The sequence below is a fragment of the Streptomyces sp. NPDC003300 genome (assembly GCF_040610915.1).
Taxonomy (GTDB): domain Bacteria; phylum Actinomycetota; class Actinomycetes; order Streptomycetales; family Streptomycetaceae; genus Actinacidiphila.
The window spans coordinates 57,672-115,180 of the sequence record NZ_JBEXNE010000016.1; the positions used below are offsets into that span (position 1 = coordinate 57,672).

General features: G+C 72.4%; 50 protein-coding genes, 1 tRNA gene and 1 pseudogene (1 of these 52 only partly in view). 32 read left to right on the forward strand and 20 right to left on the reverse strand.

The window, feature by feature from the left end:
- Positions 1–257 precede the first annotated feature (257 nt).
- From ABZX65_RS22935 to ABZX65_RS22965, 7 genes are all read left to right on the forward strand, one after another.
- Positions 258–4,169 (forward strand): S8 family serine peptidase, encoded by a 3,912-nt coding sequence (locus tag ABZX65_RS22935; protein WP_355342973.1) that lies wholly within the window; start codon positions 258–260, stop codon positions 4,167–4,169.
- 239 nt (positions 4,170–4,408) lie between these two features.
- A complete protein-coding gene (locus tag ABZX65_RS22940; RefSeq protein WP_355342976.1) occupies positions 4,409–5,413 on the forward strand; it encodes a helix-turn-helix domain-containing protein in 1,005 nt (334 codons plus the stop codon).
- Positions 5,414–5,904: 491 nt separating this feature from the next.
- Complete coding sequence (locus ABZX65_RS22945; protein ID WP_355342979.1) at positions 5,905–7,083, forward strand: uroporphyrinogen-III synthase; 1,179 nt, start codon at positions 5,905–5,907, stop codon at positions 7,081–7,083.
- A 64-nt stretch (positions 7,084–7,147) separates the two neighbouring features.
- Positions 7,148–7,765, forward strand: a complete 618-nt coding sequence (locus tag ABZX65_RS22950; RefSeq protein ID WP_355342982.1) for an ABATE domain-containing protein — start codon at positions 7,148–7,150, stop codon at positions 7,763–7,765.
- Positions 7,766–7,926: 161 nt separating this feature from the next.
- Positions 7,927–10,191, forward strand: a complete 2,265-nt coding sequence (locus ABZX65_RS22955; protein WP_355342985.1) for a UvrD-helicase domain-containing protein — start codon at positions 7,927–7,929, stop codon at positions 10,189–10,191.
- A 382-nt stretch (positions 10,192–10,573) separates the two neighbouring features.
- Positions 10,574–12,019, forward strand: a complete 1,446-nt coding sequence (locus ABZX65_RS22960; RefSeq protein ID WP_355342988.1) for an NAD-dependent malic enzyme — start codon at positions 10,574–10,576, stop codon at positions 12,017–12,019.
- A 222-nt stretch (positions 12,020–12,241) separates the two neighbouring features.
- A complete protein-coding gene (locus tag ABZX65_RS22965; protein ID WP_355342991.1) occupies positions 12,242–12,523 on the forward strand; it encodes an HU family DNA-binding protein in 282 nt (93 codons plus the stop codon).
- A gap of 101 nt (positions 12,524–12,624) precedes the next feature.
- Here the strand turns inward: ABZX65_RS22965 and murA are convergent, their stop codons facing one another.
- On the reverse strand, positions 12,625–13,974 hold the full coding sequence (gene murA / locus ABZX65_RS22970; protein WP_355342994.1) for a UDP-N-acetylglucosamine 1-carboxyvinyltransferase: 1,350 nt from the start codon (positions 13,972–13,974) through the stop codon (positions 12,625–12,627).
- Positions 13,975–14,253: 279 nt separating this feature from the next.
- Here murA and ABZX65_RS22975 point away from each other — a divergent pair, with 279 nt between their 5' ends.
- The 7 genes from ABZX65_RS22975 to ABZX65_RS23005 all read left to right on the forward strand — a co-directional run bounded on the left by ABZX65_RS22975 (position 14,254) and on the right by ABZX65_RS23005 (position 23,596).
- Positions 14,254–14,832 (forward strand): YqgE/AlgH family protein, encoded by a 579-nt coding sequence (locus ABZX65_RS22975; RefSeq protein WP_355342997.1) that lies wholly within the window; start codon positions 14,254–14,256, stop codon positions 14,830–14,832.
- An 11-nt stretch (positions 14,833–14,843) separates the two neighbouring features.
- On the forward strand, positions 14,844–15,143 hold the full coding sequence (locus ABZX65_RS22980) for a DUF3039 domain-containing protein (RefSeq protein WP_093716639.1): 300 nt from the start codon (positions 14,844–14,846) through the stop codon (positions 15,141–15,143).
- 36 nt (positions 15,144–15,179) lie between these two features.
- A complete protein-coding gene (locus ABZX65_RS22985) occupies positions 15,180–16,451 on the forward strand; it encodes a hypothetical protein (RefSeq protein ID WP_355343000.1) in 1,272 nt (423 codons plus the stop codon).
- A gap of 313 nt (positions 16,452–16,764) precedes the next feature.
- Positions 16,765–18,396: a beta-N-acetylhexosaminidase gene (locus ABZX65_RS22990; RefSeq protein ID WP_355343003.1), complete on the forward strand. Its 1,632-nt coding sequence runs from the start codon at positions 16,765–16,767 to the stop codon at positions 18,394–18,396.
- A gap of 267 nt (positions 18,397–18,663) precedes the next feature.
- A complete protein-coding gene (locus ABZX65_RS22995) occupies positions 18,664–19,536 on the forward strand; it encodes an FAD binding domain-containing protein (RefSeq protein WP_355343006.1) in 873 nt (290 codons plus the stop codon).
- Positions 19,533–21,290: a (2Fe-2S)-binding protein gene (locus ABZX65_RS23000; protein ID WP_355343009.1), complete on the forward strand. Its 1,758-nt coding sequence runs from the start codon at positions 19,533–19,535 to the stop codon at positions 21,288–21,290. The genes ABZX65_RS22995 and ABZX65_RS23000 overlap by 4 nt, the downstream gene beginning before the upstream one ends.
- On the forward strand, positions 21,287–23,596 hold the full coding sequence (locus ABZX65_RS23005) for a xanthine dehydrogenase family protein molybdopterin-binding subunit (protein ID WP_355343012.1): 2,310 nt from the start codon (positions 21,287–21,289) through the stop codon (positions 23,594–23,596). The genes ABZX65_RS23000 and ABZX65_RS23005 overlap by 4 nt, the downstream gene beginning before the upstream one ends.
- 194 nt (positions 23,597–23,790) lie before the next feature.
- Here ABZX65_RS23005 and ABZX65_RS23010 read toward each other — a convergent pair whose 3' ends face one another.
- The 8 genes and pseudogenes from ABZX65_RS23010 to ABZX65_RS23045 form a co-directional block, all read right to left on the reverse strand.
- Positions 23,791–24,546 (reverse strand): isocitrate lyase/phosphoenolpyruvate mutase family protein, encoded by a 756-nt coding sequence (locus ABZX65_RS23010; protein ID WP_355343015.1) that lies wholly within the window; start codon positions 24,544–24,546, stop codon positions 23,791–23,793.
- 26 nt (positions 24,547–24,572) lie between these two features.
- Positions 24,573–25,019: a carboxymuconolactone decarboxylase family protein gene (locus tag ABZX65_RS23015; RefSeq protein ID WP_355343018.1), complete on the reverse strand. Its 447-nt coding sequence runs from the start codon at positions 25,017–25,019 to the stop codon at positions 24,573–24,575.
- 109 nt (positions 25,020–25,128) lie between these two features.
- Positions 25,129–25,812, reverse strand: a complete 684-nt coding sequence (locus ABZX65_RS23020) for an NAD(P)-binding domain-containing protein (RefSeq protein WP_355343021.1) — start codon at positions 25,810–25,812, stop codon at positions 25,129–25,131.
- 231 nt (positions 25,813–26,043) lie between these two features.
- On the reverse strand, positions 26,044–27,147 hold the full coding sequence (locus ABZX65_RS23025) for a methyltransferase domain-containing protein (protein WP_355343024.1): 1,104 nt from the start codon (positions 27,145–27,147) through the stop codon (positions 26,044–26,046).
- 226 nt (positions 27,148–27,373) lie between these two features.
- Positions 27,374–28,068: pseudogene (locus tag ABZX65_RS23030) on the reverse strand (helix-turn-helix transcriptional regulator).
- Positions 28,069–28,100: 32 nt separating this feature from the next.
- Positions 28,101–28,628 carry a DUF6879 family protein gene (locus tag ABZX65_RS23035; RefSeq protein WP_355343027.1) on the reverse strand — a complete coding sequence of 176 codons (528 nt, stop codon included), beginning with the start codon at positions 28,626–28,628 and terminating at the stop codon, positions 28,101–28,103.
- On the reverse strand, positions 28,612–28,803 hold the full coding sequence (locus ABZX65_RS23040; RefSeq protein ID WP_355343280.1) for a hypothetical protein: 192 nt from the start codon (positions 28,801–28,803) through the stop codon (positions 28,612–28,614). Before ABZX65_RS23040 ends, ABZX65_RS23035 begins: the two co-directional genes overlap by 17 nt.
- A gap of 289 nt (positions 28,804–29,092) precedes the next feature.
- Positions 29,093–29,167, reverse strand: a tRNA-Cys gene (locus ABZX65_RS23045).
- 312 nt (positions 29,168–29,479) lie between these two features.
- Here ABZX65_RS23045 and ABZX65_RS23050 point away from each other — a divergent pair.
- The 4 genes from ABZX65_RS23050 (at position 29,480) to ABZX65_RS23065 (ending at position 35,236) form a co-directional block, all read left to right on the forward strand.
- Positions 29,480–30,892, forward strand: a complete 1,413-nt coding sequence (locus tag ABZX65_RS23050; protein ID WP_355343283.1) for an MFS transporter — start codon at positions 29,480–29,482, stop codon at positions 30,890–30,892.
- Between the two features lie 180 nt (positions 30,893–31,072).
- Entirely contained in the window at positions 31,073–32,863 is a 1,791-nt protein-coding gene (locus tag ABZX65_RS23055) for a DEAD/DEAH box helicase (protein ID WP_355343030.1), read from the forward strand.
- A gap of 242 nt (positions 32,864–33,105) precedes the next feature.
- On the forward strand, positions 33,106–33,846 hold the full coding sequence (locus ABZX65_RS23060; protein WP_355343033.1) for a helix-turn-helix domain-containing protein: 741 nt from the start codon (positions 33,106–33,108) through the stop codon (positions 33,844–33,846).
- A gap of 595 nt (positions 33,847–34,441) precedes the next feature.
- A complete protein-coding gene (locus ABZX65_RS23065; RefSeq protein WP_355343036.1) occupies positions 34,442–35,236 on the forward strand; it encodes a S16 family serine protease in 795 nt (264 codons plus the stop codon).
- On the opposite strand, the gene ABZX65_RS23070 is transcribed toward ABZX65_RS23065, so the two are convergent.
- From ABZX65_RS23070 to ABZX65_RS23100, 7 genes are all read right to left on the reverse strand, one after another.
- A complete protein-coding gene (locus tag ABZX65_RS23070) occupies positions 35,233–36,558 on the reverse strand; it encodes an MFS transporter (RefSeq protein WP_355343039.1) in 1,326 nt (441 codons plus the stop codon). The genes ABZX65_RS23065 and ABZX65_RS23070 overlap by 4 nt on opposite strands.
- A 152-nt stretch (positions 36,559–36,710) precedes the next feature.
- Positions 36,711–37,322: a helix-turn-helix domain-containing protein gene (locus ABZX65_RS23075; protein ID WP_188284047.1), complete on the reverse strand. Its 612-nt coding sequence runs from the start codon at positions 37,320–37,322 to the stop codon at positions 36,711–36,713.
- A 146-nt stretch (positions 37,323–37,468) separates the two neighbouring features.
- A complete protein-coding gene (locus tag ABZX65_RS23080) occupies positions 37,469–38,440 on the reverse strand; it encodes a glycine betaine ABC transporter substrate-binding protein (RefSeq protein ID WP_355343042.1) in 972 nt (323 codons plus the stop codon).
- On the reverse strand, positions 38,437–39,384 hold the full coding sequence (locus tag ABZX65_RS23085; RefSeq protein ID WP_355343045.1) for an ABC transporter permease: 948 nt from the start codon (positions 39,382–39,384) through the stop codon (positions 38,437–38,439). Before ABZX65_RS23085 ends, ABZX65_RS23080 begins: the two co-directional genes overlap by 4 nt.
- Positions 39,381–40,676 carry a betaine/proline/choline family ABC transporter ATP-binding protein gene (locus ABZX65_RS23090; protein WP_355343048.1) on the reverse strand — a complete coding sequence of 432 codons (1,296 nt, stop codon included), beginning with the start codon at positions 40,674–40,676 and terminating at the stop codon, positions 39,381–39,383. Before ABZX65_RS23090 ends, ABZX65_RS23085 begins: the two co-directional genes overlap by 4 nt.
- On the reverse strand, positions 40,669–41,316 hold the full coding sequence (locus ABZX65_RS23095) for an ABC transporter permease (RefSeq protein ID WP_355343051.1): 648 nt from the start codon (positions 41,314–41,316) through the stop codon (positions 40,669–40,671). The genes ABZX65_RS23090 and ABZX65_RS23095 overlap by 8 nt, the downstream gene beginning before the upstream one ends.
- 41 nt (positions 41,317–41,357) lie before the next feature.
- Positions 41,358–41,828 (reverse strand): Lrp/AsnC family transcriptional regulator, encoded by a 471-nt coding sequence (locus ABZX65_RS23100; RefSeq protein ID WP_093716663.1) that lies wholly within the window; start codon positions 41,826–41,828, stop codon positions 41,358–41,360.
- Positions 41,829–41,952: 124 nt separating this feature from the next.
- Here ABZX65_RS23100 and hppD point away from each other — a divergent pair, with 124 nt between their 5' ends.
- A complete protein-coding gene (gene hppD, locus ABZX65_RS23105) occupies positions 41,953–43,068 on the forward strand; it encodes a 4-hydroxyphenylpyruvate dioxygenase (RefSeq protein ID WP_355343054.1) in 1,116 nt (371 codons plus the stop codon).
- A 67-nt stretch (positions 43,069–43,135) separates the two neighbouring features.
- A complete protein-coding gene (locus ABZX65_RS23110) occupies positions 43,136–44,506 on the forward strand; it encodes an FAD-linked oxidase C-terminal domain-containing protein (RefSeq protein WP_355343057.1) in 1,371 nt (456 codons plus the stop codon).
- 25 nt (positions 44,507–44,531) lie between these two features.
- On the opposite strand, the gene ABZX65_RS23115 is transcribed toward ABZX65_RS23110, so the two are convergent.
- Positions 44,532–45,011, reverse strand: a complete 480-nt coding sequence (locus ABZX65_RS23115; RefSeq protein WP_355343286.1) for an SsgA family sporulation/cell division regulator — start codon at positions 45,009–45,011, stop codon at positions 44,532–44,534.
- Positions 45,012–45,330: 319 nt separating this feature from the next.
- Here ABZX65_RS23115 and ABZX65_RS23120 point away from each other — a divergent pair, with 319 nt between their 5' ends.
- From ABZX65_RS23120 to ABZX65_RS23130, 3 genes are all read left to right on the forward strand, one after another.
- A complete protein-coding gene (locus ABZX65_RS23120; protein ID WP_355343060.1) occupies positions 45,331–46,542 on the forward strand; it encodes an RDD family protein in 1,212 nt (403 codons plus the stop codon).
- Between the two features lie 114 nt (positions 46,543–46,656).
- Positions 46,657–47,409 carry an RDD family protein gene (locus tag ABZX65_RS23125; RefSeq protein ID WP_355343063.1) on the forward strand — a complete coding sequence of 251 codons (753 nt, stop codon included), beginning with the start codon at positions 46,657–46,659 and terminating at the stop codon, positions 47,407–47,409.
- 74 nt (positions 47,410–47,483) lie between these two features.
- The gene (locus ABZX65_RS23130; protein ID WP_355343066.1) at positions 47,484–47,957 is read left to right on the forward strand and encodes an RDD family protein; all 474 of its coding nucleotides are present in this window, start codon (positions 47,484–47,486) and stop codon (positions 47,955–47,957) included.
- 136 nt (positions 47,958–48,093) lie between these two features.
- Here the strand turns inward: ABZX65_RS23130 and ABZX65_RS23135 are convergent, their stop codons facing one another.
- Complete coding sequence (locus ABZX65_RS23135; RefSeq protein WP_355343069.1) at positions 48,094–48,438, reverse strand: hypothetical protein; 345 nt, start codon at positions 48,436–48,438, stop codon at positions 48,094–48,096.
- 316 nt (positions 48,439–48,754) lie between these two features.
- Between ABZX65_RS23135 and ABZX65_RS23140 the strand changes: the two genes are divergently transcribed.
- A complete protein-coding gene (locus ABZX65_RS23140) occupies positions 48,755–51,163 on the forward strand; it encodes an immune inhibitor A domain-containing protein (protein ID WP_355343072.1) in 2,409 nt (802 codons plus the stop codon).
- Positions 51,164–51,346: 183 nt separating this feature from the next.
- Positions 51,347–51,670: a hypothetical protein gene (locus ABZX65_RS23145; RefSeq protein WP_355343075.1), complete on the forward strand. Its 324-nt coding sequence runs from the start codon at positions 51,347–51,349 to the stop codon at positions 51,668–51,670.
- Between the two features lie 17 nt (positions 51,671–51,687).
- On the opposite strand, the gene ABZX65_RS23150 is transcribed toward ABZX65_RS23145, so the two are convergent.
- The gene (locus tag ABZX65_RS23150; protein WP_355343078.1) at positions 51,688–52,278 is read right to left on the reverse strand and encodes an isochorismatase family protein; all 591 of its coding nucleotides are present in this window, start codon (positions 52,276–52,278) and stop codon (positions 51,688–51,690) included.
- A gap of 163 nt (positions 52,279–52,441) precedes the next feature.
- Complete coding sequence (locus tag ABZX65_RS23155; protein ID WP_355343081.1) at positions 52,442–53,770, reverse strand: nicotinate phosphoribosyltransferase; 1,329 nt, start codon at positions 53,768–53,770, stop codon at positions 52,442–52,444.
- A gap of 153 nt (positions 53,771–53,923) precedes the next feature.
- Here ABZX65_RS23155 and clpS point away from each other — a divergent pair, with 153 nt between their 5' ends.
- The 7 genes from clpS to ABZX65_RS23190 all read left to right on the forward strand — a co-directional run.
- Positions 53,924–54,235 carry an ATP-dependent Clp protease adapter ClpS gene (gene clpS / locus ABZX65_RS23160; protein WP_188282151.1) on the forward strand — a complete coding sequence of 104 codons (312 nt, stop codon included), beginning with the start codon at positions 53,924–53,926 and terminating at the stop codon, positions 54,233–54,235.
- A complete protein-coding gene (locus ABZX65_RS23165; protein WP_355343289.1) occupies positions 54,235–54,792 on the forward strand; it encodes a DUF2017 domain-containing protein in 558 nt (185 codons plus the stop codon). The genes clpS and ABZX65_RS23165 overlap by 1 nt, the downstream gene beginning before the upstream one ends.
- Positions 54,793–54,971: 179 nt before the next feature.
- A complete protein-coding gene (locus ABZX65_RS23170; RefSeq protein ID WP_355343084.1) occupies positions 54,972–56,459 on the forward strand; it encodes an amino acid permease in 1,488 nt (495 codons plus the stop codon).
- A gap of 83 nt (positions 56,460–56,542) precedes the next feature.
- Positions 56,543–56,953 carry a M67 family metallopeptidase gene (locus tag ABZX65_RS23175; RefSeq protein WP_355343087.1) on the forward strand — a complete coding sequence of 137 codons (411 nt, stop codon included), beginning with the start codon at positions 56,543–56,545 and terminating at the stop codon, positions 56,951–56,953.
- A 59-nt stretch (positions 56,954–57,012) separates the two neighbouring features.
- Positions 57,013–57,117, forward strand: coding sequence for a putative leader peptide (locus tag ABZX65_RS23180; RefSeq protein WP_317452711.1), 105 nt, complete (start codon positions 57,013–57,015; stop codon positions 57,115–57,117).
- Positions 57,118–57,218: 101 nt separating this feature from the next.
- Positions 57,219–57,497, forward strand: coding sequence for a MoaD/ThiS family protein (locus tag ABZX65_RS23185; protein WP_188282154.1), 279 nt, complete (start codon positions 57,219–57,221; stop codon positions 57,495–57,497).
- A protein-coding gene (locus tag ABZX65_RS23190; protein WP_355343092.1) for a cysteine synthase crosses the window boundary here: on the forward strand, positions 57,497–57,509 show its 5' end (the start). Its footprint extends 938 nt past the window's final position; the window shows 13 of its 951 coding nt (coding positions 1–13); it begins with the start codon at positions 57,497–57,499; the stop codon falls past the right edge of the window. Before ABZX65_RS23185 ends, ABZX65_RS23190 begins: the two co-directional genes overlap by 1 nt.

Consider the following 57,509-nt stretch of genomic DNA (forward strand, 5'->3'; position numbering starts at 1 on the left):
ACCACCCGAGGGTGGCGGCTGCTTCCATCGTACGGGATCAACGGTCACACGGGCCAGCGCATTCCCCCGTGGGTGGCCCGGCGCACGCCCGGGAGCAAGCGCGCGGCCACCCGGCCGTCACCGGGGAGGGGGCGGCGGCGCGGGTGGCGCCGTTGTGCCACGTCACATCCGTGCCACCGGAAACGGGTGACACACCCTCCGGCCCCACCGGATTCTTTCCAGCATCGCGTGCACATGCATGGAAAGGGGCTGGACCGATGAGACGAACCCGCTTCGCGGCGGTCGTGTCGACAGGGCTGATCCTGGCCGTCTCCGCCGCCGTACCCACCGCGGCCGTCGCCGTACCCGGCGCCGAACCCGTACCGACATCGGGCGCACAGCCGGGGACAACCCCCGACAGCACCGCCACGGTTCGGCTGATCACCGGCGACCGGGTGCGGGTGACGACGACCGCGGACGGCCGGCACACCGCCTCCGTCGAGCCGGGCGCCGGACGGGAGCGCGTCGTCTTCCACACCTCGGACGCCGACGGGCGGCTGACCGTGCTGCCGTCGGACGCCGACCCCCTCGTACGGTCGGGGCGGCTTGACCGGCGGCTGTTCGACGTGACGGCGCTGGTGGAGCAGCGGTACGACGAGGAGCACCGGGCCTCGCTGCCGCTGATCGTCGCGGGGTCCGGGGGAGCGGCGGCCGACCGGCTGACCGCGCTGGCCGCGCCCGGCGCCCCCACCCATGACCTGGGCAGCATCGGGGCCCACTCCCTCACCGTCCCCGACGCGAAGCTCGCCGCCTTCTGGCAGCAGATCGTGCCCGCGGGAACGGACACCGGGAAGACCGGCACCGCGGCGGCCGGCACCGGGCCGGCCGACACCGCGAAGGCCGCCGCCGTCCCGAAGATCTGGCTCGACGGCCGGGTCCGGGCGGCGGCGGACAGCATGGACCAGATCGGCGCGCCGCCGCTGTGGAAGGCGGGATACGAGGGCACGGGCGTCAAGGTCGCGGTGCTGGACACCGGCGTCGACCAGACCCACCCCGACCTCAAGGACCGCGTCGCGAAGGCCGAGGACTTCACCGAGAGCCCGACCGGCACCGGCGACCACTTCGGACACGGTACGCACGTGGCGTCCATCGTCGGCGGTACGGGAGCGGCCTCGGGCGGTGCCCGCAAGGGCGTCGCCAAAGCCGCGAACCTGCTGGTCGGCAAGGTCCTCGGGGACGACGGCTACGGCTACGACTCGCAGGTCATCGCGGGCATGCAGTGGGCGGCCGACCAGGGCGCCAAGGTCGTCAACATGAGCCTGGGCGCCGACGACGAGAGCGACGGCACCGACCCGATGAGCCTGGCGCTGAACGAGATCAGCGAGGCCAGCGGCACCCTCTTCGTCGTCGCAGCGGGCAACAACGGCGAGAACGGGCAGCGGACCGTGGGCATCCCGGGCGTCGCCGACGACGCGCTGACCGTCGGCGCGGTCGACGGCAAGGACGCGCTGGCGAACTTCTCCAGCCGCGGCCCGCGCTACGGCGACGGCGCCGTCAAGCCCGATGTCACCGCGCCCGGCGTGGACATCGTGGCGGCCCGCGCGAGCGGCACGACGCTCGGCGACCCGGTCGACCCGTACTACGTCAGCCTGTCGGGGACGTCGATGGCGACCCCGCATGTGGCGGGCGCCGCGGCCCTGTTGGCGCAGCGGCACCCGGACTGGACCGCGCGCCAACTCAAGGACACGCTGATCAGCACCGCGCACACCGTGGACGGGCAGGCCGTGACCGACCAGGGCGGCGGCCGGATCGACGTGTCGGCGGCGGCGCTCGGCACGCTCACCGCGACCGGCACCGTCTTCCTCGGCGACATCCACGCGACCGACCCGAAGGCCACCTACCCGGTCACGTACACCAACACCTCCGCCGCGCCGGTCACGTTGACGCTGGGCCTGGCGCTCAGGACGTCGGGCGGCCGGGCGGTGAACGCGGGCGCGGTACGGATCGGCGACGGTTCCGCCGCCGCGACGAAGGTCACCGTCCCCGCCCACGGCACCGCCCGCGCCGACCTCACCCTCGACCCGGCCAAGGTGACGTACGGCTCCTACTACGGCTATCTGACGGCGACACCGGCCGGGGGCACGGCGGGAGCGGCCGTCCACACCACGCTCGGCCTGGTCGCCCACGGCCCGCTGCACACCCTGACCGTCACCGCCTACGACGCGCACGGCGCTCCGGCCCACCCCACCATCAGCATCTGGGGCGCGAGCGGTCTGCTGTACCCGTCGGGCGACAGCAAGGGCACCTCCGCCTCCGACCTCGAAGAGGGCACGTACCAAGTCCGCGCGTCCTTCCAGGAGATGACGGACGACGGCATGGAGGAACGGCTGGTCGTGCTGCCCGAGGTGAGGCTCACCAAGGACACGGCCGTGACCGTGGACGCCCGCAGGACCACGCAGGTCGAGATCCGTACGCCGCGGCCCGCCGAACAGAGCGGCATCCCCTACTACCAGACGTACCGTCAGATCGAGGGCAGGGGCCTCACCGAGAGCGAGGAGTTCTTCACCGGCATCCTCAGCAAGCTCTACGTCAGCCCCACCGCGAAGGTCACCGACGGCGACTTCGAGTTCTCCTCCCGCTGGCAGCTCGCCGCGCCGCAGCTCACCACCGAGGCGCCGGGCACGGGACTGAGGCTGAAGAGCTACTACACCTCGTACTCACCGCTCTTCGACAGCAAGGGCGTGAATCTGACGGCGGTCGACGCGGGCTCCCTGGAAGCGCCGGACTTCAGCGGGGCGCGCGGCAAGCTGGCCGTCGTCCGCAACGAATCCGGCGAGGGAGAGCGGGAGTTGGCGGCAGCCGCGGCCAAGGCGGGCGTGCGCGGACTGATGATCGTGCACTTCTCCGACTTCGGCTGGACCCGCTGGTACCCGACCGGCGAGCGCAACGCGGTGCCGACGATACGGATCGGGAAGGCGGCCGGTGACGCGCTGCTGGCGCGACTGGCGAAGAAGCCGGTGAAGACCGTCACCGTACGGATCGGCGGCACGGCGGTCAGCCCGTATCTGTACGACGTGTTCCAGACGTCCACGCAGCAGATCCCGCAGCGCGTCGTCCACACCGTCACCGCCGCCAACAGCGCGGTGATCAGGACGACGTACGCCGAGAACGGCGGCGCCCCGTGGGCCGCCGAGCAGCGCTTCGCGTGGCGGCCGTACCAGAACTTCGCGTGGGAGGCGACGCGGAACGTGCCGACGGGCGTGACGCGTACCGAGTACGTCAGCGCCAACGGCACCTGGTGGATGCACCGGGTCAACCAGGAGACGACCTTCGACATCGACCAGCCGCTGCTGGCCGGCATGGTCGACACGACCACCACCTACCGGGCGGGCAAGCAGCCCGACCAGGCGTGGCAGCAGGCCGTGGTGCGGCCCTCGATCCCGCGCGGCACGCGCAACCCGAGCGTGCGCAACGGCGACGTACTCGACCTGCGCATACCGGAGTTCACCGACTCCGGCGCCGGACACTGGGCACGCGCGGCGGTCGGCGGCGACTTCGGCGGCTTCGGCACGGCGGCCGGTACGAGCCCGGCCTCCGGTACGCGTACGGCCTCCGGCACGAGCGGCGGGCGGGACGCCCCCGTCGAGGGCGACTCCGCCAAGGCCACCCTCTTCCGCGACGGCCGGCGGATCGCCGCCGCCGACTCTCCGTGGGCCGACCTCGAAGTGCCCGCGGGCACCGCCGACTACCGCCTGGACGTGGCGACTTCACGGGTCTCCCCGGAGTGGCGCTACGCCACCGACACCAGCACCTCGTGGTGGTTCCGCTCCGGCACCGCGGCGCGACCGACGCTGCTGCCGCTGCTCCAGGTCGACTACGCGGTACCGGTCGACGCCTGGAACGCGGTGCGCAAGGGCAGTTCGCACACCGTGGGTCTCACCGTCCGCGCCCAGGACGGGGCGGCCGTGCCGACCGGCGTGAAGGTCGAGGTCCAGGCGTCGTACGACGACGGGCGGACCTGGACCGGCGCGCGCGTGGACGGCCGAGGTCACAACACCTTCGACGCCCGGCTCACCAAGTCGGCCCACTCCAGGGGCGATGCGTACGTGACGCTGCGGGTCACCGCGCGCGACGCCGCGGGCGACCAGGTGCGGCAGACCGTACGCCGCGCGTATCTGTGGCGGGGGTGAACGGGCACGTGAGCCGGTGGCGCTGATCCGACGCCACCTCGACAGCCGGGGCGAGCGGGCCAGTGGGGTGCCCGCTCGCCCCGGCGCGTGGTTCCGGCGCGCGTGGTTCCGGCGCCCGTGGTTCCGGTACGTGGTTCCGGCGCGTGCTCCCGGCACGGGCTTCGCCGGGCCGCGGTGGTGATCTCCGCTCGTAGTACGGTGGCTGCTCACCCAGCCCCCGTACCCGCGAGGAGGGTGCCATGGCCCTGGAGGCCGCCGGGATCACCGACGCCGAAGAGGCCGCGTACCGGTTGCTGGTGACGATGGACAGCGCCTCGGCGCGGGAGATCGCGGAGTACTCGGGCCTGAGCCCGGACACCGCGCTGTCGGCGCTGACCGGTCTCGTCGCGAAGGCCATGGCCAGCGCCTCCGACGGCCGGCCGCCGCGCTACCGTGCCTACCCGCCGGATGTGGCGCTGCTGCCGCAGCTCAAGCATCGGGCCGACGCCCTGGACCTGGCGCGCTCGGCGGCGGCCGACCTGCTGGAGAGCTACCGGGCCACCGCGCGCCGCCGGGACGCCGGGCTGCTGATCGAGGTCATCACCGGGGCGGAGGCGCTGCGCCAGCGGCTGCGGCAGATCCAGGCGGACGCGCGCGACGAGATGCTGTGGTTCTGCAAGGCGCAGTACGTGGCGATGCCGTCGGGCAGCAACACCGCCGAGTTCGACGCGCTGGAGCGCGGGGTCCGCTACCGGGTGCTCTACGAACGGGACTTCTTCGACGACGAGAGCGCCGTCGGCAACATCGCGGCGGCCGTGCGGAAGGGCGAGATCGCCCGCGCCGTCCCGCACCTCCCGCTGCGGCTGGCCGTCGCCGACCGCTCGGTGGCGATCTTCCCGCTGGTCCCCGGCGGCCCGCACGGCAGCCCCGAGGAACCGTCCACCGCGCTGGTCCGCGACAGCAGCCTCCTCGACGCGCTCATCGCGCTCTTCGAGCGCTACTGGGAGGACGCCGTACCGCTGCACGTCGACGCCTCGGGCACGGTCACCGGCGCGGCCGACGTCGGCCCCGCGGACCCGTTGTCGTCCACCGACCGGCGGCTGCTGTCGCTGATGGTCGCCGGGGTCGCGGACAAGGCGATAGCCACCCAGATGAACCTCAGCCGCCGCACCCTCCAGCGGCGCGTGCAGAGCATGATGGAACTGGCGGGCGCCACCACCCGCACCCAGCTCGCCTGGCAGGCGGCCCGCCGCGGCTGGCTCTGAGACCACGCCTCGGCACCAAGCCCTGGCACCCAGCCCCGACTCCCCCCCACGAGGGCCGACGCACAGCCGGGTGCGGGCGCGGGTGAGCGCGTGGTTGCGCTCGTGTCACCTCGGGGCGGGGGGCGGTCATGCGGCCGTTTCCAGGGTCGGGCCCGACAGTCCACCCCCCGCCTTCGTCTCCTTCCCCGCCTTCGTTCTCCTTCCTCGCCTCCTCCGCGCTCTGTTACGCCGTCACGTGGGCCGTATACCTGCGGCGACCGGCGCGGGCGGCGGACGGGACCGGGCGGACGGCGCCTGCCGGGACCGCCGTCCGCGCGCGGGTGTGAGCGGCGGAGGCGTCCGTAACATCCGGGTCATCCCGGTGAATCGACCCCGTCACCCCGTCTTGGGACGATGCGGCTCCGGCGGGGTGGCCGGGAGGGCGGCGGCGGATCAGGGACGGTCCGCCCGCCGTCCGGCACGCGTAACTCCAGCAAAAGTGGGGCGGAGCCATGCAGGCGCAGGCGACCAGGAACAGCGATCCGGGCCGGGGCGGCGGGGTGCCGCCCCTGGCCGGGTTCACCGTCGGGGTGACGGCGGCCCGCAGAGCCGACGAGCTGGCCGCGCTGCTGGAGCGGCGCGGCGCGGTCGTGCTGCGGGCGCCCGTCCTGCGCATCGTGCCGCTGCCCGACGACACCGAACTGCTGGAGACCACCAGGCGACTCGTCGCCGACGCACCCGACATCGTGGTCGCCACCACCGCGATCGGCTTCCGCGGCTGGATCGAGGCCGCCGACGGCTGGGGCCTGGGCGAGGCGCTGCTGCGCAGGCTCGGTGCGGTCGAACTCCTCGCCCGCGGGCCCAAGGTGCGCGGCGCGGTGCGCGCGGCCGGGCTGCGCGAGGCGTGGTCACCGGCCTCGGAATCGATGGCCGAGGTCCTGGAACGCCTGCTGGAGCAGGGAGTCGAGGGCCGCACCGTCGCCGTCCAGCTGCACGGCGAGCCGCTGCCCGGCTTCATCGAGTCGCTGCGGGCGGCCGGGGCGACCGTCGTGGCGGTGCCGGTCTACCGCTGGATGCCGCCCGAAGACCTCGGGCCCGTCGACCGGTTGCTCGACGCCGTCCTGTCCCGGTCGGTCGACGCGCTGAGCTTCACCAGCGCCCCGGCCGCCGCCTCCTTCCTCGACCGGGCCCGGCAGCGCGGCCGTTGCGACGCACTCCTCGCGGCGCTCCGCCATGACGTCATGACCGCCTGCGTCGGCCCGGTCACCGCGCTGCCGCTCCAGGGCCACGACGTGCCCACCCGGCACCCCGAACGCTTCAGGCTCGGACCGCTGGTGCAGCTCATCGCCAGCGAACTGCCCGGCCGCGTAAGGCCGTTGCCCGTCGCCGGGCACCACGTCGAGATCCGCGGGCACGCCGTCGTCGTGGACGGGACGCTGCGGCCGGTGCCGCCCGCGGGCATGGCCCTGCTGCGGGCGCTGGCCCGCCGCCCCGGCTGGGTCGTCGCCCGCGGCGACCTGCTGCGCGCCCTGCCCGGCTCCGGCCGCGACGAACACGCCGTCGAGACCGCGATGGCCCGGCTCCGTACCGCACTCGGCGCCCCCCAGCTGATCCAGACCGTCGTCAAACGCGGCTACCGGCTCTCCCTCGACTCAGGCGGCCGCGGCCACAGCGGTCCGGACACGCCCTAGACCCCGCGACGGCCGCCGGGCACCCTGGGGGGAAGGTGACGGGCGGGCGGGAAGGCGGCTGACCATGAGTGGAACGAGCCCGCTACGGTTCGACACCGGCCGGCTGTGTCTCGATCTCGTCGCCACCCGCACCGGCCGCCCCGAGCGGGAGCGGCTCGGCACGCCCGACCGGCTGGCGGCGTGGCTGTACGGGACCGGCCTGGTGCCGCGCGCGCCCGGGGAGGCGGCGCGGCCGGACCTCGCCGTGGACGACGGCTGGCTGAGCGGATTCCGCGGCCTGCGCGCCGTCGTCTGCCGGGTCGTGACCGCCGAGGTCGCCGGTGAGCGGCCCGCCGCCGCCGACATCGCCGAGCTGAACGCGACGGCGCTGGCCGCCCCGCCCGCCCCGCGCGCGGTCACCGGCGAGGGCGGCGCCCTGATCCGTACGCTGGCCGCGCCCCCGGAGCCCGCGGGACTGCTCGCGGCCGTCGCCCGCGACGCCGTCGCGCTGCTGACCGACCCGCTGGCCCGTACGCAACTGCGCCGCTGCGAGGGCGAGAACTGCTCGCTGGTCTACCTCGACACCTCCCGCGGCCGGCGCCGCCGCTGGTGCAGCAGCGAGATCTGCGGAAACCGCGAGCGCGTCGCCCGGCACCGCCGTCGCACCACCACGCGCGGGACTCTCACCTCGCCCCAGGGCTGACCCGCCGGGGTCCCCGGCCCGCCGGAAAACTGACCGCGCCTCAGACCCGACCGCACGGCGGAGTGTGCAGAAGCCCGCAGGTCGCGTACGGTTGCAGGCTGCCCCACGTGCCCCGTCACGTACGTGGGCGGCGCATGACGCAATGAAGAAGGGGGTCCTGCGTGGCCGCGCAGACCACAGCCCACCTGGGGGTCCGGGATCAGGAGATCGCCGTCGAGCAGGCGCATCTGGACCGGGTGTACCACCGCCTCGAAGAGAAGATCGACGAAGCCGAGTTCCTGATGAAGGACGCCGCCCAGCGCGGCCACGTCGGCACGCCGGGCGCGCTCGCCGAACGCGACGCGCAGGTCTTCCGCGCGGGGGTCCACCTCAACCGGCTGAACAGCGAGTTCGAGGACTTCCTCTTCGGCCGGATCGACCTGCTGCGGGGCAAGGACGGCAAGAAGGGCGCCGACGGCGCCTTCACCTCCGTCGAACCCGCCGACGACGCCGTCCGCGAGGACCGGACCGCCGACATCGCCGAGACCCTGCACATCGGCCGGATCGGCGTCCTGGACAGCGAGTACGCGCCGCTGGTCATCGACTGGCGGGCCCCGGCCGCCGCGCCCTTCTACCGCTCCACCCCGGTCGCGCCGGGGCGGGTGGTGCGCCGCCGGGTGATCCGCTCCAAGGGCCGCAAGGTGCTCGGCGTCGAGGACGACCTGCTGCGCCCCGAGCTGACCACCGGGCTGCCGGTCGTCGGCGACGGCGCCCTGATGGCGGCCCTCGGCCAGGCCCGCAGCCACACCATGCGGGACATCGTGGCGAGCATCCAGGCCGAGCAGGACATGGTGATCAGGGCGCCCGCCGCGTCCGTCACCGAGGTGACCGGCGGCCCCGGCACCGGCAAGACCGCGGTCGCCCTGCACCGGGCCGCGTACCTGCTCTACCAGGACCGGCGGCGGTACGCGGGCGGCATCCTGTGCGTCAGCCCGACCCCGCTGCTGGTGTCGTACACCGAGGGCGTGCTGCCGTCGCTCGGCGAGGAGGGCCAGGTCGCGATCCGCGCCGTCGGCTCGCTGGTCGACGGCGTCTCCGCCGATCTGTACGACGAGCCCGCGGTCGCCCGGATCAAGGGCTCGCTGCGGATGCAGAAGGTGCTGCGCAACGCGGCCCGCGGCGCGCTCGACCTGACGCCCGGCCGCCCGGCGACGCTGCGCGTGGTCGCCTTCGGCCGCCGCGTGGAGCTGTCCGAGCAGGAACTGGCGGGCATCCGCCACAACACCCTCGGCGGCACCGCGCCCGTCAATCTGCTGCGCCCGCGCGCCCGCCGCCTGCTGCTGGACGCGCTGTGGCGCAAGACCGGCCGCCGCTTCGACGATCCGGAGCTGGCCGCGGAGGAACGCCAGGGCTTCGACGAGGACATCAGCACCGAGCAGGACTTCACCGACTTCCTCGACGCCTGGTGGCCGGTGCTCCAGCCGCGCGCCGTGCTGGCCGCGCTCGCCGACGAGAAGCGGCTGGCCCGCTGGGCGCGCCGGGTGCTGTCCCCGCCGGAGGTCCGCCGGGTGGCGCGCTCGCTGCGCAGGACCGGCGCCACCGCGCACGACGTGGCGCTGCTGGACGAACTCGACACGCTGCTCGGCCCGGTGCCGCGCCCCAAGCGCCGCGAGGCCGACCCGCTGGACCAGCTCACCGGCCTGGACGAGGTCACGACCTTCGCCGACCGGCACGACGCGGGCCGCCGCAGCCGAGCCGAGCGGCTGGACGAGGAGCGCACCGAGTACGCGCACGTCATCGTGGACGAGGCGCAGGACCTGACGCCGATGCAGTGGCGGATGGTCGGGCGCCGCGGCCGTACGGCCACCTGGACGATCGTCGGCGACCCGGCGCAGAGTTCCTGGACGGACGTGGACGAGGCGGCGCGGGCGCGCGACGAGGCGCTCGGCACCCGGCCCCGGCGGCGCTTCACCCTCACCGTCAACTACCGCAACCCCGCCGAGATCGCGGAGGTCGCCGCCACCGTGCTGGCGCTCGCCATGCCCGGCATGCAGTCGCCGCGCGCCGTGCGCTCCACCGGTGTCCTGCCGCAGTACGCGGTCGCGGGCGACGACCTCGGCGCGGACGTACGCCGGTCCGCCGCGCGGCTGTTGGAGGAGGTGGACGGCACGGTCGGCGTCGTCGTCGCCATGAACCGCCGCGCCCAGGCCCGCGGTTGGCTCGAAGGGCTCGGCGAGCGCGTCGTGGCGCTCGGCAGCCTGGAGGCCAAGGGCCTGGAGTACGACGCCACGCTCGTGGTGTCCCCCGCCGAGATCGCGGAGGAGTCGCCCGCGGGGCTGAGGGTGCTGTACGTGGCCCTGACGCGGGCGACGCAACGCCTGATGGTCCTCGCGGCCGAGGGCGATCTGCCGGACGCCGAGGGAGTGCCGGACCTGCTGCGCCCCTGACCGGGCGCCGGGGTCCGACGACGGGTCCTGGCACCGTTCCGAAAACGCCGTGGGCGCCCCCTCCGGAAGAGGGGGCGCCCACGTGACGTTCACGACACCGGCCCGCCATGCTCGCCTCGCGGCAAGTGGGCGCTCGAAGCGCCTAAGGTTGGGCCCGGGGGCTTGGATCGAGCCGGTGCCGTACTCAGGCTAACAAACGGCTACGGGAACCTCTTCCCGGCGGACGAAAATCTCTTCTTCGGTCCACCCGGTTGCGCCGCTCCCGCATCGCGGAAGTATTCTTCCAATCTTCACCCCACGCGGGTTTACGCGTACCCGTCGGTAGGTGCAACGATCGACGGGCAGCACCACCAGCAGCAGAGGAACCGGAAGAAGGTCCGTCATGGCAACGGCGCCAAGCGTCTCGTACTCGATCACGGTACGGCTGGAGGTCCCCGCCAGCGGGACCGCGGTCAGCCAGCTCACCACCGCGGTGGAGTCCTCGGGCGGTTCGGTCACCGGCCTGGACGTCACCGCGTCGGGCCACGACATGCTCCGCATCGACGTCACCGTCGCCGCCAGCTCCACCGCGCACGCCGACGAGATCGTCGGCAAGCTCCGCGGCATCGAGGGCGTCGCCGTGAGCAAGGTCTCCGACCGTACGTTCCTCATGCACCTCGGCGGCAAGATCGAGATGCAGTCCAAGCACCCGATCCGCAACCGTGACGACCTCTCCATGATCTACACCCCCGGCGTCGCCCGGGTCTGCATGGCCATCGCGGAGAACCCCGAGGACGCGCGCCGCCTGACCATCAAGCGCAACAGCGTGGCCGTCGTCACCGACGGCTCCGCCGTCCTCGGCCTCGGCAACATCGGCCCGAAGGCCGCGCTGCCGGTCATGGAGGGCAAGGCGGCCCTCTTCAAGCGCTTCGCCGGTATCGACGCCTGGCCGCTGTGCCTCGACACCCAGGACACCGACGAGATCGTGGCGATCGTCAAGGCCATCGCCCCCGGCTTCGCGGGCATCAACCTGGAGGACATCTCCGCGCCGCGCTGCTTCGAGATCGAGGCCCGCCTGCGCGAGGCGCTGGACATCCCGGTCTTCCACGACGACCAGCACGGCACCGCCATCGTGGTGCTCGCCGCGCTCACCAACGCGCTGCGCGTGGTCGGCAAGCAGATCGGCGACGTACGCGTCGTCATGTCCGGCGCGGGCGCGGCCGGTACGGCCATCCTCAAGCTGCTGCTGGCCGCCGGAGTGAAGCACGCGGTGGTCGCCGACATCCACGGCGTGGTGCACTGCGACCGCGACGACCTGGTGGAGGCGTCGCCGGACTCGCCGCTGCGCTGGATCGCCGACAACACCAACCCCGAGGGCGTCAGCGGCACCCTGAAGGAGGCCGTGACCGGCGCCGACGTCTTCATCGGCGTCTCCGCGCCCAACGTCCTGGACGGTACGGACGTGGCGCGGATGGCGGACGGCGCGATCGTCTTCGCGCTCGCCAACCCCGACCCCGAGGTGGACCCGGGCGTGGCCCGCGAGACCGCCGCCGTGGTCGCCACCGGGCGCAGCGACTTCCCCAACCAGATCAACAACGTCCTGGTCTTCCCCGGCGTCTTCCGCGGCCTGCTGGACGCCCAGTCCCGCACCGTGAACACCGAGATGATGCTGGCCGCCGCGCACGCCCTCGCGGACGTGGTGGGGGAGGGCGAGCTGAACGCCAACTACATCGTCCCCAGCGTCTTCAACGACAAGGTCGCGGGCGCGGTCGCCGACGCCGTACGCGACGCGGCCAAGGCGCAGGGACCGGCGGTGGCCGCCGCGGCGACCGCGCGGGGGGCGGTCTGACAATCCGTCCGACAAACGGATTCGATGCGTCGACCATGTGACGACAATCCGTCATCCCCGTGGTGTCCCCGTGCAATCGCATCGTTTTTTGTGCGACTCGCGCGGTCGGTGGATTGGCTTTCCCCCCATATATGGGGGCAGGATGCACACCTGGGCAGTGAGGCACACAGCAACAGCTTCGAGCTCGCGCCCCCATGGCAGAAAGAACACGGGAGTACAGATATGAACCGCAGTGAGCTGGTGGCCGCTCTGTCCGAGCGCGCCGAGGTGACCCGCAAGGACGCCGACGCCGTACTGGCCGCGTTCGCTGAGACCGTCGGTGAGATCGTGGCCAAGGGCGACGAGAAGGTCACCATCCCCGGCTTCCTGACCTTCGAGCGCACCCACCGTGCCGCTCGGACCGCGCGTAACCCGCAGACCGGTGAGCCGATCAACATCGCGGCCGGCTACAGCGTGAAGGTTTCGGCGGGCTCCAAGCTCAAGGAAGCCGCCAAGGGCAAGTAATCACATCGCCAAAGGGCGGCTTCTCCCGGGGGAGAAGCCGCCCTTTCGCATGGGGCGGGCCGCACGGCGGGCGTACGGCTGCCGTACGCCCGCCGTACCGCTCAGGAAGCGACCGCGCCCGCGGGCTGGGGCAGCTCGATGTGGGCGCCCAGGCCCTCCAGCTTGGCGAGGAAGTTCTCGTAGCCCCGGTTGATCAGGTCGATGCCGTGCACGCGCGAGGTGCCCTGCGCGGCCAGCGCCGCGATCAGGTACGAGAAGCCGCCGCGCAGGTCGGGGATGACCAGGTCGGAGCCCTGGAGCTTGGTCGGGCCCGACACGACCGCGGAGTGCAGGAAATTGCGCTGCCCGAAGCGGCAGGCGGAACCGCCCAGGCACTCGCGGTAGAGCTGGATGTGCGCGCCCATCTGGTTGAGCGCGGAGGTGAAGCCGAGCCGGGACTCGTACACCGTCTCGTGCACGATGGACAGCCCCGACGCCTGGGTGAGCGCCACCACCAGCGGCTGCTGCCAGTCGGTCTGGAAACCGGGGTGCACGTCGGTCTCCAGCGCGATGGCGTTGAGCGGGCCGCCCGGGTGCCAGAAGCGGATGCCGTCGTCGTCCACCTCGAAGGCCCCGCCGACCCGGCGGAAGGTGTTGAGGAAGGTCATCATCGACCGCTGCTGGGCGCCGCGGACGTAGATGTTGCCCTCGGTGGCCAGCGCCGCGCTCGCCCAGGAGGCGGCTTCGAGGCGGTCGGGGAGGGCCCGGTGGTTGTAGCCGCCGAGCTTGTCGACGCCGGTGATCCGGATCGTCCGGTCGGTGTCCATCGAGATGATCGCGCCCATTTTCTGCAGGACGCAGATCAGGTCCTCGATCTCCGGCTCGACCGCCGCGTTGGACAGCTCCGTGACGCCCTCGGCCAGCACCGCGGTGAGCAGCACCTGTTCGGTCGAGCCGACCGACGGGTACGGCAGCCGGATCTTGCAGCCGCGCAGCCGCTGCGGCGCCTCCAGGTACTGGCCGTCGGCGCGCTTCTCGATCGTGGCGCCGAACTGCCGCAGCACGTCGAAGTGGAAGTCGATCGGCCGGCCGCCGATGTCGCAGCCGCCCAGGCCCGGGATGAAGGCGTGGCCGAGCCGGTGCAGCAGCGGGCCGCAGAACAGGATCGGGATCCGGGAGGAGCCCGCGTGGGCGTCGATGTCGGCCACGTTGGCGCTCTCGACGCGCGTCGGGTCGAGGACCAGCTCGCCCGGTTCCTCACCGCTCTGCACCGTCACGCCGTGGAGCTGGAGCAGCCCGCGTACGACGCGTACGTCACGGATGTCGGGGACATTGCGGAGTCTGCTCGGTCCGCTGCCGAGCAGGGCGGCGACCATGGCCTTGGGCACGAGGTTCTTCGCACCGCGGACACGGATCTCGCCCTCGAGGGGGGTTCCGCCATGAACAAGCAGTACATCGGCGATGTCGGTCATGGATCTCGCGATCTTCGGAACGGTTGGTACGGGGGAGGCCGGGCGCGGCCGGGGTGCTCGCCGCGCGGAGCGCAGGAAGAAATGGTAATGCGCCTACTGACCCGTCCCGGCTGCCGTGAACCTCGGCCAGTGTCATGACTTCGCTACAGCGCGGTGCGTGGCGGACCGCACACCGTCCGCTGCCGCGCGCGCCGTACCGCGTGTCGCGCCGTACCGGCGGATGTCCGGGAGTGGCGGTTGCCGCTCCGCCCAGCGGGTTTGTGCGGGATCATGTGTCCCATGACCGAGGTGTCCTCGCTCACCGGAAGACTGCTCGTCGCCACACCGGCGCTCGCCGACCCCAACTTCGACCGGGCGGTGGTGCTCCTCCTCGACCACGACGCGGAGGGGTCGCTCGGCGTCGTCCTGAACCGGCCCACGCCGGTCGGCGTCGGCGACGTCCTGCTGCCCTGGGCGCCGCTGGCGGGCGCGCCCCCGGTGGTCTTCCAGGGCGGCCCGGTCTCGCTGGACTCCGCGCTGGGCCTGGCCGTGGTGCCGGGCGACGTCTGTGAGGGCGAGGACGCGGACCCGCTGGGCTGGCGGCGGGTGCACGGCGCGATCGGCCTGGTCGACTTGGAGGCGCCGCCCGAACTGCTCGCCGCCGAGCTGGGCTCGCTGCGGATCTTCGCCGGATACTCCGGCTGGGGGCCCGGCCAGCTGGAGAAGGAACTGGTCGGCGGCGCCTGGTACGTGATCGAGTCCGAGCCGGGCGACGTGTCCTCGCCCGATCCCGAACAACTGTGGCGCTCGGTGCTGCGCAGGCAGCGTAATGAGCTGGCCATGGTGGCCACGTATCCCGACGATCCGTCTCTCAACTAGTCTTGAGTCTTATGAGCACTCTTGAGCCCGAGCGCGGGGCGGGCACCGGCACTCTGGTCGAGCCGACCCCGCAGCTCTCCCATGGTGACGGCGACCACGAGCGCTACGCGCACTATGTCCAGAAGGACAAGATCATGGCGAGCGCGCTGGAAGGCACGCCCGTCGTCGCGCTCTGCGGCAAGGTCTGGGTCCCGGGACGCGATCCGAAGAAGTACCCGGTCTGCCCGATGTGCAAGGAGATCTACGAGGGCATGCCGCTGGGCGGCGGGGACAAGGACAAGTCCGGCAAGGGCAGCGGCGGCAAGAGCTGACGTCCGCGCTCCTCGCCGGCGGAAACAGGGGCGGACGTGGACAGCGGTCAGGGTGACGACGGCGCGTTCGGCGCGGCGGACGCGCCCGGCGACGACGACGCGAGCGACGGCGAGCGGGTGCACTCGCTCGTCGCGCAGAGCCGGTTCGCCGAGGCGCACGCCCTCGTCAGCGATGCCTTCGTGGAGCGCAACGGCAGCGCGGGCTACCTGCTGCGCGCCTGGATCCTCGCGCAGGAGAAGCGGCGCCCCGAGGCCCGCGAGTCGGTCGACTGGGCACTGGCGCTCGCCGGGCCCGCGGAGGCGGCCGACGTCTTCGTGCTGGCCGGGGTCGTGCTGCTCTCGCTGGACGAGCCGCACGCGGCGCTGACCGTCGCGCTGCGGGCCACCGGCGCCGACCCCGACGGCTGGGAGCCGTCGGTGCTGCTCTCCGACGTCTACCGGCGGCTCGGCCGGGTGCCCGACGCGGTGGCCGCCGCCCGCCGCGCGGTCGCGCTCGCCCCGCAGGAGGCCGAGGCGCAGGTCGCGCTGGCCCGTTCGCTGACCTCGGGGCGCGGGCTGCTCGGCCGGGTGCCCAAGCGGCACCGCGCCGAGCACCAGAGCGCGGTGGAGCGGGCGCTGATGCTCGGCGCCGACCCCAGCCAGCTCACCGCGCCGCGCGGCGGGGCACTGGCCGGGATCATCGCCGTGGCCCTGCTGGTGGGCGTGCAGCTCTTCCGGATCGCGACCGGTGACGTGTGGCAGATCATCGCCACCGCCGCCGGGGCCGCGGCGGCCCTGGTCCTGATCGTGGTCCTGCTGACGGTGGCCGGGCGCCGCTCCGGTACGCCGCTGCCCGCCCGGCTGCGGGGCATCCGTGCCACCGTCCGTACGGAGCTGGCCGCCGATCCCTGGCTGCGCCGGGTCCGGGAGATCAACGCCGTCGCCGTACTCCCGCTGGTGCCGCTGGTCACCACCGTGCTGCCCTGCGACAAGGAACGGCAGCGCGCGCCGTGGCCGCTGTGGGCGGTCTCCGCCGTGACCGCGGCCGGTCTGGCCGCCGTGGTCGTCGTCGGCCTCGCCGTCCGCTGGTGGTACGGCGGGCCCTTCGCCGAGCGCGCGTTCCTGCGGAGCTGGAACGGGCGTGTGCAGCTCGCGGCCGTGTTCGCGCTGCTGGGCGCCACCCTCGCCCTGGCCTCCGCCCCCGACGTGCCCCACTCCGCGTGGCAGGCCCTCACCATCGCCCACTTGGCGTGGCTGCTCCTCGGTGTGACCCTCACCGTGCTGCTGGCCGTGCGCGCCCAACGCGAGAGGGCGGCTGCCGCCTTCTAGCCTTTCCCGGGCCGGGTACGCGGTGCCCCGCTCCGGCGGCCCCCGCACTCCCGGCCGGTGGGGGCTGGCCGCGCAGTGCCTCCCCCCAGCTACCGCTGGGAGGTGCCCCCCGGCGCCCCTCGGGGCCCGCGCCCGTCGTCTTTGCCCGCGCCCGGGCGGGGCAAGTCTGCCGCGAGCGGGTGAGCCGAGCGCTTCAGGGACGCGGGAACTGCGCGACCAGGCATGACGCTTCCGCGGTCGGAGAACGGTCCTCGGTCAGGCAGCTGCGGGATTGGTCTATGCCAATCGCGGATTACGGGTCAGGATGGCCCCCATGGACCTCATTCCGGCCCCGCGCCATCAGACCCCGTACGGCACCGACGACGCCTTCGTCCTCGGGCCCGAGACGACCCTCACCGCGACCCCCGGCGCCGAAGGCGCCGCGCGCTGGCTGCGCGGAGTGCTCGCGGCAGCGACGGGCCTGCCGCTGGCGCCGGTGGAGCCGTCCGGGAAGGACGTGATCCGGCTGGCGGTGGACGACGCGGTGGCCAGGGACCTGGGCCCCGAGGGCTACCGCATCATGGCCGCGCCCAACTCCGGCGTGCACGTCTTCGGCGGGAGCCCCGCCGGCGTCTTCTGGGGCGCGCAGACCCTGCGCCAGCTCCTGGGGGCCGACGCCTTCCGCCGGGCGCCCCTGGGGGAGCGCGAGTGGCGCGTGCCGACCTGCCAGATACAGGACGCCCCCCGCTTCGCCTGGCGCGGCTTCATGCTCGACGTGGCACGGCACTTCATGCCGAAGGACGTCGTGTTCAAGTACCTCGACCTGATGGCCGCCCACAAGCTGAACGTGCTGCACTTCCACCTCACCGACGACCAGGGCTGGCGGGTGGAGATCAAGCGCTACCCGAAGCTGACCGAGGTCGGCGCGTGGCGCGAGCGCACGAAGGTCGGGCTGCGCGAGTCGCCGCTGTGGGACGAGCGCCCGCACGGCGGTTACTACACCCAGGACGACATCCGCGAGATCGTCGCGTACGCCGCCGAGCGGCACATCACCGTCGTCCCCGAGGTCGACATCCCCGGCCACTCGCAGGCGGCCATCGCCGCGTACCCGGAGCTCGGCAACACCGACGTCGTCGACACCTCGGCCCTCTCCGTGCTGACCACGTGGGGGGTCAACCCCAATGTGCTCTCGCCCGCCGAGAGCACCCTGCGCTTCTACGAGAACGTCTTCGCCGAGCTGCTGGAGCTGTTCCCCGGCGAGTTCTTCCACGTCGGCGGCGACGAGTGCCCCAAGGACCAGTGGCGCGCCTCGCGTTCGGCGCAGGAGCGGATGCAGGAGCTGGGCCTGGAGGACGAGGACGAGCTGCAGAGCTGGATGATCGGCCACTTCGACCACTGGCTGACCGAGCGCGGCCGGCGGCTGATCGGCTGGGACGAGATCCTGGAGGGCGGCCTCGCCGAGGGCGCCGCCGTGTCGTCGTGGCAGGGATACGCCGGCGGCATCGCGGCGGCCAAGGCCGGGCACGACGTGGTCATGTGCCCCCAGACCCATGTCTACCTGGACTGGCGGCAGTCGGAGGACCCCGAGGAGCCGGTGCCGATCGCGCACGCCCGCGGCCTGGAGGACGTCTTCCGCTTCGAGCCGGTTCCGCCGCAGCTCACCGAGAAGGAGGCGGCGCACGTCATCGGCACCCAGGCCAACATCTGGACCGAAGTCATGGACTCCGTACGGGTGCTGGACTACATGGCCTTCCCGCGGCTCGCCGCCTTCGCCGAGGTCGCCTGGTCGGACCTGCCCGCCGCCGACGAGCGCGACTGGCCGGAATTCGAAGCCCGGATGCGGACCCACTACGCCCGACTGGACGCCCTGGGCGTGGAGTACCGGCCGCCGGGCGGCCCGCTGCCGTGGCAGCGCCGCCCCGGCGTCCTCGGCCGTCCCAAGGACGGTCCGCCCCCGATCGTGTGACTGATTCCGCAACTTCCGCACCCGGCGCGGGCGGAGCTGGCACGGTGGAGTGGCGTACCGTCGCAACACACCCGAAGGATGGCAATTCCGGCACAGCGGTTGATTCCGTCAGAGCCGTACGATCGCGCCCGTGACGGACGGATCGGTACTTCGTGGACCCTCGCGTTGACCACCGTGGAACATGTGCCAGAGTTGCCACGTCCAGGCTGTGAGCACGTACGGTACGGCTACCGCGCGACGGAGGAAGGCCGGGAAGGGGCAGGCTGCGTGAGCACGTATGCACGGCGGACGGCGGAGAACGTGACGCTGCCGTCCTCGCTCGACGAGGCGGTGGAGGCGCTCGCCGCCATGCCCAGCGCCGTGCCCGTCGCAGGCGGCACCGACCTGATGGCGGCGGTGAACTCCGGGCTGCTGCGCCCGGACGCGCTGGTCGGCCTCGGCCGGATCAGTGAGATCCGCGGCTGGCAGTACGCGGACGGCGCGGCGCTGCTCGGCGCCGGACTGACCCACGCGCGGATGGGGCGACCGGACTTCGCCGCCCTCATCCCCGCGCTCGCCGCCGCCGCCCGCTCCGCGGGACCGCCGCAGATCCGCAACGCGGGCACCCTCGGCGGCAACATCGCGACCGCGGCCCCGACCGGCGACGCCCTCCCGGTGCTCGCCGCGCTGGAGGCCAGCGTCATCGTCGCCGGACCCGAGGGCGACCGCGAACTCCCGGTCAGCCACCTGCTCACCGGCATGGACCCGCTGCGCCCCGGCGAACTCCTCGCGTTCGTGAGGATTCCGCTGCTGCACGCGCCGCAGACCTTCCTCAAGGCCACCGGGCGCACCGGGCCGGGGCGCGCGGTGGCCTCCGTCGCGCTCGTGGTCGACCCCGCGCGCCGCCAGGTGCGCTGTTCGGTGGGCGCGGTCGCGCCGGTGCCGCTGCGGCCCCTGGAGGCCGAGCAGTGGGTCGCGGGCCTCATCGACTGGGACGGCGACCGCAATCTCGCCCCCGAGGCGTGCACGGCCTTCGGCGAGTACGTGGCCGCCGCGTGCATCCCGGACCAGGAAGGTGTCGAACTGCCGCCCGCCGCCGTCCAGCTACGCCGTACCGTGGCCGCACTGTCCCGTCGAGCGCTCGGGAGGGCACTGGCATGACCGACCAGCCGCAGCCGCAGCCGGGCGCACCCGGCACCGACGACAGGTCGGGCACGTCCGGCGGGTCCGGTACGTCGCCCGGCACGTCGGGGACCTGGCAGCCCGTGCCCGGCGGCGGGGACTACGACCCCGACCAGACCATGCACGTCTCCTTCGCGGCCCAACTGCCGCCGGAGCCGCGGCCGGGCGAGGACCCGCTCGGCGCGCACGGCCCGGCGGGACCGCCCGTCACCGGTGAGGGCGACCCGGTCACCCAGTGGTCGATCCCGGTCATAAAGGACGACGCGGACGGCGACTCGGGGGAGTTCTCCGTCGGCTCCTTCGCCTCGCCGTGGGACCAGGCACCGTCACCCGCGCCCACGCAGTCCTTCCCCGCCGGGATGTTCGGGCAGGGCGCGGCGGCCGCCGCGCAGGCCCAGGCGGCCGCTCAGGCCGCCGCCCAGGCGCAGGCCGGGCAGGGCGCACCGCAGGACCAGCTCACCGGGCAGTGGGACTTCAGCGGCGTCGGCACCGGCATCGACCCCGGCACGGGCCTGGGCACCGGCCTGGGCGCGGGAGTTGACGAGGGGCTGCCCTGGCCGCCCACCCAGGCCGCCTGGTCCGCCGCCGTCGACGACCCGGAGGGCCCGCCGCCCGGCGCGGGACACCAGGCCACCGCCGACAGCGCGTTCACGCACACCGGCCACGACGCCGACTACGGCACCGGCCACGACCCGGCGGCCAGGACGCGCGCCCCCGGCGACCCCGAGAGCCCCGGCAGCGCGGGCGCGCTGCACGACCCCGAGGGCCTGTCGGACGGCCTCACCCCGCTCACCGGGATCGGCGCGCTCGACGGCGTCGACGGCCTGTCCGCGCTCGACGGTCTCAGCGGCCTCGACGCCCTGCCGGGCGGCCTGGACGGCCTGGACGGCCTGTCGGCGCTGCCCGCGCTGCCCGCGCTCGACGGCGGCGAGGAACTGGTGGCGGACGGCCACGTACCGGACGGCCACGTACCGGACGGCCTCGCGCCGGGCGAACTGCCCCCGGCCGGGCCGCTCCCCGACGCCGTGGACGGCCTCACGCCCGACGCCCTCGCCCCCGACCCCCTCGCCCCGGACTCCGGTACGGCGGAGGCGGACGGCGACCTCGCGGCCGACGAGGCCGAGCGGGAGCCGGAGCCGGAACCCGTCGAGGAGACCCACAGCGAACACCCCCTCGCCTCCTACGTCCTGCGCGTCAACGGCGCCGACCGCCCGGTGACCGACGCCTGGCTCGGCGAGTCGCTGCTCTACGTGCTGCGCGAACGCCTCGGCCTCGCCGGTGCCAAGGACGGCTGCGAACAGGGCGAGTGCGGGGCCTGCTCCGTCCAGGTCGACGGCCGTCTGGTCGCCTCCTGCCTGGTGCCCGCGGCCACCGCGGCGGGCAGCGAGGTCCGTACCGTCGAGGGCCTGACCGTGGACGGCCGCCCCTCCGACGTCCAGCGCGCGCTCGCCGAATCCGGCGCCGTACAGTGCGGCTTCTGCATCCCCGGCATGGCGATGACGGTGCACGACCTGCTGGAGGGCAACCACAAACCCACCGACCTGGAGACCCGCCAGGCGCTGTGCGGCAACCTCTGCCGCTGCTCCGGCTACCGCGGCGTCCTCGACGCCGTCGACCAGGTCATCGCCGCCCGCGAGGCCGCCGCCGACGACCCCGACAACCCGGCGTCCGCGGCCTCCTCCACCGCCGCCCGCGTCCCGCACCAGGGCGGCCCCTCGGGAGGCGCCGTATGACCGGCATCATCGACGGACCGGGGCCCGTCGCGGAGACCCTGGCGGGCGCCGGGGCGGTACGGGGGATCGGCGCGTCGCTGCCCTCGGCCGACGCGCTCCAGAAGGCGCAGGGCACCTACCCGTACGCGGCGGATCTGTGGGCCGAGGGGCTGCTGTGGGCGGCCGTGCTGCGCTCGCCGTACCCGCACGCGCGGATCACCCGGATCGACACCAGCGAGGCCGTCGCGATGCCCGGCGTGCGGGCCGTCGTCACGCACGAGGACGTGCCGGGCGACGCGATGCACGGCCGCCGGGTCGCGGACCGCCCGGTCTTCGCCGAGGACCTGGTGCGGCACCACGGCGAGCCGATCGCCGCCGTCGCCGCCGACCACCCCGACACCGCCCGGCTGGCCGCCGCCGCGATCCTCGTCGAGTACGAGGTGCTGGAGCCGGTCACCGACCCCGAGAAGGCGTTCGCCGCCGAGCCGCTGCACCCCGACGGCAATCTGATCCGGCACATCCCGCTGCGCTTCGGCGACCCCGACGCGATCGGCGACGTCATCGTGGAGGGCCTGTACCGGGTCGGTCGCCAGGACCCGGCGCCGATCGGCGCCGAGGCCGGACTCGCCGTCCCGCGCCCGGACGGCGGCGTCGAGCTGTACGTCGCCTCCACCGACCCGCACGCCGACCGCGACCTGGCCGCCGCCTGCTTCGGCCTCGAACCCGACCGCGTCAAGGTCGTCGTCACCGGCGTGCCCGGCGCGATGGGCGACCGCGAGGACTCCGGCGTCCAGCTCCCGCTCGGCCTGCTCGCGCTCAAGACCGGCTGCCCGGTCAAATTCGTGGCCACCCGCGAGGAGTCCTTCCTCGGCCACGCCCACCGCCACCCCACCCTGCTGCGCTACCGGCACCACGCCGACGCCGAGGGCCGCCTGGTCAAGGTCGAGGCGCAGATCCTGCTCGACGCGGGCGCGTACGCCGACGCCTCCTCCGACGCGCTCGCCGCCGCCGTGGCCTTCGCGGCCGGTCCCTACGTCGTCCCGCACGTCTTCGTCGAGGGCTGGGCCGTACGCACCAACAACCCGCCGTCCGGCCACGTACGCGGCGAGGGCGCGCTCCAGGTCTGCGCCGCGTACGAGGGCCAGATGGACAAGCTCGCCGCGAAGGTCGGTCTGGATCCGGCCGAGATCCGGATGCGCAACGTCCTGGCCACCGGCGACCTGCTGCCCACCGGCCAGACCGTCACCTGCCCCGCGCCCGTCGGCGAGCTGCTGAAGGCCGTACGCGACGCCGAACTGCCGCCCCTGCCCGACGGCGACGACGAGTCGCAGTGGCTGCTGCCCGGCGGCACCTCGGGCGCGGGCGAGCCGGGCGCGGTACGGCGCGGGGTCGGCTACGCGCTCGGCATGGTCCACGTGCTCGGCGCCGAGGGCGCCGACGAGGTGTCGACCGCGACCGTACGCGTCCACGACGGCCGCGCCACCGTCATCTGCGCCGCCGTCGAGACCGGCCAGGGATTCACCACGCTGGCGCGGCAGATCGTCCAGGAAGTCCTCGGCATCGACGACGTCCAGGTGCTGCCGTCCGACACCGACCAGCCGCCGTCGGGACCCTCCGCGCGCGGACGCCACACCTGGGTGTCCGGCGGCGCGGTCGAGCGCGCGGCCAAGATGGTCCGCACCCAGCTGCTCCAGCCGCTCGCCGCCAAATTCGGCATGTCCGTGGAGCTGCTGTCCATCGCCGACGGCAAGATCACCTCGTACGACGGTGTGCTGTCCACCACCGTCGCCGAGACCCTCGACGGCAAGGAGCTGTGGGCCACCGCGCAGTGCCGCCCGCACCCGACCGACCGGCTCGACGACACCGGCCAGGGCGACGCCTTCGTCGGCCTCACCTTCTGCGCGATTCGCGCCGTGGTCGACGTCGACATCGAACTGGGCGCCGTGCGCGTGGTCGAGATGGCCGTCGCCCAGGACGTCGGCCGCATCCTCAACCCCCGCCAGCTCGCCGCCCGCATCGAGGCCGGGATCACCCAGGGCGTCGGCCTCGCCCTGATGGAGGACCTCCGCGCGCCCCGAGGCATCGTCAAACGCCCCAGCCTCACCGGATACTCCCTGCCGACCGCCCTCGACGCCCCCACGGTCCGCATCATCCGGCTGGTCGAGGAGCGCGACGTCCTCGCCCCCTTCGGCGCCAAGGCCGTCTCCGCGGTCCCCGTCGTCACCGCCCCCGCCGCGGTGGCCGCCGCCGTCCGCGCCGCCACCGCCCGCCCCATCCCCCGCCTCCCCATCCGCCCCCAAGCCGCGGTGGTCAAACCCCAGAACTAGCGCCTGTCCGGCGGATCATGGGCGGTCCAGGCGGTGCCCGGTACGTGCGAGCGCAAGGCGCCGGGGCGGCCTCGTAGCGGAGCTATCCGGGGCGGGTTGAGCTTGTCAGGAGCGCGGCCGCGGCTGAGCGTGCCGGTCCACCGCGCCCCTGGACAACGTGGCCCGGCGCCTTTACGCGGCGCGCGCCAGGCGGGTCACAGGCGCATGCCGGTCGCCATGTCGCGGACGGCTTCCAGGGCTTGTTGCTGGAGGCCGCCGCCGAAGGTGACGCGGGTGGCACCGAGGAAGGCCAGCTCGCGGGGGGAGGGCCCGCCGGGACGGCAGAGGGCGTTGAGGGGGAGCGGGACGGCTTCGGCGATCTCGGCGAGGAGGGCGGGCGGGGCGAGGATCGGGTAGACGCAGTCGGCTCCGGCGGCGGCGTAGAGCAGCCCGCGCTCGACGGCGGCGCCGGTCGTACGGTCGCCGCGCAGAAACGTGTCGATGCGCGCGTTGACGACCAACGCGTCCCCGGCGGCGGCGCGTACGGCCGCGAGCCGGTCCGCCTGCCGCCGGGGCTCGACCAGCCCCCTGGACCCCGGCTCGGAGTCCTCCAGATTGCACCCGACGGCCCCGGCCTCCAGCAGCCGCTCGACCAACTCCTCGGGCGCCAGCCCGTATCCGGCCTCGACGTCGGCCGACACGGGGACGTCCACGGCGCGGGTGATCCGCCGGATCGCGGCGAACATCTCGTCGGCGGGCGCCTCGCCGTCCTCGTACCCCAGCGACGCCGACACCCCGGCGCTGGGTGTCGCCAGCGCCGGGAAGCCCGCGTCCGCGAACACCCGCGCGCTGGCCGCGTCCCACGGCCCGGGCAGCACCAACGGATCGGCGGCGTCCCGCCCGTGATGCAGCGCCAGCAGCGCCTTCGCGCCCCCCGCCCCGGCCCCGGCCACGTCCCCCGCCCCGGCCACGCCTCCCGCCCCGGCCCCCGCGCCGCTCACGCGCTCGCCGCCGGCTGCGTCCTGAACGTCACGTTGAACCGGTTCCACGCGTTGATCGCCACGATCGCGGCCCCCAGGCGCGCCAACTCGTCCGCGTCGAAGTGCTCCGCCGCCCGCGCGTACACCTCGTCCGGCACGAACCCGTCCGTCAGCAGCGTCACCGCCTCCGTCAGCGCCAGCGCCGCCCGTTCCTTCTCGCTGTAGACGCCGTCGACCTCTTCCCACGCGCTCAGCAGGAAGATCCGCTGGTCGCTCTCCCCGGCCTTCCGCGCGTCCTTGATGTGCATGTCCAGGCAGAACGCGCACCGGTTGATCTGCGATGCCCTGATCTTCACCAGCTCCGCGACCACGGGGTCGAGCCCCTTCGCCGCCGCCTGGCTGAACCCCAGCATCGCCCGGAACGCGTCCGGCGCGTGCTTCGCGTAATCCACTCGCTCACTCATACCGACGACGCTACGGCCTGATCGCCCCGCGCCGTTGTACCACTCCCGCCCCAAATCCCTGGGCCAATCGCGGCGGGAGCGGACGGGCGGCCCGGCTTCGGGCCCGGCTTCAGCTCTCCGCCGCCGCCAGGGCCGCCTCGATGTCGGCGACGGAGGCCGGTGACGGGGGCTCGGCCATGAAGTCGGCGACCGACTTGTCCGCGTAGGGCAGCCCGTACGCCGCCGTGCCGGGCTGGAACCGCCGGCCCTCGGCGAGCGGCCCGGCGTCCACCGTGTCGAAGCCGAGCAGATCGAGCAGCTCAGCGGCGTGCGCCTTCGCGTCGGCGTCGTCACCGGCGATGGGCAGGGCGCTGCGGTCGGCCGCTCCCGCCGGACGCGGCAGCGCCGCCAGGTGCTTGAAGAAGATGTTGTTGAACGCCTTCACCACGTGGGCACCGTCCAGATACCCCTGGAGCAGCCCGCTGTCGGTGGTCTTCTTCTCGACCAGCTCGGCGATGTCGCCGTCGCGCTGCGGGTAGTAGTTGCCGGTGTCGATCACGGTCTTGCCCGCCAGCGGCTCCCGCGGAATCCGCGGGTACGCCTTGACCGGGACCGTCACCACCACCCAGTCCCCGGCGGCGGCGGCCTCCGCCGCCGTGCCCGCGCGGGCTCGTGGGCCGAGCTCCGCGACGAGGTCCGCGAGGGTTTCCGGCCCCCGGGAGTTGCTGAGCACCACATCGAGCCCGCTGTCGACCGCCAGCCGGGCCAGGGTGCCGCCGATGTTTCCGCTGCCGATCAGTCCCAAAGTCGCCATACCGGCGGCAACCGCCACGGCCACGTCAGTATTTCCGCCGGTCCGGTCGTTCACCCTGTCAGCGGCGCCGGTGCGGCCCGAGTGCGAGGAGCACGTCGCCGAGCTGGGCGGCGGTCAGGGGTGGCGCGGGCAGGGTTTTCGCCTTCGGCGGCGTCTTCGGCAGGGGCTCCGGCCCGGCCCGGAAGCCGTCCAGGAGCCTCTCCCCGCTTCGTGCCTGGAGAGTGATGTCGCTCAGATACCCCAGGACTCGGCCGGATCGTCCAGCCACACGTACTGCCCGTCGGCGTCGACCGTCAGCCCGAAGCGCTCGACCCCCGGCTTTCCCCGGCCCGTCCACCAGCGGAAGGCGGCCTCCACCCCGTCCCACAGCCGACGCGGCCCGTACTGGTGGACCGTGGACGCGGGCCGGCCGTCGCGGAAGGTCACGACGGCCCACGACGTGTCGGTGAGACCGTAGAACCAGACCGGCCGCGTGTCCCCGCGCTTCTCGGCCGCGGCCTGCACGCACCCGGGCACCCGCAGCCCCAACGCGAAGGGGCCCGCGGTGTACCGCCCGGTGAGGAATTCCGCCTCGGTGACGGTGGTCGTGGACGCGTCGGCGCCGTCCGTGCCCTCCTGCGATACGTCATCGCCGTGCCGTACGGCAGCCCTCCGCTGGGCACGGAGCTTCATGAACTCCACCAGCCGCGTGAACCGCCCCGACGCCACCCCGTCCCCGACGACCAGCCGTGCCACGGCGTCACCGTTCCCGTAATGCGTCCCCCACGGCGCCACGACGATCCCGCCGGGTGCCGTCTGCTCGACCCAGGCGTACGGGATCTCGCGCATCCCGCACGTGGCGATGACCCGGTCGTACGGCGCGCCCGGCAGGTGCCCGCCGTATCCGTCCCCCGTCACCACCGTCGGGCCGAGCCCCGCCCTTCGCAGCGACTCCCGGGCCGCTGCCGCCACCGCCGCGTCCACCTCGACGGTCGTCACCTTCTCGCCGCCGAGCCGGTGCGCCAGCAGCCCCGCGTTCCACCCCGTCCCGGTGCCGATCTCCAGCCCCGCGTTCCCGGGCCGCACCTCCAGGTCGCCGAGCATGGCGAACACGACGGACGGCATCGACGCCGAAGACGTCGACACCTTCCCCGGCGCCGTCCCGCTGTGCCGCCCGTCGTCCCACTGCGTCACGATCGGCACATCGGCCTCGGCGTACCCCAGCCACGCCGCCGGGTCCTCCGCCCTGCTCACGGCCACACTGACCTGTGCGCTGAGGTCGAACGGCCACATCACCTCGGGCAGAAACGCCGCCCGCGGCACCGCCGCGAAAGCCGCCGCCCAATCGTCCGTCATGACCCCCGCCGCGAGAAGCGACCGCCCCAACTCGGCCCAGCCCCGGCCCCGTTCGATCGATGTCACTTCCGATGCGTCCCGTCCCCGGGCGGCGTGGACCCATCCGGATTCGGCGGCTCCTCCGGCGGCGTCCACGGCGTCCCCGGCTGCCCGTCTCCCTCTCCACCGGCACGAATTCCTCGCGGAGTCTTCTCCACGGCACATCTCCTTTGCTCGGCCTTCCGCCCTATTCGCTGTCGTGTCCAGAATCCTGGGAGGCGGAGTGCGGTGTCCAGGGCGTTTCCTGTTCGCGCAAGAATTCGTCGCGGACAGCCGTGAGGAAGTCGCGCATGGCGTCGTCGGCGAGGGCACCCGAGGAGAAGTGCTCGAATTTCTTCACGTAAAGAGCGACGTCCCTGGGATCGGTCACCGCCATTTCGGCGTGCAGCGTCTCGACCGTGACCGTACGGTTGTCGCGGATGACGAAGGAGTGACCGGGAGCGTATTTTTGTGCTGCGGTGAGCGGGACGACGCGGATGTCGAGGTTGGGAAGCCCGGACAGGAAGATGAGCCTGTCCAGTTGGCCGGCCATCACCGGTGGCGGAACGAGCAGCCAGCGCAGTACGGGCTCGGTGACGACGAACCGCAGGGTCTTCGTCCTGTCGTACAGCACGCTCTGGCGATCGAGTCGCGCGGCGACCGTACGTGCCAACTGTTCGTCGCCCAACTCCTTGCGGGAGAGCACCGCCCGCCCGTACTCGGGTGTCTGCAACAGGCCCGGAATCAGAGACGGTTGGCGGACACGCCCAATGCCGTGAGGATGCGCTCCACGTCGATGACGCCGGGCGCGGTGCGGCCGTTCTCGATCTTGCTCAGTTTACTGGTGGACATGACGGCGCCGCGGGCCACAGCCTTCGCTTCATGCCCGGAGGCCTGCCGCAACGCCCGCAGCGCGGCGCCCAGTTCTGATCTGTTCACTCGCCGAACTCGGCCCACCAGTCGGTGAAGGGCCTCGCGTGTGCGAGCGCCACATCGCGGTACGCCCCGAACTCGTCGGCATCCGCCGCCTCGTGGACGTCCACGCCGAGGAACTTCCCAGCGCCGTCGTACGTCATGGCCGCCGCGATCCTGCCGTCGAACAGCCAGAAGTCAGGAGCCTGCGGCAGCGGGTTCTCCGTCTCGGTGGTGTCGAGGATGAAGAATTCCTCACCGGCCGTCATGTTCCGCTGGTATCCCCAGCCCAGTTCGAATCGCAGGTACGGTGTGAGAGGCCGTGACAAGATGTGTACCCGATAGATGCGTTTCCCGGCCCGGGTGATCTCGCGGACCGTCGTGACCCAGTCAGCGTCTCGGTAGTCCTCCGGTTGATCCTCTCCTGCGAGGAAGGCGTGATAGGCGGTCATACCACCGGACTTGCTGTAGTCGTCCAGCGTTTCCAGCCGGAACGCTTCCCGCTCGAACTGCGAGAACATCTCGCCGAGCGTTTTAGAGGAGCCCGTCACGGATGGCCTTTCTGATCAGTTCCACAGGGATTTCGACCATGCCTTCGTGAGCGGGGATGCTCCGACCGTGCTCGGTGATGTGCGGCCCCTGCACTGCGAGGGTGCCCCGGTCGGTCACGTACAGCGTCGGACAATCGCCGTCGTCGCACGATCCGACGAGTCGTGTCAGCTCCACTGCTGCCCCCAGGGAAGAGACGGTGTCGTGTTCGATGCTCCCGAGTGACCGTCCCCCGGCGCAAGGGATGCGGGTTTCCACAACAGGAAACCCGCATGGACCGAATCACGGTCCTCCGGTTTCGCCTCGCTGGACGCTCATGTCGGCGACCTCCCGGCCACGAGCACTGAGGCCCGCTCTCTCAAGCTCGAGTGCTCCGGATCGTGCAAGCCGCAGGAGACGACAGCACACAAGAAGAGGGCGGCACCCCGTACGGGGTGCCGCCCTCTTCTTTCGCCATATCAGGCAATGGAGGCCGTGACCGGAATCGAACCGGCGTAACTCGCTTTGCAGGCGAGTCCCTCAACCACTCGGGCACACGGCCAGGTGTGTGTGCGGTGTGGTTCGACCTTCGCGGGTGGGGCGGGGGTGGGTCAAGGGTGGGGGAGGGGGTGCAACGGGACTGCCATACGGCGTTCATGAACGGGGGTGCGGGCCGGGGCGGGAAGGCGGCCGGGACGAGGGCGGGACGAGGGCGGGGCGTAGGGCGAAAGGCGGAGGGAAAGGGGGTCGCAGGGCAGGGGTGAAAGGGGCTGATGCCCCTTACCCTTGGCTGGTGACTGCCTCCGACACTCGCCGTGACCAGCGGCTTCCTGGAATCGACCCCGATACCGCCCCGGCCGCGCCGGAAGGCGTGATGGGGCGGTCGTACCGCGCGCTGACCCTGGGCATCGTGTCGGTGGTGCTGATGATCGCGTTCGAGGCGACCGCGGTGGGGACGGCGATGCCGATCGCGGCGCGGGAGCTGGACGGTCTCGGGCTGTACGCGTTCGCGTTCTCGGGGTATTTCACGACGTCGCTGCTCGCGATGGTGGTCAGCGGGCAGTGGTGCGACCGGTCGGGGCCGCTGCCGCCGCTGGCGGCGGGCATCGGCGGCTTCGCGGCGGGACTGGTGATCAGCGGGACCGCGCAGTCGATGTGGCCGTTCGTGCTCGGCCGGGCCGTGCAGGGGCTCGGCGGCGGGCTCGTGATCGTCGCGCTGTACGTGGTGGTCGGCCGGGCGTATCCGGAACGGCTGCGGCCCTCGGTGATGGCCGCCTTCGCGGCGTCGTGGGTGGTGCCGTCGATCGTCGGGCCGCTGGTGTCGGGGACGGTCACCGAACACCTCGGCTGGCGCTGGGTGTTCCTGGCCATCCCGGTCCTGGTGGCGCTGCCGCTCGCCGTCATGCTGCCGCCCCTGCGGCGGGCCGCGCACGCCCCCGACCCGGCCCCCGAGACGCTGCCCGAGGCCCCCGAGCCGGTCGCGCCGCCCGTACGGGACGGGCGGCGGATCTGGTACGCGGTGGCGCTCGCGACGGGCGCGGCGCTGTTGCAGTACGCGGGTCAGGACATCAGCCCGCTCTCGGTGATACCGGCCGTCGCGGGCATCGTGCTGCTCGTACCGTCCGCGCTGCGGCTGCTGCCGCCCGGCACTTTCCGCGCGGTGCGCGGGCTGCCCACGGTGATCCTGATGCGCGGGATCGCGGCGGGCACCTTCATCGCCGCCGAGAGCTTCATCCCGCTGATGCTGGTCACCCAGCGCGGCCTGTCCGCGACCATGGCGGGTCTGTCGCTGGCGGGCGCCGGGCTCACCTGGGCGCTCGGCTCGTACGTCCAGGCCCGCCCGCGCCTGGCGCCGGTCCGCGAACGCCTCGCGCAGTTCGGCATGGTGCTGTCCGCCGCCGCCATCTGCGGCGCCTGCCTCGCCCTCGTCCAGTCCGTACCGGTGTGGATCGTGGCCGTCGCCTGGTGCGCGGGCGGCCTCGGCATGGGCCTGGTCATCTCCACCCTCAGCGTGCTGATGCTGGAGCAGTCCGCCCCCGCGGAGGCCGGTGCCAACTCCGCGGCCCTCCAGGTCTCCGACGCCCTCTCCAACGTCCTCCTGGTCGCCGCCGCCGGCACCGTCTTCGCCGCCCTCGGCGGCGGCACGGTCGGCGCCACCGCCGACGCGAGCACCACCACGACGGCACACCCCGCGGCCTTCGCCGCCGTCTTCCTCCCCGCCGCCGCGCTGGCCCTCGTGGGCGCCTTCGTAGCGGGGCGCCTGCGCCCCCACCCGAAATCGGCGTGAGACCGACCGCCTGCGCCCGGGACGGCGTGTCACCGTACGAGACGGCGTCCGCGCGCCCGTATGTGAGCTGAGTCGCACACGGGCGGCGCGGTGGCGTCGGGACGGGGGTGAGGGGGTGCGGCCGGTAGGCTGAGGCGGTTTTCGTACCGACCCGCCGCGAGACGAACCTCAACGGAGACCGTGACTACCACCGCCGCATCGCACCCGCACCATCTGTCTCCCGCCTTCCCCGGGCGCGCGCCCTGGGGGACGGCGAACAAGCTTCGGGCCTGGCAGCAGGGGGCCATCGACGCGTACGTCGCCAAGCAGCCGCGGGACTTCCTCGCGGTGGCGACACCCGGCGCCGGGAAGACCACCTTCGCGCTGTCGCTGGCGTCGTATCTGCTCCACAACCACCTGGTGCAGCAGATCACGGTGGTGGCGCCCACCGAGCACCTGAAGACGCAGTGGGCGGACGCGGCGGCGCGGATAGGGATCAAGCTGGACCCGGAGTACAGCGCGGGCCCCGTCGGCAAGGAGTACCACGGCGTCGCCGTGACGTACGCGGGCGTCGGGGTGCGGCCGATGCTGCACCGCAACCGCTGCGAGCAGCGCAAGACGCTGGTGATCCTGGACGAGATCCACCACGCGGGCGACAGCAAGTCGTGGGGCGAGGCGTGCCTGGAGGCGTTCGACCCGGCGACGCGGCGGCTGGCGCTGACCGGGACGCCGTTCAGGTCGGACACCAACCCGATCCCCTTCGTGGTGTACGAGGAGGGCAACGACGGCATCCGCCGCAGCGCCGCCGACTACACGTACGGGTACGGCAACGCGCTCAACGACGGCGTCGTGCGCCCGGTGATCTTCCTCAGCTACAGCGGCAACATGCGCTGGCGCACCAAGGCGGGCGACGAGATCGCGGCGCGCCTGGGCGAGCCGATGACGAAGGACGCCATCGGGCAGGCGTGGCGGACCGCGCTCGCGCCGACCGGCGACTGGATCCCGAACGTGCTGAAGGCCGCCGACCAGCGGCTGACCGAGGTCCGCAAGGGCATCCCGGACGCGGGCGGCCTGGTGATCGCCACCGACCAGGACTCGGCCCGCGCCTACGCCAAGCTGCTCAAGGAGATCTCCGGGCACAAGCCGACCGTCGTGCTCTCCGACGACCCCGGCTCCTCCAAGCGGATCGAGAAGTTCAGCGAGTCCGAGGACCGGTGGATGGTCGCGGTCCGGATGGTGTCGGAGGGCGTCGACGTGCCCCGCCTCGCGGTCGGCGTGTACGCCACGACGATCTCGACGCCGCTGTTCTTCGCGCAGGCCGTGGGCCGTTTCGTACGGTCGCGGCGGCGCGGCGAGACGGCGTCGGTGTTCGTTCCGACCATCCCGATGCTGCTGGAATTCGCCAACGAGATGGAGGTCGAGCGCGACCACGTGCTCGACAAGCCCAAGAAGCAGGGCGAGGAGGACCCCTTCGCGGAGGAGGACAAGCTCCTCGCGGACGCGGAGAAGGCCGAGGACGAGGCCACCGAGGAGGACATGCTGCCCTTCGAGGCGCTGGAGTCCGACGCGGTCTTCGACCGGGTGCTGTACGACGGGGCCGAGTTCGGCATGCAGGCGCATCCGGGCAGCGAGGAGGAGCAGGACTACCTCGGCATCCCCGGACTCCTCGAACCGGACCAGGTCCAGATACTGCTGCAGAAGCGGCAGGCCCGACAGATCGCCCACAGCCGGAAGAAGCCGGACGAAGAGGCCGATCTGCTCGAACTCCCCGCCGAGCGGCGCCCGATCGTCACCCACCGCCAACTGCTCGAACTGCGCAAGCAGTTGAACACGCTCGTGGCCGCGTACAACCATCAGAGCGGTAAGCCGCACGGGGTGATTCACACCGAATTGCGCCGTGCGTGCGGCGGGCCGCCGAGCGCCGAGGCGACGGCGGGACAGCTCGGCGAGCGGATCAAGAAGGTGCAGGAGTGGGCGACCCGAATGCGATGATGTCGGCCGTATTGTAGAGGGTGGATCTCCAAAGTCGGGTCAAGCCAGCGCCCGGATTGTGGACGACCCCTTCCGCTGAGCGGTACCCGCTCGCTACGGTGCCGGTCACGCACGCGCCGTGGCAGTGCAGCCGCGGAGCGCAGCCGGTATGACGACTACCGGCGGCCTCTCCGCGCACTGCCGCGGGACCGGCAGTGCGTTACCGCCGTGGAGATGGCCGCCGCCTACGAGGAGGGGGCGTCGTGACCGCGGAGACGTCTCAAACGCTTGACCGGGGCCTGCGGGTTCTCAAGCTGCTCGCCGACACCGACCACGGCCTGACGGTGACCGAGCTGGCCGCCAAACTCGGTGTGAACCGGACGGTGGTCTACCGCTTGCTGGCCACGCTGGAGCAGCATTCGCTGGTCCGCCGTGACCTCGGCGGCCGGGCGCGCGTCGGACTGGGCGTGCTCGGTCTGGCCCACCAGGTGCACCCGCTGCTGCGCGAGGCCGCACTGCCCGCGTTGCGCTCGCTCGCCGAGGAGATCGGGGCGACCGCCCACCTGACCCTCGTCGACGGCAGCGAGGCGCTGGCCGTCGCCGTCGTGGAGCCGACCTGGACCGACTACCACGTGGCCTATCGCACCGGCTTCCGGCACCCGCTGGACCGCGGGGCCGCGGGGCGCGCCATTCTCGCCGGGCGGGGCATGCAGCCGACGCCCGACGGGTCGCGCTGGGAGCGGTTCGTCGAGGAGGAGTCCCTGGGCGCCCGCCCGGCCGAGGGGCCGCCCGCCGCCCATACCGTCACCGCCACCGAGCCGGTCCGGTACGTCCTCACCCACGGCGAGCTGGAGGCCGGTGCCAGCGGGGCCGCCGCGCCCCTCCTGGGCGTCCCCGGCATCGAGGGGAGCGTCGGCGTCGTCATGCTCGCCGACTCGGTCCCCGAGAGGGTCGGTGCGCGCGTCGTGGAGGCCGCCACGGAGGTCGCCGACGCCCTGCGCTAGGGCGCTGAGCCTCCCCACAAGGGTGCGCCCCCAGGCCCCCGGGCCCGTGCCGGGTCCTTTGCCGGGACGCCGGCTACGCGTCTTCACGGGCGCGGCCCAAGGGGGCTCCTTTGCCGGGACGCCGCTACGCGTTTTGGGCTGCTGCCCCGGGGCGGTTGTTTTGCTGGGGGCGGTGGGCCGTGTTTTGGGGGGCGCGGGGGACTGCGCGGCCAGCCATGATGCTGCCGCAGGTCACCACCCGCCCCGGTGGGGCGGTTCGGTTGTGTCCGGGCCACCGGCCGGTGGTGGGTTGCTCGCGCAGTTCCTCGCGCCCCTGAGGGGGCGCTGGTCGTGCGTGCGTGCGGGTAGCTGGGGCCCGGCCCCGGGGCGGTTGCTTTGCTGGGGGCGGTGGGCCGTGTTTTTAGGGGCGCGGGGAACTGCGCGGCCAGCCATGGTGCTGCCGCGGGTCACCGCCGGTCTCGGCGGGGCTGTTCGGTTGGGTCCGGGCCACCGGCCGGTGGTGGGTTGCTCGCGCGGTTCCTCGCGCCCCTGAGGGGCCACTGGTCGTGCGGGGGCGTGGCCGCGAGGGCGGGGGGTGTGAAATAGGGTCGGCGGCATGCGTAGAAGCAGCGTCTCCCGGCGGACCGTGACTCTGGCCGTCTGCGGAGCAGTCACGGCCGGGCTGCTGGCCGTCGCGGCCCTCGCCCCGCTCCCGATCTCGATCGTGGAGCCGGGGCTGACGGCGAACGTGCTGGGGGCGGACCAGGGGACGCAGGTGATCACGGTGAGCGGGACACCGGTGCGCAGGACGAGCGGGCAACTGCGGATGGTGACGATCCAGGCGACGTCACCGGACGCCTCGGTGCACGTCACCGACGTGCTGAAGGCGTGGTTCAAGAAGGACCAGGCGGCGATGCCGCGCGACTCGGTCTACCCCACCGGCGGCTCGGTGAAGGAGATCGAGAAGGCGAACCGCAAGGAGATGACCGACTCGCAGGACGCGGCGACGACGGCCGCGCTCAAGCACCTCGGGCTCTCACCGTCCAAGGTGAAGGTCGATCTCCAGCTCGCCGACGTCGGCGGCCCCAGCGCCGGGCTGCTCTTCGCACTCGGCATCATCGACAAGATCAACGGCGACGGCCACGGCGGCGACCTCACCGGCGGCCGGACCATCGCGGGCACCGGGACCATCGACGCCTCGGGCAAGGTCGGCGCCGTCGGCGGGGTGCCGCTGAAGGAGCAGGCCGCCCGCCGCGACGGCGCGACCGTCTTCCTCGTACCGCGCGGTGAGTGCTCCGACGCCAAGGCGGAGCTGCCCGACGGGCTCAGGCTGGTCCCGGTCAACGACCTGGACGGCGCGCTGGCGGCCCTGGCCGCCCTGGACAAGGGCGGAAAGCTGCCGACCTGCTAGACCGATGCCCGCGCGGCGCCCGGCGACACGGCGGGCTCGTCGCCGGGCTCGTCGTTCCAGTGCCGGAAGGCGGGCAGGACGAGCGGGCTCAGCGTCGTGAGCAGATAGACGGCGCTGACGGTGGCCATGGCGGTGCGCAGGCCCGCGTACTGGACGAGGAAGCCGCCGAGCAGGCCGCCCAGCGGCACGGCGACCAGGACGCCGGAGGTGACGGCGCCGAAGACCCGGCTGCGCAGCCGCTCGGGGACCAGGCGGACCATCTCGGTGCCGATCATCGGGTTCAGGACCCCGGCGGCCAGCCCGCACACCGCGCAGGTGACCAGGAGCGGGGTCAGACCGGGCACGAAGGCGGCCACGGCCGTCCGGGGGAAGCCGCTGATGAGGAACGCGCCGATGTAGAGGCCGCGTTGCGACACCCGGTGGCCGACGACGCCGTACGTCAGCGAGCCGATCAGCGCGCCGCCGCCGAAGGTCCCGGCGACCAGGCCGACGCTCACCGAACCGCCCAGGTGCTCGCGGGCGTCCACCGGCAGCAGCACCGCCGACCACGCCTGGTCCAGCGCGTTGGTCACCATCACCATCACCACGATGGCGAACAGCAGCCGCGCGGCCACCAAGTAGGCGAATCCCTCGCGCAGTTCGGCCCGGTAACTGCCGGCGGACTCCTTCGGCGGCTCCGGCGCCTCCGCCGGCGTCCGGTCCCGTACCCCGATCCCGATCAGCACCGCGGACACCGCGAAGGTCGCCGCGTCGACCAGCAGCGTATTGGTGGCGCCCATCACCGAGATGAGCACGCCAGCCAGCGGGGCGCCGAGCATACGGGCGCCGCGCGACGCGCCCTCGTACGCGCTCGACGCCCGCGCCACGGTGGTGTCGGCGCGTGCGGCGAGCCGGGGCATCAGCACCTCGCGGGCGGTCTCGCCGGGGGCGTGGAAGAGGCCGCTGACGCCGACGAGCGCGAGCAGTTCCCAGTAGCGCAGCCCGACGGTCAGATGCAGCAGCGGTACGGCCGCCATGGCCGCCGCGCACACCACGTCCGACACGACGCTCGTGACCGCGTAGCCGAGCCGGTCGATCAGCGGGCCGCCCAGGATCGCGGCGAGCACGACCGGCAGGGTGGCCGCGAAGGCGACCAGACCGGCCCGCGCCGGGCTCCCGGTGGTCTCCAGCACGAACCACGGGACGGCGACGACGGTGAGCATGTTCCCGGCGATCGAGACCACGTTGGCGGCCAGCAGCACCCCCAGCGGGCGCCGGTCGCGGGCCGGTCCCGACCCGTCGGGCCGGTGGTGGGCGTGCGGTATCGCGGTGCGTGCGGGCATGGCGAATTCCCCCGTGACGATGGGTCGTTGATACGGAGTGACGGAGCTACGGAATTACGGGCCGGTACGGACAGGGAGCCGGTACGGACAGGGAGCCGGTACGGATACGGCTGCGCGTGCGGTGACGGCGCGCGCGGCGCGGGGGAGTGGGGTCAGTCGGACGCGATCGGGAACTCGTGGAACTGCACCCGGACCCGCTCACCCTCCGGCCCGTCCGTCTCCCGCTCGCGGAAGGACTCCACGAGCGCGTGCACCCGCTCGCTCAGCTCCACCGCGTCCTGCGGCGTGAGGCGCAGCGTGAAGCGGCTGGAGTCCCACGCCTCCTGCCAGACCTTCGGCCAGGTGTGCATCGTGCTCATCCAGGTCGCCACCTGCTCGGCGCTGCTGGTGGCGTGCTCGACCAGGAAGGTGCTCATCGCGGCGCGCACCTCGGGGTCGGGGTGCCGGACGAACTCCCCGATGCTGTCGAAGCGTTGGCCCCGGTGCACCGCCTTCCACCAGCGCTCGCGCGCGGTGCCGCGGCCGGGGTCGTCCTCGACCAGGCCGAACGAGGCGAGCTGGCGCAGGTGGTAGCTGGTCGCACCGCTGGACTCGCCGAGCCGGTCGGCCAGTTGGGAGGCCGTGGCGGGGCCGCGGTCGCGCAGCGCGGCCAGCAGCCGCATCCGCAGCGGGTGGGCGAGGCCGCGCAGCGACCTGGCGTCGAGGGTCAGCAGATCCTCGTCCGAGATCGGGCCGATCGGCACCGCGTCCTTCTTGTCCGTCATGGACACCACCTTAAGCGCATGCAAAGCACCTTTGCAACGCTCTTTTGCAAAACAGCTTTGCATCCACCCCAGAGTCGTACCCCCGAGCCGTACCCCCGGCCCGTACCCCGCGAGCCGTACCCCCCCCCGAGCCCCGCAGGGCCCCCTCACCCGTTCTTGATGAAGCCCTCCGCGATCAGCCACTTCTTCGCCACGTCGTGCGGGTCCTGCCCGTCCACGTCCACCTGGGCGTTCAGCTTCTGCGCGACCGCCGTGTCCAGCTTGGCGCTGATCGGGTCGAGGAGCTTGGCGATGGCCGGGTACTTCTTGAACGCCTTGCTGTAGATGACGGGCGCCGCGTTGTAGTTGGGGAAGAAGTGCTTGTCGTCCTCCATGACGGTCAGGTGCATCGACTGGATGCGGCCGTCGGTGGTGTACACCTCGCCCAGCAGGCAGGAACCGTTCTTGTTCACCTGGGTGTAGATGATCCCCGCGTCCATCTTCTGGATCCGCGAGCTGGGGATGTCCATGTCGTACGCCTTCATCATGCCGGGCAGCCCGTCCTGCCGGGAGGCGAACTCGTTCTCCACGCACAGCGTCACGGCCCTGGGGTCCTTCTTCGCCAGCGCGGCCACGTCGGAGAGCGTCTTGAGGTGGTACTTCGCGTTGTTGCGCTGGCTGACGGCGAGCGAGTACGTGTTGTTCAGCGTGGACGGCGGCAGCCAGGTCAGGCCGTTCTTCAGGTCCGCGTCGTGCACGGCCTGCCACTGCGCCTGGGGGTTCTTGATGGGTTCCGTGTGCCCCAGATACGTGATCCAGGCGGTGCCGGTGTACTCGTACATCGCGTCCGCCTGACCGGACTTGACCGCCTCGCGGGCGCCGATCGAGCCGGTGATGTTCGTCCGGTCCAGCACGCTCGCGCCCGCCGCCTTGAAGGCGAGGCCGATCATCTCGCCCAGGATGATGTTCTCGCTGAAGTTCTTGGACGTGATCACCAGGTGGGCGCCCTTGAGGGGTTCGCCCTGCCCGATCGAGCCCGGTTTGACGTTGTCCACCAGCGGGCTGCCGCTGGTCAGCCCGCAGGACGCCAGCAGGGCGGCGCCGCAGAGCGCCACGAGCCCCGTACGCCGCCGCGTCACGCCGTCACCTCCAGGCCGCGGGGCCGCATCAACTGCTCGGCGACCGAGGCCAGCCAGTCCACGAACAGCGCGAGCACCACCGTCAGCACCGAGCCGAGGATCAGCACCGGCATCCGCTGGTTGACGATGCCGGAGGTGATCAGGTCGCCGAGGCCGCCGCCCCCGCCGAAGGTGGCCAGCGTGGCGGTGCCGACGTTGAGCACCAGCGCGGTCCGCACGCCCGCGAGGATCAGCGGTACGGCGAGCGGCAGTTCGACCTTGGCGAGCACGCCGGGCGCCGACATGCCGATGCCGCGCGCGGCCTCCACCAGCGTCGGGTCGATGGCCTTGAGCCCCGCGACGGTGTTGGAGAGCACCGGCAGCACCGCGTAGGCCACGATGCCGATGATCGCGGTGCGGGCGCCGATGCCCAGCCAGATCACCAGCAGCGCCAGCAGGCCGATCGCCGGGGTGGCCTGGCCGATGTTGGCGAGCGCGGTCACGAACGGCGCGACCCTGCGCAGCCGCCGCCGGGTCAGCGCGATGCCGACGGGGATGGCGATCACCAGCACCCAGAAGGTGGAGATCGCGGTCAGCTTCACGTGCTGCCAGAGCCGGAGCTGCACATTGCCGTCGTCGAGCGAATTCTTCTCGATCGCGTCCAGGTGGATGTTGGTGATCCACAGATACGTGGCGAGCAGCACGGCGGCCAGCACGACCGGGGTGAACACCAGCTTCCGCCACGTCAGTTTGGGCTTCGGCCTGGTCGCGGCGGGCGCGGGCCCGCCCTCGTGCTCCTCGTGCTCCGTACCGCCGTCGTCGTCGCGGAAGGCCAGGCCGCGCACGTCGTGCTCGCCGGGGGGACGGCGCTCCCCGGCGTCGCGGGTGTCCCGGCCCGACGGGTGGGACCGGCCGCCGTCGGCGCGGCTGGCCCCCGTCGCGCGGTCCGGGCCGTCCGGGCTCATGACGCCGGCTCCGCGCCCGCCGCGCCCTCCTGCTCGGCGCGTGCCCGCTCCTCCTCGTGTCCCTGCCCGGCCTGCGACTCGGCCAGTTCGTGCTGGTGCTCCATCGCGGTCAGCCGGTCGGCCTCCAGCATCTCCTGCACCGAGTTCATCAGCGTCTCCATGTCGACCACGCCCACGAATTCGCCGCGCCGCCCGGTCACCGCCACCCGCCCGCCGCTGTCGGTCAGCACCGCCTCCAGCGCGTCCCGCAGCGTCGCGTCCCGCGTCACCGTGTCGTGCACGACCGTGCCCGCCCGTGCCAACGACCCCTTGGCGCGCATCAGATCGCCGCGCCGCAGCCACTTGTACGGGCGGCGCCGCCGGTCGAGCAGCAGCAGTTCGTTGTGCTGGCTGGTGCGCAGCCGCTCGAAGACCGACTGCAACGGCTCGTCGACGCCCACCGCGGGGAAGTCGGCGATGCCGACATCGCGCACGCGGGTGAGATTGAGCCGCTTGAGCGCCGCGCCGGCGCCGACGAAGCCGGACACGAAGTCGTCGGCCGGGTTGGTGAGAATGGCCTCCGGCGTGTCGAACTGGGCGATGTGCGAGTGCTCGCGGAGCACCGCGATCCGGTCGCCCAGCTTGATGGCCTCGTCGAAGTCGTGCGTGACGAAGACGATCGTCTTGTGCAACTCGTGCTGGAGCCTGATCAGTTCGTCCTGGAGGTGGTCGCGGGTGATCGGGTCGACCGCGCCGAACGGCTCGTCCATCAGCAGCACCGGCGGGTCGGCCGCCAACGCCCGTGCCACGCCCACGCGTTGCTGCTGTCCGCCGGAGAGCTGGCGCGGGTAGCGGCCGTGGAACTCCCGCGGGTCCAGGCCCACCAGGTCGAGCATCTCCTCGACCCGGTCCTTGACCCGCGACTTGCTCCAGCCGACCATCTTCGGCACCAGCGCGATGTTCTCCGCGACCGTCATGTGCGGGAAGAGACCGGACGACTGGATCGCGTACCCGACCTTGCGGCGCAGCTTGACCGGGTCGATCGCGGTGACGTCCTCGTCGTTGATCCTGATCCGCCCGGACGACGGCTCGATCAGCCGGTTGATCATCTTCAGCGTGGTGGACTTGCCGCAGCCGGAAGGGCCCACGAAGATCACCGTCTCACCGGCCTTGATCTCCATGCTGACGCTGTCCACGGCCGGGTCCTGGCTGCCCGGATAGCGCTTGGTCAGGTTCTCCAGCTCGATGGTGGCGCCCGCCACCCCGGCGGGCGCCGGCTGCTCCCGGTCCTGCGGTGACCACTGCTCAGACACGGATCCCCCTCGGAATGGTCAGACGGCCGATGCCCACGTACGCGGCGTCGAAGAGCAGCGCGAGGACGATGATGCCGAGCGTGCCGGACAGCACCTCGTTGAGCGCGTTGGCGCTGCCCAGCGACGCGATGCCGCGGAAGATCTCGTTGCCGAGGCCGGGGCCCGAGGCGTACGCGGCCACCGCCGCGATACCCATCAGCATCTGGGTGGCGACCCGGATACCGGTCAGGATCGGCGGCCAGGCCAGCGGCAGCTCCACCCGCAGCAGCCGGGCCACCCGCGACATGCCGATGCCCTTGGCCGCGTCCACCAGCGCCGGGTCCACACCGCGCAGCCCGACGATGGAGTTGCGGACGACCGGCAGCAGCCCGTACAGCGTCAGCGCGGTCACCGTCGGCGGCACGCCCAGGCCCAGGACCGGGATCAGCAGACCGATCAGGGCCAGCGACGGGATGGTGAGGATGGTCGCGGTCGAGGTGACCGCGAGATTGCCCGCCCAGTCGCTGCGGTAGGTCAGGACACCGATCAGGACGCCGATCACGGTCGCGAGCACCATGCACTGGAACACCGCGCTGGCGTGCTGGAAGGCGTCGGTGAGCAGTTGCTGGTGCCGGTTGGAGAGGTACTGCCAGAAGCTCACCGCGCCGCCACCTCCCCGTCTCCTTCGACCGCGTGGCGCGTCTACGTGTCGCGCGCCGCCTGCTCCACCAGCGGGATGATCCGCAGCGGGACCGGGTTCTCCATGACGATGGCCGTGGCGGCCCGGACAATCCCATCAAAGCCGACAACGCGGTCGATCACCCGCTGGAGATCGGCGTTGGAACGCGCCACCAGACGGCAGAGCATGTCGCCCTGACCGGTCGTGGTGTGCAGCTCCAGCACCTCCGGCACAGTGGTCAAGTGCGCCCGTACGTCGGCCCCTTGGCCCTGCTTGATCTCCAGCGTGGCGAACGCCGTCACCGGATAGCCGAGCGCCGCCGGGTCCACCTGCGGGCCGAAGCCGCGGATCACCCCATTGGCCCTCAGCCGGTCGAGCCGCGCCTGCACCGTGCCGCGCGCCACCCCCAGCCGCCGGGACGCCTCCAGCACGCCGATCCGCGGCTCCCGGTCCAGCAGCGTGATCAGCCGCCCGTCCAGCGCGTCGATCCCCATACCCCGCCGCCTTCCGTGGTCATGCTGCACAGATTGACCCGTCGATCCTCGCTTCCGCTGTGCAGACTGTCCACTGAAATCCGGAACTATTGCGCACCCTGACAAGCGGCGGGACGCTTTTGTCATGACTGAGACCCAGGATGCTTTCCCGGTAAAGGGCATGGACGCCGTCGTCTTCGCCGTGGGCAACGCCAAACAGGCCGCGCACTACTACTCCACCGCTTTCGGCATGCGCCGCGTCGCCTACTCGGGACCCGAGAACGGCAGCCGCGAGACCGCCTCCTACGTCCTGGAGTCGGGCGGCGCGCGCTTCGTGTTCACCTCCGTCATCAAGCCCGCCACCGACCACGGCCGCTTCCTGGCCGACCACGTCGCCGCCCACGGCGACGGCGTCGTCGACCTCGCCCTGGAGGTCCCGGACGCGCGCGCCGCGTACGCGTACGCCGTCGAGCACGGCGCCACCGGCCTCACCGAGCCGTACGAGCTGAAGGACGACCACGGCACCGTCGTGCTCGCCGCCATCGCCACGTACGGCCAGACCCGGCACACCCTGGTCGACCGCACCGGCTACGACGGCCCCTACATGCCGGGCTTCGTCGCCGCCGAGCCGGTGGTCGAGCCCCCGGCGCGGCGCTTCTTCCAGGCCATCGACCACTGCGTCGGCAACGTCGAACTCGGCCGGATGAACGAGTGGGTGGCCTTCTACAACCGGGTCATGGGCTTCACCAACATGAAGGAATTCGTCGGCGACGACATCGCCACCGAGTACTCGGCGCTGATGTCCAAGGTCGTGGCCGACGGCACGCTCAAGGTGAAGTTCCCGCTCAACGAGCCGGCCGTCGCCAAGAAGAAGTCCCAGATCGACGAGTACCTGGAGTTCTACGGCGGCCCCGGCGTCCAGCACATCGCGCTGGCCACCAACGACATCGTCGCCTCCGTACGCGCCATGCGCGCCGCCGGTGTCGAATTCCTCGACACCCCCGACTCCTACTACGACACCCTCGGCGAATGGGCGGGCGAGACCCGCGTCCCCGTCGAGACACTGCGCGAACTCAAGCTCCTCGTGGACCGCGACGAGGACGGCTACCTGCTCCAGATCTTCACCAAGCCGGTCCAGGACCGCCCGACCGTCTTCTTCGAGATGATCGAGCGCCACGGCTCCATGGGCTTCGGCAAGGGCAACTTCAAGGCCCTGTTCGAGGCGATCGAGCGGGAGCAGGAGCTGCGCGGCAACCTCTGATCTCACCCTGTGGTCTCGTGGGGGTCCCGCCCTTGAGGGCGGGGCCCCGGCCTGTCAGGGTGAACACATGCACGATGAACTGATCACCGCACTGCGCGGCGGCCTGCCGCCGGAGGCGGTACTGACCGACCCCGACGTCGTCGCGGCGTACTCCCAGGACATGGCGAGCTTCTCCGCCGTCGGCACCCCGGCGGCGGTCGTGCTGCCCCGCAGCACCGAGGACGTGCAGCACGTCATGCGGACCGCGACCGCGCACCGGGCGCCGGTCGTACCGCAGGGGGCGCGGACCGGGCTGTCCGGCGGCGCCAACGCCATGGACGGCTGCATCGTGCTCTCGCTGGTGAAGATGGACCGCATCCTGGAGATCGACACGGTCGACCGGATCGCCGTGGTCGAACCGGGCGTCGTCAACGCCGTGCTGTCCAGGGCGGTCGGCGAGCACGGCCTGTCCTACCCGCCGGACCCGTCGAGCTGGGAACAGTGCACGATCGGCGGCAACATCGGCACCGGCGCGGGCGGCCTGTGCTGCGTGAAGTACGGGGTGACGGCCGAGTACGTCCTCGGCCTCGAGGTGGTGCTGGCCGACGGGCGGCTGCTGACCACCGGGCGGCGCACCGCCAAGGGCGTGGCGGGATACGACCTCACGCGGCTCTTCGTCGGCTCCGAGGGCACCCTCGGCATCGTCGTGAAGGCGGTCCTGGCGCTGCGGCCCGCGCCGCCGCGCCAGCTCGCCATGGTCGCCGAATTCCCGTCGGCCGCCGCGGCCTGCGCCGCCGTCTGCTCGATCATGGAGAGCGGCCATGTGCCGTCGCTGCTGGAGCTGATGGACGGCACGACCATCCGCGCGGTCAACGCGATGGCGAACATGGGCCTGCCCGAGACCACCGAGGCCATGCTGCTCGCCGCCTTCGACACCGCCGACCCGGCCGCCGACCTCGCCGCGGTCGGCGAGCTGTGCACGGCGGCGGGCGCCACCGACGTGGTGCCCGCGGAGGACAGCGCCGAGTCCGAGATGCTGCTCCAGGCGCGCCGCCTGTCGCTGACGGCGCTGGAGACCATCTCGACGGCCATGATGATCGACGACGTGTGCGTACCGCGCGCGAAGCTCGGCGAGATGCTGGACGGCGTCGCGGACATCTCGGCCAAGTTCGGCCTGACGATCGGGGTGTGCGCGCACGCGGGCGACGGCAACACCCACCCCGTGGTCTGCTTCGACGCGCACGACCCCGACGAGGCCCTGCGGGCCCGCGAGTCCTTCGACGAGATCATGGCGCTCGGTCTCGCGCTCGGCGGCACCATCACCGGAGAGCACGGCGTCGGCCTGCTCAAGAAGGACTGGCTGGCCCGCGAACTCGGCCCCACCGGCGTCGAGTTGCAGCGCGGCGTGAAGGCCGTCTTCGACCCGCTCGGGCTGCTGAATCCGGGCAAGCTGTTCTGAGGGCCGCGCCGGGCGTGCCCGGCCCTCACGCCCCCGCGTCCGGCGTCTCGTCCTTCCCCGACCACGGATCGCTCAGCCACAGCTCGTCCCGCGTGGTCGGGGCGAGCAACCGGCTGAGACCGTCGTCCATGCCGAGCTGCTCGTGCTCGGTGCCCGGCGGCACCACCCGCAGCGTCCGCTCCAGCCAGGCCGCGACCGGCGACGAGGGCGCCTCCAGCAGCGCGTTGCCGTCGGGGGAGCTGAGGGCCAGACAGATCACGCTGCGGCCGTTGACCTTCGTCGGCCAGATCCGCACGTCACCGTGACCGCACGGCCTGAACACCCCCTCCACGATCAGCTCGCGGGCGAAGGTCCAGTTCACGGGGGCGTCGGAGCCCACGTGGAAAGTGATGTGCACGGCAAAGGGATCATCCGTGCGATAGGCCAGCCTGGCGGGTACGGGGATGCTCCGCTCCGGCGACAGCACTAGCTGCATTTCCAGTTCGCGTTCCACCACGGTGTGCATCGACTCGACATCCTTTCCTCGGCGCGGCAGCCCCATTTCGCGTTCCGCGTGTTCCGCGGTGTCTTCGGTGACGCGCAGCGGGTGCTGCGCCGGGGCCTGCACCAGGAGAGAGCGCGTACCACTCCAACCATTACGCGGGTTCGCGGGATTCGGTTCAAATTTCCTGAAGCACGGGCACGAGGGGGCGCGTACGGGTAAAGACAAGTACGCCCTCCGAAGCCGGGCGGTGCGGGGAACGGCGGTCACGCCGGGCCCGCGCGTCTGGTAGATGTGGACGTCACAAACCCCCCAGACCGAGCAGATACGGATTCCGTGAACCATGAGCGCACCCACTTCTGGCTCCTCCGGTTCCTCCTCCGCGTCCCCGGCCCCGGGCTACTACCCTGACCCCTCGGTCCCGAACTACATCCGCTACTGGAACGGCTCCACCTGGGTGCCGGGTACGAGCCGGCCCGCGCCCGCCGCGGGTGAGGCGCCGGTTCCGTCCCCGTCCCCTTCTTCTTCCCCTCCGCCCGCCCCGGCGATGGACGAGTCCGGGCCAATGTTCCTCGACGAGGACCCGGGGGCGCCGCACTCCGACTTCGGTACGCCGGCGCCCGCTGCGGCCCCGGCGTCCGCCCCGGAGCCCGCTCCTTCCTGGCCCCGGCCCGCCGGGCAGGAGCCCGGCGCCGAGCCGCCGCGGATCTCCTGGGGCGCCGCGGGCACGGCCGCCGCGCCGGGCGTGCCCGCGCAGCAGCCTCCGCCCGCTGCCGAGCGGCCCCAGCCGCGGACACCGCCCCACCAGCCGCAGGCCCAGGTCCAGGCCCAGCCTCAACCGCACGCCCAGCCGCAGCCGCAGGCCGCCCCCCAGTCTCAGCCGCAGCCGCAGCCGCAGCCGCAGCCGCAGGCCCAGCCGCAGCCTCAACCGCAGGCCGCGCCCTGGGCGCAGCAGGTGCACCATCTGGCCCGGCAGTCTGCGGGGGAGCAGGAGCGGCCCGCGGGCGAGGAGCGCCCGGCGCCGTGGCGGCCCCCGGCCGGTGACCCGTTCCTGAGCATGATCTCGGCGCAGGGTCGGCCGGGCGCGCTGGTGCGGCGGTTCGCGGCGCGCGTGCTCGACACGGTGCTGTTCTGCGCGCTGACCGCCGCCGCGGCCGTGCCGCTGGGCACGGCCGCGTACCACCACATTCACACGAAGGTGGACGACGCGAAGCAGAGCGGCGAGACCGTGAAGGTGTGGCTGATCGACGGCACGACGGGCCTGGAGCTGGCCGTGGTGCTGCTGGTGGCGGTCCTGGCGGGCTTGCTGCTCGAAGTGCTGCCGACCGTCAAGTGGGGGCGCACGCTGGGCAAGAAGCTGGTGGGCCTGCGGGTGCTGGACGTCGAGGCGCAGATCCCGCCGGCCTTCGGCCCGAGCCTTCGCCGCTGGCTGACCCACACCGTGCTGGACGTCCTGGTCGTCGGCGTCGTCGGCCTCGCCTGGTGCCTCTTCGACCGCCCGTGGCGCCAGTGCTGGCACGACAAGGCCGCGCGGACGTTCGTGGCGGCCGACTGAGGTCACGTCCGTGGGGGCGTACGTCCGCGCCGGTGCCGTACGTCCGGGGCGGCGCCGTACTCCGAACGGAGTCCGCAGCGGGCGGGCGGCCGGTGTCCGGGTTTGACTCGGGACATGAGTACCGATCAGCCAGCGCCCGGTTCCCCCCAGGACCCCTTCGCCAAGCCGCCAGGCGACCAGGCAGGCGGCCCGTACAACGGCGCCCAGGGCACCCCGCCGCCGGGCAATCCGTACGGCGGCGACCCGTACGGCGGCGGTCCCGCCACTCCGGGCGGCCCCGGCGGCTCCGACAACCCCTACGGCGGCGGTCCCGGTGGCCCGGCGAATCCGTACGGCGGTGGCGGTCCCGGCGGCCCGGGAAACCCGTACGGCGGCGGTCCCGGCGGGCCCGGTGACCCCAACAACCCCTACGGCGGCGCCCCGCAGGACCCGCTGGCCGGGATGCCGCCGCTGGCGGACGGCGGCAAGCGCGTGCTGGCCCGCGTCATCGACGTGATCATCGTGCTGATCCCGGCCGGTCTGCTGGACTGGGCGGCGGGCGGCACCGACAACTTCAGCAGCGGCAAGTCGGCGGTCGGCGGCGCCTTCTTCGCGGTGCTCGGCTTCCTCTACGAGTGGTTCATGACCCGGTCCACCGGCCAGACGGTGGGCAAGAAGCTGATGAAGCTGCGCGTGGCGATGCTGGAGAACGGCAGCGTGCCCACCTCCGCGGCGGCGGGGCTGCGCGCCCTCGTGCTGTGGCTGCCCGCCTTCTGTTGCAGCTGCGTCTGGTTCGTGATCCTCGGCATCACGGTGCTGTTCGACAAGCCGTACAAGCAGGGGCTCCATGACAAGGCCGCCAAGACGGTGGTCGTCCAGACCGCCTGACGGACCGGCGGCCGGGCGGAAGGGCGCCGCACACGCCCTGTACCGCCACCCGGATGGCTGATTGACTGAGCGTCATGAGTGCAGACCAGCCGTCCGGGATGGCCCCGCTCGCCTCCCTCGGCCAGCGGTTCCTGGCCCGGGTCGTCGACACCGCGATCCTGATCGTCCTCGACGTGCTGCTCAGCGCGGCGGTGTTCGGCGGTGATCTGTCCAATCCAGGTGACGCGGGCCGCGGCAAGGAGATCCTCGCGGGGGCGGCGACCTTCATCGCGTACTTCCTCTACGAGGGAGCCATGACGGCCGCCCGCGGGCAGACCCTCGGCAAGATGCTGCTGCGGATACGCGCGGCGCGCCTGGAGGACGGCGCGGTCCCCGGCGGCGTCGGCTGGACGCGGGCCGCGGTCTACGCGCTGCCCGGCGTGCTCGTCACGATCCTGATCGGCCCGCTCTTCTGGCTGCTCAACTCCCTGTGGTGCACCTGGGACAAGCCGTTCCGGCAGTGCCTGCACGACAAGGCGGCCAGGACCGTGGTCGTGGCCGCCGTCTGACGCGGTGCAGCGGTGAAGCGGTGCAGCGGACGAGCGCTGGAGCGATGAAGCGGTGGCGCCGTGAAGTGCCGAAGTGCCGAAGTGCCTTCAGCGGTGACATGCGGTGCGGATCTTCCGCGCGGGTCCGCGCCGGGCCTCAGCGTCGTAGTGACGCCTCGCTGACCCGCGACGACTCGCGTACGCCGCGACCGCCGGCGGCCCGTGGGAGCGGGCGCTGTGCGGGGGACGGTTGGGCGCCGGACTCGGCGGCGGGAACGGTGGAACCGGTGGAGGCGCTGGGCCGGGCCTGGGCGGACCGCACCCGGGCGACGAAGGGCAGGGTGACGGTCACCGCGACGAGCAGGCCCAGGATCAGTCCCGCCGCGCAAATGACGGCGACTCCCACGCCGGACCGTGCGTCCGACAGCAGGAGCATCGCGAAGGTGGACAGGACAACGGTCAGGGAACCGTAGGCGAGTTGCGCGGTCGTAGGACGTGGCATTGGGGGAATCCGTCCTCGGTAGCGGGCTGGCTCTACGCTTCGGCATGCCCGGCCCGAACATGGGGTAAGCGTGACCTAACCCACGGTGCGGAGCACGAGGGGGCGCACGGGGTCGCAAGCGTGTCAGGCGTCTCATCCTGCGGACGCCGGTGTCCGTCAACGCCTGTACGGCGGCGGCCGGTTGGTGTGACCTGTGGGTCCGCTGAGCGGTGCCGGGAAACCGGTAAACGTACTGGCCTGCCATGCTCAAGTCAAGATCTGTTTTTTCTCCCGTCACTCCGATGCAATGGCCTTTCTCAAGGGGAGGTCAAAAATCTTGAAAACGCAGCGGAGGATCACCACACCCGCCGCCCTGGCCCTCGCGATAGCCGTGTTGGGCGTCACCGCGGTCACCACCGCGGGGGCGTACGCGGCTCCCGCCGAGAAGGGGCAGCCCGCACCCGTGGCCAGCCACGATCCGGCGGAGAACCAGGCCCACGATCTGCCGGGCCCGTTCAGCGAGAAGCAGTCGGCCGAGCGTACGGCCGCGCTTCAGCAGGTCGTGAACGGCGACGCGACCGTGCAGCAGCGCGGCGGCTCGAAGGTCGTCCAACTCGGCTCCGGCAAGGGCAAGAAGAGCAAGTACGTCGAGCTGGGCCGCGAGCAGACCGACAAGATCTTCACGATTCTTGTCGAGTTCGGCGACCAGGTCGACAACACCACGACGTACGACCCGGACGGCCCCGACGGCCCGCAGCCGCCGGTCGTGAAGTACGGCGGCGACCCGGGCCCCGCGCACAACACCATCGCCAAGCCGGACCCGAAGAACGACAACAGCACGGCCTGGCAGGCGGATTACAACCAGCAGCACTTCAACGACCTCTACTTCTCGCACGACGCGAAGAAGGAGTCGCTGGCGAAGTACTACGAGAAGCAGTCCTCGGGCCGCTACTCGGTGGAGGGCGAGGTCTCCTCCTGGGTCAAGGTGCCCTGGAACGAGGCCCGTTACGGCTCCAACTACTGCGGCGCCAGCACCTGCTCCAGCGCCTGGGACCTGATCCGCGACGCCACCACCGCGTACGTCGCCGACCAGAAGGCCCAGGGCCGCACCGACGCGCAGATCAAGGCGGACCTGGCCCAGTACGACCAGTGGGACCGCTACGACTACGACGGCGACGGCAACTTCAACGAGCCCGACGGCTACATCGACCACTTCCAGATCGTGCACGCGGGCGAGGACGAGTCCGCGGGCGGCGGCGCCCAGGGCACGGACGCGCTGTGGGCGCACCGCTGGTACGCCTACGGCACCGACGCGGGCCGCACGGGCCCGGCCGACAACAAGTCCGGCGGCACCCAGATCGGCAACACCGGCGTCTGGATCGGTGACTACACCCTCCAGCCGGAGAACGGCGGACTCGGCGTCTTCGCGCACGAGTACGGCCACGACCTCGGCCTGCCCGACGAGTACGACACCACGTACGTCGGCGAGTCCAGCGTCGGCTTCTGGTCGCTGATGTCCTCCGGCTCCTGGATGGGCACCGGCAAGGACTCGATCGGCGACCTCCCGGACGACATGAGCGCCTGGGACAAGCTCCAGCTCGGCTGGCTCAACTACGGTACGGCCAAGGCCGCTTCGCGCTCGACGACCAAGCTGGGCGTCGCCGAGTACAACACCAAGGACAAGCAGGCGCTGATCGTCTCGCTGCCCGACAAGGCGGTCACCACCGCCATCACCGCGCCCGCCGAGGGCAGCAAGCAGTGGTGGAGCGGCAGCGGCGACAACCTGTCCAACACCCTGACCCGCTCGGTCGACCTGACCGGCAAGTCCTCGGCGTCGCTGGCCCTCAAGGGCTGGTGGGACATCGAGGAGGGGTACGACTACCTCTACACCGAGGCGTCCGCCGACGGCGGGGCCACCTGGACCGCGCTCGACGGCACCGCCAACGGCAAGTCCATCCCGCGCGACGGCGGCGGCACCCCGGCGCTGACCGGCACCAACGGCGCGTACCAGGACCTGTCCTTCCCGCTGAACGCCTACGCGGGCAAGCAGATCCAGCTCCGCTTCCGCTACCTGACCGACGGCGGCGTGGCCCAGCAGGGCTTCGCGGCCGACGCGATCTCGGTCACCGCGGACGGCGCGACCGTCTTCACCGACGGTGCCGAGACGGACGACAACGGCTGGACCGCCAAGGGCTTCTCCCGGATCGGGGCGTCGTTCACCAACGACTACCCGCAGTACTACATCGCGGAGAACCGGCAGTACGTCTCGTACGACAAGACGCTGAAGACCGGCCCGTACAACTTCGGCTGGACGAGCACCCGGCCGGACTGGGTCGAGCACTACCCGTACCAGAACGGTCTGCTGGTCTGGCTGTGGGACACCTCGCAGTCCGACAACAACGTCGGCATCCACCCCGGCACGGGCCAGATCCTGCCGATCGACGCCCACGCCAAGGCGGAGAAGTGGTCGGACGGCAGCGTGATGCGCAACCGCATCCAGGCGTACGACTCGCCGTTCAGTTGGTTCCCGACCGACGGCTTCACCGTGCACACCAACGGTGTCGCCACCAAGGTCAAGGCGAAGCTCGGCAACCCGGTCTTCGACGACCACTACGGCTCCTACTGGGACGCCGCCAACCCGACCGGCGGGGTCAAGGTGCAGGACACCAACACCCGGATCACCATCGTCGGTGAGGCGCTCGACGGCAGCACGATGACCCTCCAGGTCGGGCCGGCGCACCGCTGATCACCGCGCTGATCACCGCGCTGATCACCGGGCCGATCACCGGGACGGTCACCGGGACGGTCACCGCACGAAGATCGTCCTGATCGGGTCGCACCCGCTGTGACCTGCTGTTTCATCCGGGTTCGTCCCGCGTTCGGCCGTCGTCCTCTGGTGGGCGGCGGCCGAACGGCTGATGATGTGACCATGGCGGTCGGTGGATTCACCAAGCTCCCGGGCGGCACGGTCGTCGTCGCACTCGGCCTGCCGCATCCGGCGTGCCCCGAACGCACGGTACGGGTCGTGGTGCACGCCCAGAACCGGCAGCGCGCCCTCACCCGGCTCAGCAACCTCGGCTTCCGCGGCGCCCGGCTCACCGGCAACGCCGAGCCGCCCACGCCCGACGAGGTCACCGCGGTCCTGCACCACCCGGACGGCCTGGTCTGGCGCGAATACCGCGGCAAGGGGGACGTCGGCGCCAGCACCGAGCTGTGGCACCCGATCTCGGCGCTGAACCGTACTCCGCGCTAGCTGAACCGTACTCCGCGCTAGCCGGCGACCACCGGGGCGCCGGTCAGCTCCACGCCCGCCTCGCGCAGCTCCACCAGCGCCCGGTCGGTCGTCGTGGGCGCCACGCCCGCGGTCAGCGAGAGCAGCACGCGGGTCGTGAAGCCGTCGCGTACGGAGTCCAGCGCGGTCGCCCGCACGCAGTGGTCGGTGGCGATGCCCACCACGTCCACCTCCGTGACGCCGCGCTCGCGCAGCCAGCCGGTCAGCGCCGCGCCGTTCTCGTCCAGGCCCTCGAAGCCGCTGTACGCCGCCGCGTACGCCCCCTTGTCGAAGACCGCGTCCACCGCGCCGGAGGCGACCGCGGGCGCGAAGTTCGGGTGGAACCCCGCGCCCTCCGTGCCCGCGACGCAGTGCACCGGCCACGACGTCACGAAGTCCGGCCGGTCCGAGAAGTGCGAGCCCGGGTCGATGTGGTGGTCCCTGGTGGCGACGACGTGCCGGTAGCTGCCCGCCGACTCCCCGATCAGGTCCGTGATCGCCGCGGCCACGTCGGCCCCGCCGGTCACCGCGAGGCTGCCGCCCTCGCAGAAGTCGTTCTGCACGTCGACGACGATCAATGCGCGGTGCATTTTGCCCTTCCGGCGGAAAGTGTGGAAACGGTCCCGAGCCTAGGGGTGCGCTCCCCCCAACGTAAGACGTTGCCCTCCCCGCTGCGCGGGGAACCGCGCGCTCAGCCGTCGACGGGCCGCTCGCGCGGTTCCTCGCGCCCCTGAGGGGGCGCCCCCGCGGGGGTCACATCAGTTCGGTGGGGAGGACGGGCTCGCCGCGGGAGAGCTGGGTCGCGGAGAGGGGAAGGCCCGCGCGAGCGGTGATGTGGCGGGCGCGGGCGGAGTCGAGGGGCTCGCGGCCGATGACCTCGCCGTGGCGGACGAGGGGGACGAGGAGCTGGCGGTCGGCGAGCTCGGGCGGCACGGCCCCGGTGCCGACCACCTCGGCGGCGGCGACGCCGTCCTCGTCGAGCCGCCGGGCGGCCCACTTGCGGCCGCCGACGCTCGTCTTGCCGCCGAGGGACTTCTTGGCGACGGAGACCAGCGGCTCGTCGGGGTCGTCGGAGGTGGCGCGGGCCACGAGCTTGTAGACCATCGAGCAGGTGGGGTGCCCGCTGCCGGTGACCAGGGAGGTGCCGACCCCGTAGGCGTCCACGGGCGCGGCGGCCATCGAGGCGATGGCGTACTCGTCCAGATCGGAGGTCACGACGATCTTCGTGTCCTTGGCGCCGAGGTCGTCGAGCTGCTGGCGCACCCGGTAGGCGAGCAGCAGCAGGTCGCCGGAGTCGATCCGGACCGCTCCCAGCTCGGGCCCGGCGATCTCCACGGCGGTGCGCACGGCGCTGGTGAGGTCGTACGTGTCCACCAGCAGCGTCGTGCCGCGGCCGAGCGCGTCCACCTGGGCGGTGAACGCGTCGCGCTCGGTGTCGTGCAGCAGCGTGAAGGCGTGCGCGCTGGTGCCGATGGTCGGGATGCCGTACCGGAAACCGGCGGCGAGGTTGGAGGAGGAGCCGAAGCCGCCGATGTACGCGGCCCGCGAGGCGGCCACCGCGGCCAGCTCGTGGGCGCGCCTGGCGCCCATCTCCATCAGCGGACGGCCGCCCGCGGCCACCGCCATCCGGGAGGCCGCCGCGGCGATCGCCGAGTCGTGGTTGAGGATCGACAGGATGACCGTCTCCAGCAGCACGGCCTCGGCGAAGGTGCCCTCGACGCGCAGGATCGGCGAGCCGGGGAAGTACACCTCGCCCTCCGGGTATCCCCAGATGTCGCCGGTGAAGCGGTAGCCCGCCAGCCAGTCGAGGGTCGCGGAGTCCACCACGCCCTCGCGCTCGAGGAATTCCAGCACGGGTTCGTCGAAGCGGAAGTTCTCCACCGCGTCGAGGACCCGGCCGGTGCCGGCGACCACTCCGTAGCGGCGCCCCTCGGGCAGCCTGCGGGTGAACGCCTCGAAGACCGAGCGGCGCTGCGCGGCGCCGCTGCGCAGGGCGGCCCGCAGCATCGTCAGCTCGTACCGGTCGGTGAACAGGGCGGTGGACGGCACGTCCACCGGCAGTCCCAGGTCTGCTGTGCTCATGGCGAGGATGCTACCCCCAATACTCGTCAGAGTGACGATTTCTCGGGGCAAGTGTGCGGCGCCGCACACCGGCGGATTCCGCGCGGGCGCAAAACCCCCCATTCGGCGGTGCCGCGCACGCCCATTTGTGCGAGGCACCACAGGAGCGGCAGCATGGAACCTGTGAGTGTCGCGCCAGTAGAAGTCGAGCGTCCCGAAGCGAGCGAAGCGCCTTTCGAGGTTCCCGCGCCGGACGTGCCGTGGGTGACCCTCGTCCACAACGACCCCGTCAACCTCATGAGCTACGTGACGTATGTCTTCCAGACCTACTTCGGGTACTCGAAGGGCAAGGCCAAGAAGCTGATGGAAGACGTCCATTACAAGGGCCGCGCCGTGGTGTCGAGCGGCACCCGCGAGGAGATGGAACGCGACGTGCAGGCGATGCACGGATACGGCCTGTGGGCCACCTTGACGCAGGACCGCTGATGGGCCGCCGCGCCCGTGCGGGCTACTTCGAGCGGGTCCGCGGCGGCGGCGCCGCGATCGAGCTGGACACCGTGGAGATCTCCATCCTCCGCAGCCTCACCGCGCAGTTGCTCGAACTCGTGGGTCCGGGCAACCAGCCCGCGGAGGCCGACGACGACCCGCTGGCCGCGCTCTTCGCCGACGGCCCCACCAAGCCCCCGGAGGACCCGGCGCTGGCCCGGCTCTTCCCGAGCGCGTACGAGGAGACCGCCGACGCCGCCGAATTCCGCCGCTTCACCGAGAACGACCTGCGTGCCCGCAAGCGCGAGGACGCCCTCGCCGTGCTGCGCGCGCTGGACGCGGGCGGCCCGCTGATCCGGCTCAGCGCCGACGAGGCCCGCCAGTGGCTCGGCACGCTCAACGACCTGCGGCTGTCCATCGGCGCCCGGCTGGAGGTCAGCGAGGACGAGCGCAGCGAGCTGTACCACCTGCCGGACGAGGACCCGCGCAAGCCGCTGATGCTCGCCTTCCAGTGGTTCGGCCTGCTCCAGGAGACCCTGCTCGAAGCCCTCACCTGAGCCGCGCCCGGCCCTCACCTGAGCCCCGCGCGGACCTCGCTTCAGCCGGGCCCGAGCCGCGCCCACCCGCCCCCGGCCCTCATCCGCCCCGTATCCGCCCCTCATCCGGCCCGCACCCGACCTGACGGACCGTCGGCCGCCGACGGGCGGCGCCGTACCGCACGTGGTACGAATCCGGCATGACGGACGTGTCGGACGTGACGGGTGGAACGGACGGGCGGGACGGGGCGGGCGAGGCCCCGGCGGGGGACGAGGGGTACGCGCGCGGCCTCGGCAGCCGCCAGATCCAGATGATCGCCATCGGCGGCGCGATCGGCACCGGCCTGTTCCTCGGCGCGGGCCGCGCCATCCACCAGGCGGGCCCCGGCCTGGTCCTGATGTACGCCGTCGCGGGCGTCGCCATCTTCGTCATCATGCGCGCGCTCGGCGAACTCCTCACCTACCGCCCGGTGTCCGGCTCCTTCGCCGACTACGCCCGCGAATTCCTCGGCCCCTTCGCGGGCTTCGTCACCGGCTGGACGTACTGGCTGATGTGGGTGGTCACCGGCATGGCCGAGGTCACCGCCGCCGCCACCTACCTCGCGTACTGGTGGCCCTGGATTCCGCAGTGGACCGCCGCCCTCGGCTTCCTCGTCCTGCTCTTCGCGGCCAACCTGATCTCCGTGCGGCTCTTCGGCGAGGTCGAGTTCTGGCTGTCGATGGTGAAGGTCACCGCCATCGCGGGCATGATCCTCATCGGCGTCGGCGTCCTCACCCTCGGGGTGTCCGCGGCCGGTGACACCGCCTCGGTCGGCCACCTGTGGCGCGACGGCGGGGTCTTCCCCAACGGCGTCGGCTCCTCGCTGCTCACCCTCCAGATCGTCATGTTCGCCTATCTGGCCGTCGAACTCGTCGGCGTCACCGCGGGCGAGGCCGAGAACCCCCGCGAGACGCTGCCCAAGGCCATCAACACCCTTCCCTGGCGCATCGGCCTGTTCTACGTCGGCGCGCTCGCCGTCATCCTCTGCGTCGTCCCCTGGACCGAATTCCGGCCCGGCGTCAGCCCGTTCGTGGCCGCCTTCGCCCGGATCGGCATCCCCTTCGGCGCGGGCATCGTCAACTTCGTGGTGCTCACCGCCGCCCTGTCGTCCTGCAACTCCGGGATGTACTCCACCGGGCGCATGCTCCGCGACCTCGCCGTCAACGGCCAGGGCCCGCGGGTCTTCACCCGCCTCACCGCCCGCCGCACCCCGGCCACCGGCACCCTGGTCTCCGTCGCCCTGATGGGCACCGGCGTGTGGCTCAACTACGTCGACCCCGCAGGCGCGTTCACGTACATCACCGCCTTCGCGACCGTCGCCGCCGTCTGGACCTGGGGGGTGATCCTCGCCTCGCACATCCGCTACCGCGCCGCGGTCAAGGACGGGCGCGCGGCGGCGGCCTGGTTCACCGCGCCCGGCGGCGCCGTCGCCAGCTGGCTCGCGCTCGCCTTCCTCGTCCTGGTGCTGGTGCTGATCGGCGCCGACGCCGACGCCCGGATCTCGCTGTACGGCGTCCCGCTGTGGCTCGCGCTCCTGGCCGGCGGCTACGCGCTGCTCAAGCGGCGCAATCCGGCCGCCTTCGCCCGCAGGGCCCACCTGGCGCCCGCCCCCACCCCCGCCGCCGCGACCGCGACCACCGGGCCGTAGGCGCTGGGCCCCGACCACCGGCCCGTGAGCGCTGGGCCCCGACCACCAGGCCGTGAGCGCGCGGCCCCTGTTATTTTTCCCGCATGCTCACCATCACCCAGGACCTGTACGACCGGATCGTCGCGCACGCCGAGGCCGACGCCCCCGACGAGGCGTGCGGGGTCGTCGCGGGCCCCGAGGACAGCGACCGCCCCGAGCGGTTCGTGCCCATGCTGAACGCGGCCCGCTCACCCACCTTCTACGAGTTCGACTCGATGGAGCAGCTCCGGCTCGACAAGGAGATGCGGCAGCGCGGCGAGGAGCAGGTGGTGATCTACCACTCGCACACCGCGACCGAGGCGTACCCCTCCCGTACCGACATCTCGCTCGCCCAGGAACCCGGCGCGCACTACGTGCTGGTCTCGCTCGCGGAGGAGTTCCAGTTCCGCTCGTTCCGCATCGTGGACGGTGTCGTCACCGAAGAACCCGTACAGGTCGTGGACTCCTACGTCTGACGGTCCGGATCGTGGGACGGCCGTCTCGGCCCACCAGGGGGAATCGATACGATGACCCCATGGTTCTCTTCGACGTGAGTGACAAGGCGCCGGGCACGCTGCTCGTGGCGCGGCTGCACGTCGACCTGTGCCGCCGCACCAGTGCGGCGTGTCAGGGCGCCTGACCACCCGCGCCCGCTTCCGCACGCACCCCGCACGACCGCTGAAGCACCGCAGCCCCGCCCCGCCCCTGTCGTCGTACGCACGCACTCACTGGAGCGCAGTCATGGCCATCGAGGTCCGCATCCCGACCATCCTCCGCACCTACACCGACGGCCAGAAGGCCGTCGAAGGCGCCGGGACCACCCTGGACGAGCTGTTCGCGGACCTCGACACCCGGCACGCGGGCCTGCGCGACCGCGTCGTGGACGGCGGCGAGCTGCGCCGCTTCGTGAACGTCTACCTCAACGACGAGGACGTCCGCTTCCTCGACGGCATCTCCACCAAGGTCGCCGACGGCGACAGCGTGACGATCCTCCCGGCAGTGGCCGGCGGCGCGCGCTGATGCGTTACGACA

Coding starts and splice junctions, on each gene's coding strand:
- ABZX65_RS23015 (WP_355343018.1), bottom strand. CDS start 25,019: ATGAGTGAGCGAGTGGATTACGCGAAGCACGCGCCGGACGCGTTCCGG.
- ABZX65_RS23100 (WP_093716663.1), bottom strand. CDS start 41,828: ATGGGGATCGACGCGCTGGACGGGCGGCTGATCACGCTGCTGGACCGG.
- ABZX65_RS23005 (WP_355343012.1), top strand. CDS start 21,287: ATGACCGGCATCATCGACGGACCGGGGCCCGTCGCGGAGACCCTGGCG.
- ABZX65_RS23125 (WP_355343063.1), top strand. CDS start 46,657: ATGAGTACCGATCAGCCAGCGCCCGGTTCCCCCCAGGACCCCTTCGCC.
- ABZX65_RS23135 (WP_355343069.1), bottom strand. CDS start 48,438: ATGCCACGTCCTACGACCGCGCAACTCGCCTACGGTTCCCTGACCGTT.
- ABZX65_RS23110 (WP_355343057.1), top strand. CDS start 43,136: ATGCACGATGAACTGATCACCGCACTGCGCGGCGGCCTGCCGCCGGAG.
- ABZX65_RS23075 (WP_188284047.1), bottom strand. CDS start 37,322: ATGACGGACAAGAAGGACGCGGTGCCGATCGGCCCGATCTCGGACGAG.
- ABZX65_RS23115 (WP_355343286.1), bottom strand. CDS start 45,011: ATGCACACCGTGGTGGAACGCGAACTGGAAATGCAGCTAGTGCTGTCG.
- ABZX65_RS23170 (WP_355343084.1), top strand. CDS start 54,972: ATGACGGACGTGTCGGACGTGACGGGTGGAACGGACGGGCGGGACGGG.
- ABZX65_RS23145 (WP_355343075.1), top strand. CDS start 51,347: ATGGCGGTCGGTGGATTCACCAAGCTCCCGGGCGGCACGGTCGTCGTC.
- ABZX65_RS22950 (WP_355342982.1), top strand. CDS start 7,148: ATGAGTGGAACGAGCCCGCTACGGTTCGACACCGGCCGGCTGTGTCTC.
- ABZX65_RS23065 (WP_355343036.1), top strand. CDS start 34,442: ATGCGTAGAAGCAGCGTCTCCCGGCGGACCGTGACTCTGGCCGTCTGC.
- ABZX65_RS23175 (WP_355343087.1), top strand. CDS start 56,543: ATGCTCACCATCACCCAGGACCTGTACGACCGGATCGTCGCGCACGCC.
- ABZX65_RS22975 (WP_355342997.1), top strand. CDS start 14,254: ATGACCGAGGTGTCCTCGCTCACCGGAAGACTGCTCGTCGCCACACCG.
- ABZX65_RS22940 (WP_355342976.1), top strand. CDS start 4,409: ATGGCCCTGGAGGCCGCCGGGATCACCGACGCCGAAGAGGCCGCGTAC.
- hppD (WP_355343054.1), top strand. CDS start 41,953: ATGACTGAGACCCAGGATGCTTTCCCGGTAAAGGGCATGGACGCCGTC.
- ABZX65_RS23000 (WP_355343009.1), top strand. CDS start 19,533: ATGACCGACCAGCCGCAGCCGCAGCCGGGCGCACCCGGCACCGACGAC.
- ABZX65_RS23085 (WP_355343045.1), bottom strand. CDS start 39,384: ATGAGCCCGGACGGCCCGGACCGCGCGACGGGGGCCAGCCGCGCCGAC.
- ABZX65_RS23130 (WP_355343066.1), top strand. CDS start 47,484: ATGAGTGCAGACCAGCCGTCCGGGATGGCCCCGCTCGCCTCCCTCGGC.
- murA (WP_355342994.1), bottom strand. CDS start 13,974: ATGACCGACATCGCCGATGTACTGCTTGTTCATGGCGGAACCCCCCTC.
- ABZX65_RS23025 (WP_355343024.1), bottom strand. CDS start 27,147: ATGACGGACGATTGGGCGGCGGCTTTCGCGGCGGTGCCGCGGGCGGCG.
- ABZX65_RS22945 (WP_355342979.1), top strand. CDS start 5,905: ATGCAGGCGCAGGCGACCAGGAACAGCGATCCGGGCCGGGGCGGCGGG.
- clpS (WP_188282151.1), top strand. CDS start 53,924: ATGGAACCTGTGAGTGTCGCGCCAGTAGAAGTCGAGCGTCCCGAAGCG.
- ABZX65_RS22980 (WP_093716639.1), top strand. CDS start 14,844: ATGAGCACTCTTGAGCCCGAGCGCGGGGCGGGCACCGGCACTCTGGTC.
- ABZX65_RS23180 (WP_317452711.1), top strand. CDS start 57,013: ATGGTTCTCTTCGACGTGAGTGACAAGGCGCCGGGCACGCTGCTCGTG.
- ABZX65_RS23120 (WP_355343060.1), top strand. CDS start 45,331: ATGAGCGCACCCACTTCTGGCTCCTCCGGTTCCTCCTCCGCGTCCCCG.
- ABZX65_RS22990 (WP_355343003.1), top strand. CDS start 16,765: ATGGACCTCATTCCGGCCCCGCGCCATCAGACCCCGTACGGCACCGAC.
- ABZX65_RS23150 (WP_355343078.1), bottom strand. CDS start 52,278: ATGCACCGCGCATTGATCGTCGTCGACGTGCAGAACGACTTCTGCGAG.
- ABZX65_RS23070 (WP_355343039.1), bottom strand. CDS start 36,558: ATGCCCGCACGCACCGCGATACCGCACGCCCACCACCGGCCCGACGGG.
- ABZX65_RS23020 (WP_355343021.1), bottom strand. CDS start 25,812: ATGGCGACTTTGGGACTGATCGGCAGCGGAAACATCGGCGGCACCCTG.
- ABZX65_RS22965 (WP_355342991.1), top strand. CDS start 12,242: ATGAACCGCAGTGAGCTGGTGGCCGCTCTGTCCGAGCGCGCCGAGGTG.
- ABZX65_RS23155 (WP_355343081.1), bottom strand. CDS start 53,770: ATGAGCACAGCAGACCTGGGACTGCCGGTGGACGTGCCGTCCACCGCC.
- ABZX65_RS23185 (WP_188282154.1), top strand. CDS start 57,219: ATGGCCATCGAGGTCCGCATCCCGACCATCCTCCGCACCTACACCGAC.
- ABZX65_RS23165 (WP_355343289.1), top strand. CDS start 54,235: ATGGGCCGCCGCGCCCGTGCGGGCTACTTCGAGCGGGTCCGCGGCGGC.
- ABZX65_RS22935 (WP_355342973.1), top strand. CDS start 258: ATGAGACGAACCCGCTTCGCGGCGGTCGTGTCGACAGGGCTGATCCTG.
- ABZX65_RS22960 (WP_355342988.1), top strand. CDS start 10,574: ATGGCAACGGCGCCAAGCGTCTCGTACTCGATCACGGTACGGCTGGAG.
- ABZX65_RS23050 (WP_355343283.1), top strand. CDS start 29,480: ATGGGGCGGTCGTACCGCGCGCTGACCCTGGGCATCGTGTCGGTGGTG.